Annotated in this window: 37 protein-coding genes and 1 pseudogene; 11 read left to right on the forward strand and 27 right to left on the reverse strand. The window is 60.1% G+C overall.

Features of this window, described 5'->3' with window-relative positions; translation table 11 throughout:
- Nucleotides 1-109: 109 nt before the first annotated feature.
- Nucleotides 110-3,169 (reverse strand): annotated as a pseudogene (locus tag HV711_RS28810) (nitrate reductase subunit alpha); the annotation flags it as partial.
- 248 nt (nt 3,170-3,417) lie between these two features.
- Nucleotides 3,418-4,620, reverse strand: a complete 1,203-nt coding sequence (locus HV711_RS28815) for an NnrS family protein (RefSeq protein WP_035483081.1) — start codon at nt 4,618-4,620, stop codon at nt 3,418-3,420.
- A gap of 415 nt (nt 4,621-5,035) precedes the next feature.
- On the opposite strand from HV711_RS28815, the gene HV711_RS28820 reads away from it, so the two are divergent.
- The 3 genes from HV711_RS28820 (at nt 5,036) to HV711_RS28830 (ending at nt 7,958) form a co-directional block, all read left to right on the forward strand.
- A complete protein-coding gene (locus HV711_RS28820) occupies nt 5,036-5,236 on the forward strand; it encodes a heavy-metal-associated domain-containing protein (protein ID WP_028229409.1) in 201 nt (66 codons plus the stop codon).
- 369 nt (nt 5,237-5,605) lie between these two features.
- A complete protein-coding gene (locus HV711_RS28825; RefSeq protein WP_035483077.1) occupies nt 5,606-6,313 on the forward strand; it encodes a succinate dehydrogenase iron-sulfur subunit in 708 nt (235 codons plus the stop codon).
- A 1,060-nt stretch (nt 6,314-7,373) separates the two neighbouring features.
- Nucleotides 7,374-7,958 (forward strand): hemerythrin domain-containing protein, encoded by a 585-nt coding sequence (locus HV711_RS28830; RefSeq protein ID WP_035483076.1) that lies wholly within the window; start codon nt 7,374-7,376, stop codon nt 7,956-7,958.
- 210 nt (nt 7,959-8,168) lie between these two features.
- Here HV711_RS28830 and tnpC read toward each other — a convergent pair whose 3' ends face one another.
- From tnpC to HV711_RS28880, 10 genes are all read right to left on the reverse strand, one after another.
- A complete protein-coding gene (gene tnpC, locus HV711_RS28835; RefSeq protein WP_035483074.1) occupies nt 8,169-8,540 on the reverse strand; it encodes a Tn3 family transposase post-transcriptional regulator TnpC in 372 nt (123 codons plus the stop codon).
- Between the two features lie 7 nt (nt 8,541-8,547).
- The gene (locus tag HV711_RS28840) at nt 8,548-11,544 is read right to left on the reverse strand and encodes a Tn3 family transposase (protein ID WP_035483073.1); all 2,997 of its coding nucleotides are present in this window, start codon (nt 11,542-11,544) and stop codon (nt 8,548-8,550) included.
- 55 nt (nt 11,545-11,599) lie between these two features.
- On the reverse strand, nt 11,600-11,794 hold the full coding sequence (locus tag HV711_RS28845) for a porin (RefSeq protein ID WP_035483072.1): 195 nt from the start codon (nt 11,792-11,794) through the stop codon (nt 11,600-11,602).
- A 214-nt stretch (nt 11,795-12,008) separates the two neighbouring features.
- Nucleotides 12,009-12,953 (reverse strand): 2-hydroxyacid dehydrogenase, encoded by a 945-nt coding sequence (locus HV711_RS28850; protein ID WP_035483090.1) that lies wholly within the window; start codon nt 12,951-12,953, stop codon nt 12,009-12,011.
- A gap of 47 nt (nt 12,954-13,000) precedes the next feature.
- Nucleotides 13,001-13,276 carry a class II aldolase/adducin head domain-containing protein gene (locus HV711_RS28855; RefSeq protein ID WP_035483071.1) on the reverse strand — a complete coding sequence of 92 codons (276 nt, stop codon included), beginning with the start codon at nt 13,274-13,276 and terminating at the stop codon, nt 13,001-13,003.
- 4 nt (nt 13,277-13,280) lie between these two features.
- Nucleotides 13,281-14,015 carry an IS6 family transposase gene (locus HV711_RS28860; RefSeq protein WP_425195034.1) on the reverse strand — a complete coding sequence of 245 codons (735 nt, stop codon included), beginning with the start codon at nt 14,013-14,015 and terminating at the stop codon, nt 13,281-13,283.
- Nucleotides 14,016-14,024: 9 nt separating this feature from the next.
- Complete coding sequence (locus HV711_RS28865) at nt 14,025-14,201, reverse strand: FAD binding domain-containing protein (protein ID WP_208459259.1); 177 nt, start codon at nt 14,199-14,201, stop codon at nt 14,025-14,027.
- On the reverse strand, nt 14,194-14,877 hold the full coding sequence (locus HV711_RS28870) for a (2Fe-2S)-binding protein (RefSeq protein ID WP_035483069.1): 684 nt from the start codon (nt 14,875-14,877) through the stop codon (nt 14,194-14,196). Before HV711_RS28870 ends, HV711_RS28865 begins: the two co-directional genes overlap by 8 nt.
- Nucleotides 14,878-15,059: 182 nt before the next feature.
- Complete coding sequence (locus HV711_RS28875; protein ID WP_035483068.1) at nt 15,060-15,806, reverse strand: SDR family oxidoreductase; 747 nt, start codon at nt 15,804-15,806, stop codon at nt 15,060-15,062.
- 236 nt (nt 15,807-16,042) lie between these two features.
- Nucleotides 16,043-16,951 carry a LysR family transcriptional regulator gene (locus HV711_RS28880; RefSeq protein ID WP_035483067.1) on the reverse strand — a complete coding sequence of 303 codons (909 nt, stop codon included), beginning with the start codon at nt 16,949-16,951 and terminating at the stop codon, nt 16,043-16,045.
- A 148-nt stretch (nt 16,952-17,099) separates the two neighbouring features.
- On the opposite strand from HV711_RS28880, the gene HV711_RS28885 reads away from it, so the two are divergent.
- From HV711_RS28885 to HV711_RS28910, 6 genes are all read left to right on the forward strand, one after another.
- Nucleotides 17,100-18,083: an aldo/keto reductase gene (locus tag HV711_RS28885; protein WP_035483088.1), complete on the forward strand. Its 984-nt coding sequence runs from the start codon at nt 17,100-17,102 to the stop codon at nt 18,081-18,083.
- A gap of 90 nt (nt 18,084-18,173) precedes the next feature.
- Nucleotides 18,174-19,457 (forward strand): multidrug effflux MFS transporter, encoded by a 1,284-nt coding sequence (locus HV711_RS28890; RefSeq protein WP_082201534.1) that lies wholly within the window; start codon nt 18,174-18,176, stop codon nt 19,455-19,457.
- 4 nt (nt 19,458-19,461) lie between these two features.
- Entirely contained in the window at nt 19,462-20,403 is a 942-nt protein-coding gene (locus HV711_RS28895; protein WP_175145458.1) for an aldo/keto reductase, read from the forward strand.
- 146 nt (nt 20,404-20,549) lie between these two features.
- The gene (locus tag HV711_RS28900) at nt 20,550-20,978 is read left to right on the forward strand and encodes a (R)-mandelonitrile lyase (RefSeq protein ID WP_035483064.1); all 429 of its coding nucleotides are present in this window, start codon (nt 20,550-20,552) and stop codon (nt 20,976-20,978) included.
- A 118-nt stretch (nt 20,979-21,096) separates the two neighbouring features.
- Nucleotides 21,097-21,405 (forward strand): carboxymuconolactone decarboxylase family protein, encoded by a 309-nt coding sequence (locus tag HV711_RS34015; RefSeq protein WP_082201533.1) that lies wholly within the window; start codon nt 21,097-21,099, stop codon nt 21,403-21,405.
- A gap of 31 nt (nt 21,406-21,436) precedes the next feature.
- Complete coding sequence (locus tag HV711_RS28910) at nt 21,437-21,613, forward strand: hypothetical protein (protein ID WP_175145460.1); 177 nt, start codon at nt 21,437-21,439, stop codon at nt 21,611-21,613.
- A gap of 167 nt (nt 21,614-21,780) precedes the next feature.
- On the opposite strand, the gene HV711_RS28915 is transcribed toward HV711_RS28910, so the two are convergent.
- Both HV711_RS28915 and HV711_RS28920 read right to left on the reverse strand, forming a co-directional pair.
- Nucleotides 21,781-22,608, reverse strand: coding sequence for an SDR family oxidoreductase (locus HV711_RS28915; RefSeq protein ID WP_035483063.1), 828 nt, complete (start codon nt 22,606-22,608; stop codon nt 21,781-21,783).
- Nucleotides 22,609-22,732: 124 nt separating this feature from the next.
- Nucleotides 22,733-23,566, reverse strand: coding sequence for an SDR family oxidoreductase (locus tag HV711_RS28920; protein ID WP_035483062.1), 834 nt, complete (start codon nt 23,564-23,566; stop codon nt 22,733-22,735).
- Between the two features lie 257 nt (nt 23,567-23,823).
- On the opposite strand from HV711_RS28920, the gene HV711_RS28925 reads away from it, so the two are divergent.
- Nucleotides 23,824-24,744 carry a LysR family transcriptional regulator gene (locus HV711_RS28925; protein ID WP_035483061.1) on the forward strand — a complete coding sequence of 307 codons (921 nt, stop codon included), beginning with the start codon at nt 23,824-23,826 and terminating at the stop codon, nt 24,742-24,744.
- Between the two features lie 85 nt (nt 24,745-24,829).
- On the opposite strand, the gene HV711_RS28930 is transcribed toward HV711_RS28925, so the two are convergent.
- The 10 genes from HV711_RS28930 to HV711_RS28975 form a co-directional block, all read right to left on the reverse strand.
- Nucleotides 24,830-25,357 carry a TniQ family protein gene (locus HV711_RS28930; protein ID WP_082201532.1) on the reverse strand — a complete coding sequence of 176 codons (528 nt, stop codon included), beginning with the start codon at nt 25,355-25,357 and terminating at the stop codon, nt 24,830-24,832.
- Nucleotides 25,335-26,204 carry a TniB family NTP-binding protein gene (locus HV711_RS28935; protein WP_035483060.1) on the reverse strand — a complete coding sequence of 290 codons (870 nt, stop codon included), beginning with the start codon at nt 26,202-26,204 and terminating at the stop codon, nt 25,335-25,337. The genes HV711_RS28930 and HV711_RS28935 overlap by 23 nt, the downstream gene beginning before the upstream one ends.
- 8 nt (nt 26,205-26,212) lie before the next feature.
- A complete protein-coding gene (locus HV711_RS28940; RefSeq protein ID WP_035483059.1) occupies nt 26,213-27,841 on the reverse strand; it encodes a TnsB C-terminal domain-containing protein in 1,629 nt (542 codons plus the stop codon).
- Between the two features lie 244 nt (nt 27,842-28,085).
- Nucleotides 28,086-29,312 carry a M20/M25/M40 family metallo-hydrolase gene (locus HV711_RS28945; protein WP_035483058.1) on the reverse strand — a complete coding sequence of 409 codons (1,227 nt, stop codon included), beginning with the start codon at nt 29,310-29,312 and terminating at the stop codon, nt 28,086-28,088.
- Nucleotides 29,313-29,320: 8 nt separating this feature from the next.
- Nucleotides 29,321-30,862, reverse strand: coding sequence for an amidohydrolase family protein (locus HV711_RS28950; protein ID WP_035483057.1), 1,542 nt, complete (start codon nt 30,860-30,862; stop codon nt 29,321-29,323).
- 29 nt (nt 30,863-30,891) lie between these two features.
- A complete protein-coding gene (locus tag HV711_RS28955) occupies nt 30,892-31,773 on the reverse strand; it encodes a carbon-nitrogen hydrolase family protein (protein WP_051224555.1) in 882 nt (293 codons plus the stop codon).
- Entirely contained in the window at nt 31,770-32,582 is an 813-nt protein-coding gene (locus tag HV711_RS28960; protein ID WP_035483056.1) for an ABC transporter ATP-binding protein, read from the reverse strand. Before HV711_RS28960 ends, HV711_RS28955 begins: the two co-directional genes overlap by 4 nt.
- Before the next feature lies 1 nt (nt 32,583).
- Nucleotides 32,584-33,483: an ABC transporter permease gene (locus HV711_RS28965; RefSeq protein WP_051224552.1), complete on the reverse strand. Its 900-nt coding sequence runs from the start codon at nt 33,481-33,483 to the stop codon at nt 32,584-32,586.
- Nucleotides 33,480-34,541 (reverse strand): ABC transporter substrate-binding protein, encoded by a 1,062-nt coding sequence (locus HV711_RS28970; RefSeq protein WP_051224549.1) that lies wholly within the window; start codon nt 34,539-34,541, stop codon nt 33,480-33,482. Before HV711_RS28970 ends, HV711_RS28965 begins: the two co-directional genes overlap by 4 nt.
- Nucleotides 34,542-34,551: 10 nt before the next feature.
- Nucleotides 34,552-35,460, reverse strand: a complete 909-nt coding sequence (locus tag HV711_RS28975; protein ID WP_175145462.1) for an ABC transporter substrate-binding protein — start codon at nt 35,458-35,460, stop codon at nt 34,552-34,554.
- 483 nt (nt 35,461-35,943) lie between these two features.
- Here HV711_RS28975 and HV711_RS28980 point away from each other — a divergent pair, with 483 nt between their 5' ends.
- Nucleotides 35,944-36,675: a GntR family transcriptional regulator gene (locus HV711_RS28980; protein WP_035483054.1), complete on the forward strand. Its 732-nt coding sequence runs from the start codon at nt 35,944-35,946 to the stop codon at nt 36,673-36,675.
- Nucleotides 36,676-36,687: 12 nt separating this feature from the next.
- Here HV711_RS28980 and argE read toward each other — a convergent pair whose 3' ends face one another.
- From argE to HV711_RS28995, 3 genes are all read right to left on the reverse strand, one after another.
- Nucleotides 36,688-37,884 (reverse strand): acetylornithine deacetylase, encoded by a 1,197-nt coding sequence (argE, locus tag HV711_RS28985; RefSeq protein WP_175145464.1) that lies wholly within the window; start codon nt 37,882-37,884, stop codon nt 36,688-36,690.
- Between the two features lie 721 nt (nt 37,885-38,605).
- Complete coding sequence (locus HV711_RS28990) at nt 38,606-38,989, reverse strand: hypothetical protein (RefSeq protein ID WP_035484429.1); 384 nt, start codon at nt 38,987-38,989, stop codon at nt 38,606-38,608.
- Nucleotides 38,990-39,181: 192 nt separating this feature from the next.
- Nucleotides 39,182-40,408 carry a hypothetical protein gene (locus HV711_RS28995; RefSeq protein WP_035484427.1) on the reverse strand — a complete coding sequence of 409 codons (1,227 nt, stop codon included), beginning with the start codon at nt 40,406-40,408 and terminating at the stop codon, nt 39,182-39,184.
- Nucleotides 40,409-40,746 lie beyond the last annotated feature (338 nt).

Genomic DNA, 40,746 nt, shown 5'->3' on the forward strand with positions numbered 1-40,746 from the left:
GGTTCTCCTTGGTTCCCTGTTCGGGAGGTTGGTCCTGGAAACCCGATTCTCTCGGATTCCACTGGCGAACCGCCGCCTTCAACCTTCAACTACGCCTGGGACATTGCCCGGATTCGATCCCGCTCCATGTCGGCGACGAGATGATCTTGCGCGGCTGCGCTTGTATATCCCGGAACCGGATTTTTTCATCCTCGCGAGCGCGGGCGAGATGCGTGTGATCCGTGCCCGTGAGCGCCGACAGCGCCTGCCATGCTTTGGTCGCGACGGCACCGTTGGTTTCCGGCGCGAGCGACAGGATCACTTCGGCCGCATTGACCGCCGAAAGAATCTGCGGTCGCCCATGCGAAACGCCCGCGTCGGTGACCGGATAATTCAGTGCCCGAAGCTGTTCGATCTCCTCGCCGGTTTGCCACGTAATGCCTTTGCCGCCGTTGCCGAGCGAGTCGAGCAGCGGTCCGAGCGAGGTGAACTTGCGATACGTATTCGGATAATCCCGTTCGACGACCGCAATGCTTCCCATCGTTTCTCCCGGAACCGGATCGCATTCATCGTGACCCCAGTCCGCAATGCCGTCGCCTTGCGCAACTTCGCCAGCGCTGTCATGCTGAAGCGGCGACATCACGACGTCGCGTTCCACGCCCAGATGGCCTTCGGCCAGTTCAGAGAACTTTTGCGCGATGCCTTTATAGATTTCCCAGTCGCTTCTGGATTGCCACGCTGGGTCGACGGCCGCCGACAGCGGGTGGATGAAGGGGTGCATGTCGGACGTGTTCATATCGTCCTTCTCGTACCAGGTGGCGGTCGGCAGCACGATGTCCGAATACAGGCAGGTGGTGGACATTCTGAAGTCGAGCGTGACGACGAGATCGAGCTTGCCCTCAGGCGCTTTCTCGTGCCACTTCACCTCTTTGGGCAGGATGCCGGCGCTTGCACCCAGATCTTTCCCCTGCACGCCATGCTCGGCGCCGAGCAGATGTTTGAGGAAGTACTCATGTCCCTTACCCGACGAACCGAGCAGGTTCGAGCGCCAGACAAACAGGTTTCTCGGAAAATTTTCCGCTGCGTCGGGATCGACGCACGACATTTCAAGCGAGCCATCCTTCAGACCCTTCGCGACATAAGCGGCGGCGTCGGAGCCGACTGATGCCCGGCCGAGTTCGAGCGGATTGGTCCTGAACTGCGGCGCGGACGGCAACCAGCCCATCCGTTCGGCACGGACGTTATAGTCGATCGGGCTATCGGCGAATCCGCTGCCATCGACGAGCGGCGATAGCAGTTCGGTGACTTTCATCGTTTCATAGCGCCATTGATCGGTATGCGCATAGAAAAACGACGTGCCATTCATGACGCGCGCCGGCCTGTACCAATCGGTCGCGAATGCCAGCGGCAGCCAGCCGGTTTGCGGCCGGAGCTTTTCCTGGCCGACATAGTGAGACCAGCCTCCGCCTGATTTACCGACGCAGCCGCACATGACGAGCAGATTGATGATCGAGCGATAGCTCATGTCCATATTGAACCAGTGGTTCAAGCCGGCACCGACGATCACCATCGACTTGCCCTCGGTCTTCTGGGCGTTATCGGCGAATTCGCGTGCAACAGCGATGACTTCATGCCGTTTGACGCCGGTAATCTTCTCCTGCCACGCGGGCGTGTATGGTACATCGTCGTCGAAATCGGCCGCGACGTTCGGGCCGCCGAGTCCCTGATCCACGCCATAGTTGGCAACGAACAGATCGTAGACCGTGGCAACCAGAATTTCACCGGCGCGGGTGGCGATCTTGCGTACGCCGATGCGCCGCGGCAATACGCTGGCATGACCGGTATGCGTGAAGTGAGTATGTTCGACGTTGCCGAAATAGGGGAAGGCGACGTCGATCGTCTCGTCGTGCTTCTCCACGAACGACATGACCGGTCTGATCGGATTGCCGTGGACATCCTCTTCTTTCAGATTCCATTTGCCGGCGTCGCCGCCTTCCTTCTGTCCCCAGCGAAAGCCGATCGACCCGACTGGCGTAACAAGCTTGCCGCTCAATTCATCGACCGCAACAGTTTTCCAGGCGGCGTTGTTCTCCTGGCTGGATGCATCATCGAGCTCGTCTGCTCTCAATAGTCGTTCGGGCACATAGTGCTCGCCCTGTTTGACGATGCGCACGAGCAGCGGCATGTCGGTATAGCGCCGGCAGTAGTCGGAGAAATACGCGCTCCTGCCGGCGACGTGAAACTCTTTCAGCACGACGTGACCCATCGCGAGACCGAGCGCTGCGTCCGTGCCCTGTTTGGGGTGCAGCCAGATGTCGCCAAACTTCGCGCCCTCGGCATAATCGGGGAAGATCGATACGACCTTGGCGCCGCGATAGCGTACCTCGGTCATGAAGTGAGCGTCGGGGGTGCGCGTTTGCGGCACGTTAGACCCCCACAACATAATGAAAGTGGAGTTGTACCAGTCGGCCGATTCGGGAACGTCGGTCTGTTCGCCCCACGTCTGCGGCGACGCGGGCGGCAGGTCGCAGTACCAGTCGTAGAAGCTCAGACTGACGCCGCCGATCAATGACAGGTAGCGACTGCCTGCCGCGTAGGACACCATCGACATTGCGGGTATTGGTGAAAACCCGATAATCCTGTCCGGGCCGTGTCGTTTGATGGTGTGGATGTTTGCCGCCGCAATCATCTCGTTCACTTCATCCCAGCTTGAGCGAACGAAGCCACCCAGTCCGCGGCGATGCATATACGAGGCGCGGGCTTCCTGATCATCCACGATCGCGCTCCACGCTTCCACCGGCGCGAGCGTCAGGCGCTTGGCGCGCCACTGCCTGAGCAGTGCACTGCGAATCAGCGGATATTTAAGGCGATTTGCGCTGTAGAGATACCACGAATAGGACGCACCGCGGGCACAGCCACGCGGCTCGTGATTCGGCATATCCGGACGGGTGCGGGGATAATCGGTCTGCTGGGTTTCCCAAGTGACGATGCCGCTTTTGACATAAATCTTCCACGAACACGAACCTGTGCAGTTGACGCCGTGGGTCGAGCGCGCGATCTTGTCATGCTGCCACCGTTGCCGGTAGGCGTCCTCCCATCCACGGTCTTCATGGGTTGTCATCCCATGGCCTTCGGAGAAGGTTGGCCTCGATGTGGAGAAGTACTTCAGGCGATCGATAAAGTGGCTCATCTGATCGACTCCATGGCGCTCGATGCTCGAAGTCTACGCGGGTTGTCCAGAATTGTGGGCACTCTGATTGTTTTCATGACACTCGCCGATAGATTGAAATCTGGAAAGCCTACGTCTGGATTCTTGTGGTCTCTGGAACGGGGACAATTTCTCTCGACCACGCCCGGCACTCTCTTCATGCACATTGCATAACAACAATCCTCGGAATTCGCCACGCACCTAATTTGACTCAGCACGGTGATAACCTGTCAGCCTGCTTTGCCATCGATACGGGACGCCGTCAGGAAGGGCACATATTTGACCAGGTAGGTGATCAACGTGACAGACCAGCATATGCCGGCTATGTCGATCCAGACGGCTGTGGCGCCGCTGGCGAACCAGGGGCCGAAAACCCGCACGATTGCCGCGGCGATCATCAGCCAGTAACTCGCTATCTCGGCTCGTCCCGCAACGAGCGGGCGCCCGGTGTGTCCAAGCGCGGTGCGGGTAATCATCGCGATAATGGCGCACCCTATCGCTCCGATCGTCAGGGCATGAATCGCAAGCGAATGCGGGACGGCGCCTGCGGCCGCCAGGGCAAGCAACGCAAAACCGATCGGAATCCACGCATAGGCGACATGCAGGATCCAGAGAATCGGCCGAGGCCCCACTCGCCACGAATGCCATCCGGCAATTCTGATTCCATGGACAGTCGCTGCGGCGCAGGCGCATGCCACGATGAACCACGGCGCGGCATTTGTTGCATCCGCAACAAATGCCAATATGACGGTCGGCACTGCGAGTTTCTCGATCACCTTCCAGCGCGTCATCCGGAATCCGGGAATGGCGTTCGTGGTAAACATCGGTACCACGCGGCCCGAAATGACAGTGACGAACATCACCACGAGTCCGATTGCTGCGTAAGACGCCCGTATTGCAAGGTCGGGACGTTCCTGCCACGCCCACCAATGAAAACAGACGTTCAGCAAACCAAAGAGTCCTAGTGCCACGGGCAGAAAAATGTTGTGACGGTTGCGTGCCGTGATCAGCACCCGTAACAGCACAATCGCGACAACCGGAAGGAAGGCGCAATCGACGATGGCTGCGATGGGTTCCGGGCCTGTCCAGACCAGCACGCGTCCCGCTACCCACAGAAGCCACAGTCCCGCGAGCGCTACGCCTCGTGGCGTTTCGAGGGTTGTCCAGGCACGCACGGCAGTAAGCAGAAATCCCACCACGATCGCGGCGATGAAGCCGAAGATCATTTCGTGAGCGTGCCAGAGCACACCATTCATGGCAGGCGAAGAGCCTGCGATCGGGTAGCCACGCAACGCGATCAGCCAGAGCGCTACTGCAATAAAGCCAAAAAGTGCACCGCTGAGATAGAACGGTCGGAAGCCCAGGCGCAGAACGGAAAGACCCAAATCGGCTGTTGGTCGCGGTTCCGTGACAGGTTCTGTAATCCTCAACATGGTCTCCCAAATATGCGCCCCTGAGGAATCGCAACATGCCTTCGCGAGTGGCAGACAGCGTCGAGGTTGAATCGTGCACGCTGCGCCATCCTCCCGTCCCATCGTAGTATGAAAAGCCATTAATGGCATGGTCGGATTGATGCAGATCAATGACTCAGCTAACGCGCCTGCTCAATCTGGATTGCAACGAAATTCACCTGAAATCCAGGTGTATTCCCCAATAGATCACGTTATGATGTACAGCATATCGCAACAGATCATTGGAAGTCCGCGAGTGCCAGAGACGCTTCCCTGGCATTCGCATTCGTCGGGTACGGGTGTTCTCTGCCGGAAGGCTGGGAACCATGGTGCTGACTGCTACGGGGCAGAACGGCAGTCACGCAGCGTCTGAATTCACCGATTGACGGAGCAGGACATGATGTTCAGAGTCGGGCAGATGAAGGGGGACAACGATGCGGCTGTCCTTACCCGGGCCATGCGCACAGTCGAACCAGATGCAAAGGTCGACGTTGATGTCGATGCGAGGACCGTAAAAGTTGACTCATGGCTGTTTGCCGAAGAGTTTCTGGTTGCGTTCGCTGACGCCGGATACGACGTCAAGTTAGTCGAACGCTAATGGTGCGTCGCGGCCAGTCACTCGTGGTCGGGTTCCGCGATCCGGTGACGGTTCGTTAACGTATCGGATAGCGCACGGCAGCTACCTTCATCTGGCTATCGGTCAAACGGGAGCCGGCAGCAAGGCGGACCATTTCGATCACAGCACGGAGCTCTTCGATATCGCGCCTTTTTCCGGCGGTAGCCGACACACAGTGTGGGCTGACGATGGCAGCAACTGGATTACGATGCATGCAATGACTTCTGCGAGGTGTTCGCTCGATGTCTGATAGCCGTCTAAGCATGCTATGGCGAGTAACAGATCGACGCAACAGCAACGTCGGCCAACCGTCCGGTGCTGCGCAGCCTGCCACCTGATTGGAGAGACGTTGTGAGTGATACAAGAACATTCGAGATCTACCGATACGATCCAGATACGGATGCCACGCCTCATGCGCAGGTCTTTAAGATAGAGGTGACGGTGAATGACCGGATGCTACTGGATGTACTAATTCGCCTGAAAGCGCAGGACGAGACGCTCAGCTTCCGGCGTTCCTGTCGTGAGGGAGTATGCGGCTCTGACGCTATGAACATCAATGGCAAGAACGGACTCGCCTGCACGACCAATCTCAACAATCTGCCCAGCCACACGGTGTTGCGACCGTTACCCGGCTTACCAGTCGTACGCGATCTGATCGTCGATATGACCGCATTTTTCAAGCAGTACCATTCGATCATGCCGTACCTGATCAACGATACCCCGCCCCCCGAGCGAGAGCGGCTCCAGTCGCCGGAGGAACGTGATCAACTCGACGGTCTCTATGAATGTATCCTGTGCGCATGTTGCTCGAGCGCGTGCCCTTCGTACTGGTGGAACCCGGATAAATACGTCGGTCCGGCAGGGTTGCTACAGGCTTATCGCTTTCTGGTCGATTCCCGCGACGAAGGAACTGCCGCACGGCTGGATAATCTCGATGACCCCTACCGTCTGTTCCGATGTCGCACGATCCTGAACTGCACGGATGTTTGCCCCAAAGGACTGAATCCGGCAAAAGCAATCGGGGAGATCCGCACCATGCTTGCGCGCAGAATTATCTGATTGATGCATTGTGATCGTACAGGAAGGCTGGGGTGGCAATTCAACGTGAATCACGAGGTGAGCCAATTGAAGATCGTTCACGTATCGAGTTTCTCATCGCGCGTGACGGATTGCCGGCAACCGTCGAATGGGTTCACACCACGATGAGAATCTATCGGAAAGCAGTGTTTTCAAATCGACATTTCGCGCATTCCGAACCCTATCGATCTCGTTTTATTGTCGCGTATCTTGAGTTCAAGCAGTGGTTGCGATCAGCCTCCATACTCTGACGAGCGCATTGACAGGAACCTTAATGGTGTCGAAGTGCGATCCACAGCGAACACGTTTCGGCGTACCGAGCCAGGCACTGTCGATGGGACTCATCTTACCAGGCACCTTCCTTGAGAAGTTTGCGCTGGCGCCTTGTGCAAGGTTGGCTATCCTCAGGCGGACGCAATCAATTGCGCCAACGACGGACAGATCTTTTGCTTTGGATCAGCGTGCACGAGCCAGAGAGTCAGGAACATCCTGCGGTGGGACAAGGAATCGTTGACGATCAACAAATCGTATAATGATTGAATCCGGTTCAGAGACCATCCGACGGTTGCGACCGCGTGGGTACCCGAATGTCCGAAACGGGCGGAGGTGCGATAGTTCGAAGCTACGCCGCCAACTGGTCCTTGTTGGCCGAACACTGCCCGATGCAAATCGCGGCGGAATGTAGCGCCGCAGGACAGACAGGTTGCGTCAGGCAGAAGACAACCCCTTCCGGCCATATGCGACTGCGGCGGAACGACGCGCTGCCATGGGACAGTTGCCTTCGGTACTGTCGTGTCGGCTGCCTTGTACGCGGCCGAAGTGCATGTAGCACGCGAGTCACGCTCCAGTCGTGTGGTCCTGCAGGAGCTCCGCGCACTGATGCCGCAGTGGATTGACCTGTGTCAGTCCTTCTCAGGTTGCAACCAGTAGTATTTCAATTGCACTGATCGCGCTGGGCGTTGTCGACCTCGCCACGAGGAATGCATTTGCGCTTTCGTCCAGACGGTCTATCGTGTACTTGATCGATTCAATGGAGCACGCCATGGCCGACCCACTTGCCGTATGGCACACCGAGCACATTAATTTCGCCCGGCTACTCGACATTCTGGAAGAACAGGTAGCTGAACTCTACCGGGGCGAAAGCCCGAATTACGCTCTCATGGGAGATATCCTTTACTACATGCGGAATTTTTCCGATCGTGTTCACCATCCGCGAGAGGATGTTGCGTACGCGCGGCTTGCTGAACGGGATCCCGGGACTCAAATCGTGGTGAACCGCCTTCTGCAGGAGCATCGCGTGATTGCCACGGCCGGCGATGAACTCCTGATTCGCATCGATGAAGCCGCGGGAGATGTTGTAATCCCGCGCGCCGCTCTGGAGGCGGCCACGGCCACGTATCTTATATACTATCGTCACCACCTTTCCACTGAGGAGCGAGACGTGATGCCTCGCGCTGCGCGGGTGCTGACAGAACAGGACTGGGCTGCAGTCGATGCGGCCGTATCGGCTAGCCCCGATCCGCTTTTCGGAGACAATGTACTGGAGCGCTTCGAAGCGCTTCGCAGGCAGATCGCTCTGGACGCGCAGGTGTCAAATGAATTGGGCCAACCACCGGACACTCATTGATTGACGCCGGCTACAGGGTGCTGTTCACGCGCATCAGCGATGCAAGAGCATCGGGTCCACATGTCCGTGGAATAATGTTCTGGCGCAGGCCGTCGACTTACTTGGAAGAGAGTACCAAGTCCGCTGTCAGCGGCGTAACCGACGCTTGAATGTCCGCAAGTGGGTTGGGTGGACGACCGGAGCGCCGCGATGTGCCCGTCGGCGAGCAACTCAGCGGCCGTCGAGACAATTCGTGTCATCAGGGCGAAGGGCCTCCAGAGGCTGCAGCACGTCGCGAATCGCCAGCAGATCGGCAACGTATTGGTCGATTTGGTCGATCACGTCCGAGACCTGATCAACGAACGGCTCGTCCTGTGCGCCGATGGTCAGCCCGGCGCCGTTGACGAGCGTGTGGGCGATGCTGTGCAGGTGCAACAGATCGTCCCGCAGGCCTTCCGGGTCGTAAAGGCTGATACGCACCTCATCGAGCGTGCTCACGGCGTCCAGTAGCCGCGTCGTGTCGTAGCCCGATTCCAGTGCTTCCAGCGCGGCGGCGTCCACCTCACCATAGGGCGTCGCGGTCACCGCGGCTCTTGCGCTCATGCAGTCGTTACCTCATCTCATCACCAGGGCGTGCCGCCTGACCAAACAGCACATCGTTGATCCAGCTCTCTGGCGCGCGATCCAAGTGCAGCCGGTAGCGCCCGAACCGGCGAATGTTATGCGTCGGATAAGGGCTCAGGAATTCGACGTCCTCAGGGCGGATTTTCTCGCCTTCGGCCACCATGTCACGCAGCGCGCGCATCATGTCCGCCGTGTTCTGCAGGATCACGGCCGATGCAATCAGATCATTGTAGCGCAGCCGTTTCTGCTGCTCTTCCGGCTCGTTCTCGGCAATCACGTCGCCGCCGAACGACAGCCACTTCGCGAAGCCGTTATACGACTCGATCTTGTTGGTGTTCGCGGTCACTTCCTGACGCAGTTCGCGACTGCCGATCCATTCGAGCAGGTAGACCGTGCGCACGACGTTACCGAGTTCGCGCGCCGCGAGATAGAGCCGGTTCTTCCTGCTTTCGGAACCGAGACGGCGCAACAGCAACGGTGACGAAATCGTGCCTGCCTGGATCGACAGCGCGACCTGCATCAGTTCCTGCCAGTGGCGCTGGATCAGTTCCCAGTCGATGGTCGCCGTGAAGAGCTTGTCGATGTGCTTATATTTCGCATCGTCGCCCGGCCGATACAGCACGAGATCCTTCCAGTTGCGGATCCGCGGCATCAGCTTGATCCCGAGCAGATGCGTGAAGGCAAACACGGCGGCCGACTGGCCCTGCGTATCGGCATGGACCGTGTCGGCCTTGACTGACAGGCCAGCCTTGAGCAGTCCCTCGATTACGTAGATAGCTTCCCACACGCCGGGCGGGATGAAATGCCTGAACACCGCGATGTAGTTGTCGGCGACGTGCCGGTACGCCACCGCGCCCATCTTTCGATAGCGGAAGTGATACCCAGCCAGCAGGTTGTTGTCGTAGAAATCGTACTGGGTACCATCCGCAGCGACCGTCTTGCCATCACCCCAGTGCTTTGGTAGATCGAGCCGCAGGTACAGTTCGATCAGTTCGCGCTGCGCGGTTTCGAGCTTATCGAGGCTCATGTGCCGTCGGTTGACGAACGACAGCATTTGCGCCGTCACATCGGTGTCGAGGTGGCGGGCAGCCTGGGTCGGGCCGAGATTGCAGCCCATCGCGAAAATCGTCAGCAGATACCGCTCGGCCGCCTTGCGGATCTGCGGATCGATACCGGAAAGTGGTCCGAAGTGCCGCGTGAAATGCGTCCAGTGTTCGATGTTGGCAAGTATGTCCAGCACGTTGCGGGTCGGCAGCCGCGCGTTGAGTCGCTCCTGTAGCGCGATCGCGCTGGCCGGAATTTCGCGGGCCACGGTTTTGCGCAGGATCGGCTCTTCGTTCTGACCGATCGTGACGTGTTCGCGTTTGCGCGGAAAGTCGTCATCCAGCTTGCGCGCTGTCTCGCTGAGCCACTGCCGCAGTTGGGCAACGAAGTCCTGTCCATTCTCGGGCAATCCGACCTTCGCGCAATAATCGGGCAATCGCTGCTCGCATTCCCGCCACGAGAGCAGGTGAGCCCTATAGTCGGCATACGCATCCGAACCGGACACGCACAGGTCACCGACGCGTAGTTCCTCGGCCATGTACGAGAAGACGCATAGTTCGAGATAGCGCCGGTTGGTCGGCGCGCCATCACCGTGCGAGCGCCGTATGAGCTTGCGCCAGCGCGGCGCCGCAAAGCTCACGTCAACGTTGACATCGATCCATTCCCGATGCCGTGTTTCGTTTTCCAGGACCACATCAAGTGCATCGAGCAGCGTTCGCACTGGGCTGGTCGAGTCCCACTCAAGCGTACGGGCAAGACGCAGGATGACCGAGCGATGCGCGCGGAAATGTTTCCATAGCAAAGGCAGGTAATTGCCGCCGCTGACTGCACGCACTGCCGCACAGCTCTCGCGCAATGGTTCGAGGTCGCCCTTGGGCGCGAGCCATTTGCGGATCGACTGCGCGATGATTGTCTCATCGGATTGATCGGCGAGGATGTCGACCACACCGTCGAGCAGAACCACGAGGTCTTCCACCTGCGTGCGCTGCCGGCGCTGGATCACCTCCAGTTCTTCGCTCGCCCGTTTGTGAATCGCCCCCATGCGGCGCACGAACATGTCGGCGAGATCGTCACGGGCGCGAACCCGCATGCGGTTGAGCAATGCCACGATCAGCGTGTAGCGCTTCTCGGGCAGGGTGTCCTTTTTCAGATTCGCCGCGTCCAGGCTCATGGCCTGAGTGGCCAGCGAGCGCAATTTCGACGCGGGAATACCGGCGATGGCGTTAGTAAAGTCGCCGAGTTCATCAAGCCAGGTGATCTGGTCGATTAGCAGATCGAGATGCTGGCGCGACGGGCGTTTCGCATGGCGCTTGATGCGGTTGTAGGCGCTCTGGCGGCTCACCAGATCCCGCGCGAGGAGCCAATCGAGAGCACGCTTCTGCTCGTCGGTGAGGCGCCGGGCAACACGCCGGAACAGCCGCGTCTGGGTCTTCGCATGGATCTGCTCCGTGATCCGGTCCAGCGTCGAGAACGCCGGTAGTTCAATGCCCTGCGCGATGAGTTCATCAATCGTGGCATTGATGATGTCGACGGGCTGGTCCATCGACAGGGCCGCGGTGTGCGCCGCACGTGTCGCGATTACATTGGCATCGGTCCCGTAATAGGGCTTCACGCCGAGGTATTCACGAATTGTCAGGTAATGTCGGAACAGCGTCGGCGACGACTGCGTGTCGTAGCCGAACTGAACCGCGGAACCAATATCTGCCGCAGCCCGCACGTGCTCGACGACCGCGGTCGGAACGCTGTCCAGCGCCGGGAAATGATGCATCTGCTGGAAGATCTTGAGCAGCACCAGCAGGCCCAGCCGAGGTCGTTCACCCCGCGTCGAACGGCGCGCCCATTCAAGTTCGTCGGGCTGCGGCGTGTAGCAGGTTTGCAGGTCCCTTGTGGCAAGGACCTTGGGAAAACGCGGATAGGCAGTGCGCTCGATGGTAGCCATGCGAGTCATCCTGATCGCAGAGGGCCGCTCAGATTAGCGCAAGAAAAATCCAATGTTACCAGGTCAAGTCGAAATGATCCAGCACGTTTTCATAACCAAAAGTCTTATGATAGGAATTTACGCTTACCTTGCTCATACCCCTATAGGTCACCCCGTTATCGATGATGCCGAACAGCGTCACGCTGCTCTGCGCGTTAGCCGAAGCTGATATCACGCCCAATACGGCGGCACACATCACAGCCCTCTTCATTTCGTTGTCTCCATGTTGTTGATCTAATTGTCATTTTTCACATACAAAAAACTAAATACTCTAAATGATTTCTGTGAATTTTTCGGCAGATGGCGGCATGTGGCAACTATGGTGAACACCTACTACGGTGATGCTTTCCAGTAGTTACCCGAGTGGGCTCAAGGAGCGTATCGACAGCACGAAAAACGCGCTCTGACGACACGGTTGATGTGGCTCAGTACCCTGCTGCCCGGTCGAAGGCATAAGGCAGTACATCGCCCCGGCGAAAAGCCTGGATCGTTCGTGCAGCCTGCCCGGCACGCGCACGAACCGGGAGAAAAGAAGCCACGTGCGGCGTGACCAGCACCCGTGGATGCCGCCAAAGCATATGATCCGACGCCAGCGGTTCGTTTTCTAATACATCGAGCACGGCACCGCTCAGATGACCGCTATCGATCTTCTCCACCAGTGCATCGAGGTCCAGATGCGTGCCGCGTCCGACATTGATGACGCAGGCACCAGGCGGCAATTGCGAGAGCGCCTGCACGCCGATGATCCCGGCCGTCTCACGAGTCTCGGGCAACAGGTTGATCAGGATATCCGTCTTCGCGAGAAAACTGGGAAGCTCCTCCTTACCGGCATACGTAGTGACTCCCGCAAGCGTCTTATGCGATCGCGCCCAGCCCGACGCCCGAAAACCGATCGCACCGAGCCGCAATGCAACATGTGCGCCCAGATGTCCCAGGCCCATCACGCCGGCCGACACCCGGCTGGACACTTTACCTGTCAGTTCCGACGCCCACTGACGCGAACCCTGGGCCTCGATCAGCTCCGGCAATTGCCGCACCAATCCAAGTGCGGCCATCGAAACGAAATCGGCCATTCTTTCGGCGGTTTCGTGCGTGACCATGCGCGCAATCGGGATGTTCACTGGAAGCTGCGGGTCGGCGAGAATATGCCCGACTCCCGCAGCGTCGCTCAGGATCAGCCGCAAGCGTGGGTAACGGCAGAGTTGCCCGGGCTCCGGTTGCCAGACGAGCGCGTACACAACTCGATCCCGATCGACGGATTTATCCGCCCAGTCATACACGTCGATATCCGGAAGCAGATCCTTGAAGGCCATCTGCCACACGCTCAAACCCGCGCTACCGTCCGTCTTGACCAGCAGGATTTCCCGCATGCCCGTTTGCTCCGTGGAATGGTCGTTCTGCCCAGCTTCGAGAAACTTCAATCGCGATACGACGACGTCGTCGCCTCCAGCCTTTGCAAATAAGCTGACCACTCGCGCCCGAACGGATCCCCACCCGCCTTTTTCTCCGCGTCCGCCCAGGTTTCGTATTGGCGGGCAGTCAGCTCGCACACTTCCCGAGGTACCGGATACGTCTTCTCTCCCGTCGATTGAATAGCGACCTGAACGCGGCACGCCCGCTCCATGTTCATCATCAGGATAAAGGGCTTTGTCAACTTGCCGAGATTGAGACGGGACGACGGCAGATACGACAAGTGGTCAAAAAGCAGTCGACGGAATTCCGGTGACGTCGGTGATTTCGCACCATGCAACGAAATGAGCTGCGAGTTGCTTGCGATAAAGTGAAGCGCGCAGCAGATGCCGCTTGAGCGCGAAATGTTGCCGAATCGGTCCGAAGCACGAGAGAAATTTCTGTGTCCGTTTCGGGTCGCGAAAGCCTCGCATGCGACGCTCGCGTTCGCGTGTCGGTTGGTGACTGTTCTCGGCCCGGTTGTTCAGTCGGGCTGCCGCTTTGACGAATACGTGCTTCACGTTCGCAAGCTCCGGGATTTCAGCTTTTGCCGCCGGATAGCTGCGCAACTGATCGGTGACGATCTTGCGCGGTACCGGGCTCGAGCGTAGCACGCGCTTGAAGAAGCGTTTGGCGGCGGCCTCGTCGCGCCGCTTTTGCACCAGGATGTCGAGTTCGGTGCCATGCTGGTCAACCGCACGCCACAGCAGGTACGGTTCGCCACGAAGCGTGACGAACATCTCGTCGAGGTGCCACGTACTGCCCGGCTTGCGTCGTACCGCTTTCACCCGATGAGCAAAGCCCTTACCAAACTTGTCACACCAGCATCGGATCGTCTCGTAGGTCACGGTCACGCCCCGCTCAAACAGCAACTCTTCAATGTCGCGCAAGCTCAACTGGAAGCGGAAATACCAACGCACGGCGCAACTGATGACTGCAGCCGGGAATCGATGACCGTGATAAAGCGATTTTGATTTCTTTATCATGCCATCTTACGTGAGCGATCCAACAACCTGACAATGCCTCTGGTCCGGCCGCATCACGTCGAGCTTGACCAAGTCCAGCAGCGTCGTGCCGCCGGCAAGGTAGGAAGATGGTTGACCCTTCGCCGCGTGATGGCTGACGGCCTGGCCCGCGGAGTCCGCACGCGCGTAATCGAAGTCACGCATCCGGCACCTCCTCCACCTTCGCGCGCGCGGACTGGATCGCCGCCAGAATGTTCTTATAGGCCGCACAGCGGCAGATGTTGCCGCTCATCGCTTCACGCACGCTGGCGTCGTCGGCTGCAATGTTGGGGTCGCGCAGAATCGCGACGGCGCTCATCATCTGTCCGGGCGTACAGTAGCCGCATTGATACCGGTCGTGCTCCCAGAACACTTGCTGAACCGGATGGAGCTCATCGTTTCTCTCCAGCCCTTCGATAGTGGTGATGTGATCGCCTTCATGCTGGATCGCCACGGAGAGGCAAGAATTGACCGCCTTGCCGTTGACGTGCACCGTACAAGCACCGCACTGCCCGTGATCGCAGCCCTTCTTGGTGCCCGTCAATTGCAGACGGTCGCGCGCGACGTCGAGCAGAATCGCATTGGCGGGCACGTTGAGCGTGCGCGTCTGTCCGTTGACGTTCAACCGGATGCGATGCTCGCCATGGCCTGGCTCGTCCGTATCGGTCACGGGCTTTGCCTCGCTGTCTCGCGTGGCGGCTCCCGCCGGATGCAACCACGGCGTGGCCGTCGCGCTGACGACGCCGATTTTCAGAAAGTTGCGGCGTGACGGCCGATGTGCCGTTTCCGTCGATTCATCTGTGTGATGGGCGCCCTCTGAACCAGGAACTCTGTCTGGCATGCTCGACTCCTCTCGCGACAGCGGAATGTGAGTGAATACGGCGAAGACAGCCGGCCCTCGCCCGAAAGCAGATCGAATGATTCAGGCGAGGTTACTTTGCGAGCCCCTATACGACTAGCTGCCTGACTCTGTATACGGTTGTGAAGCAGATTCACGAATGTCGCAGGGAACGAATGTGCTACCTACATTTCCTGACTTGTCGGTCTGAACAGGATTTCGTTCACGTCCACCTCGTCGGGCTGGCTCATGGCGAAGGCCACCACGCGCGCGAAAGATTCCGCGGGAATCGCGAATTGCTCGTAGAACTCATGAATGCCCTTCGCGACGTCGGGCTCGGTCACGCTGTCCGGCAGTTCCGTGGCGACAGCGCCCGGCGAGATGATCGTGGTGCGCAGGTTGTAGGGCTTCACTTCCTGGCGCAGTCCCTCGGTGAGCATGCGCAAGGCGGCCTTGGTCGCCGCATAGACCGCGCTGCCCGGACGCACCTTATGGCCGGCCACCGACGACACGTTGATAATGTGCCCGCTCTTCTGCGCTTTCATATGCGGCAGCGCCGCGGCGATGCCATAGAGCACGCCCTTCAGATTGACGTCGATCATGCGGTCCCAATCTTCGATCTTGCCGCGCTCGAGCAACGAGTGCGGCATCAGGCCCGCGTTGTTGAGCATGACATCGACCCGCCCGTATTTCTTGACCGCCGAGTCGACGAGATGTTTGACCTGTGCCGCATCGGTGACATCGGTCGCGACGGCCAGCGCCACGCCGCCATCCGCGACGATTGTCTCGGCCAGCGCATTGATCCGGTCGAGCCGCCGCGCGCCCAGCACGACAATCGCGCCCTGCGACGCAAGCAGGCGCGCCGTGGCTTCACCCAACCCGCTGCTTGCGCCCGTGATAACGACTACCTTGTCCTTGATATTCTGCGTCATGGTTCAGCCACCTCCGCTTGCCTTCAAATGAATCATTGATGGTAAAGGCGGCTCGCCGGACGAAAAAGGCCGCTAGCGCGCATGCCCTTGTGCGCGCAATTCACAAATCGTCTTTAAGCACGCGACACTAGCAGGGAGTCTCAACCCAACGCGCGGGAAAGACTCTCCAAATTGAAATCGACAAGCTCTACGAAACACCCGAGCATGCACGCGGCGTGGCCGCCTGAAGCCGGCAATCAACGCACACCGGCGGTGTTGGCCCAATCCCGCACCGCCTGTGCGAATAGCCGGAGCGCAGTGGGAGGATGGCGGTTCGCGGGGTAATAGAGGCTCAAGCCCGGAAACGAGGGACTCCATTCTGCCAGTACCTGAATTAGCCGCCCCGCCGCGAGGTGTTCGGCAACCAGATAGTCAGGCACCCAGGCAATGCCGATGCCCACCAGCGCCGCCTCGACCATCAGGTTCGTGTTGCCCAGCGTCATGGGGCCGTCGACATCAATACTCGCGCTTTTGCCGTGATATTCGAGATCCCACCGATAAAGCGTGCCGCTCTCGAAGCGGAACCGGATGCAGCGGTGTTTCGCCAGATCGTGCGGTGCCTTCGGCGCCTCATGGCGCGCAAAGTAATCAGGCGACGCCACCGCGGCAAAGCGCAGGTCGGGGCCGAACCTCACGGCGATCATGTCGCGCGGCACATCCTCGTGAACGCGGATGCCCGCATCGAAACCGTCGGCCACGATGTCGACGAGCCGCGTGTCCACGACGAATTCCACGTGGATATCCGGGTAAGTCGCCAGAAAATCGGGCAGCACGTGCTGGACGATCGACTTCGCGGCTGACTCGGAGGCGCTGATACGGATCGAACCCGACGGGCGGTCGCGTGCGAAAGCGACCTCGTTCACGGCGTCTTCGAGATCGGCAATGGCGGGCCCAACTCGTCGCAACAGTTGCTCGCCCGCCTCGGTCAGCGCGACCGAGCGGGTGGTCCGGTTGAAGAGGCGCACGTCGAGTCTCGCTTCGAGTCCCCGCATGGCGTGACTCAACGCGGACGGCGACACCCCCAAGGTCCGCGCCGCCGCACTGAAGCTGCGCTGATGAGCGATCGCGACGAATGCAGTCAGTTCAGATAAGCCGGCTCGCAACATAAGTGAATTTTCCTCATAACCTTTTGCAATTCTAGCCGTATTGTTGAACTACGCACAACAGCCTAAGCTTGAGGCTGTTGAACGTCGAGTGGCGCCCCTCCGCACAGGCCGCCTTCCACGCTCGTCACTTTTCGAAAGGAGAATGCAGATGCAAAAGCGAAAACTTGGAAACAGCGGTCTCGAAGTCTCGGCACTAGGCCTCGGCTGCATGGGTTTGAGCTACGGCTATGGACCGGCCACCGAGAAGACCGCAGGCATCAAGCTGATTCAGTCGGCTTTCGAAAAAGGCGTCACGTTTTTCGATACCGCCGAAGCCTATGGTCCGTTCTTCAACGAAGAACTGGTCGGAGAAGCCGTTGCGCCGTTTCGCGATCAGGTGGTGATCGCAACCAAGTTCGGCTTCACGGAAGGCGACGTGACCAAAGGCGTCGACAGCCGGCCCGAACGCATCCGTGCGGTCGCCGAGGCATCGCTCAAGCGGCTGAAAACCGATCGTATCGACCTCTTCTACCAGCATCGCGTCGATCCGAATGTCCCGCTCGAAGACGTAGCCGGCACCGTCAAGGATCTGATCGCACAAGGCAAGGTCAAGCACTTCGGCATGTCCGAAGCCGGCGCGCAGTCGATCCGCCGCGCCCACGCCGTACAGCCGGTGGCAGCATTGCAGAGCGAGTATTCGTTGTGGTGGCGCGAGCCGGAAGAGACGGTGCTACCCACGCTGAAAGAACTGGGCATCGGTTTCGTGCCGTTCAGCCCGCTCGGCAAGGGCTTCCTGACCGGCGCGATCGATGCGACCACGTCGTTCGACAAAACCGATTTTCGCAATGTCGTGCCGCGTTTCTCCGAAGAGAACCGTAAGGCCAACGCCGGCCTCGTCGAGGTACTCGGCAAGATTGCCGATGGCAAGGGTGCGACGCGCGCGCAGATCGCGCTTGCGTGGCTGCTGGCGCAACAGCCGTGGATCGTGCCGATTCCGGGCACGACCAAGATCCATCGGCTGGAAGAAAACATTGGCGCGGCTGCGGTCGAATTGTCGGCGGCCGATCTCGCTGCTATCGAAGCGGCGTTGAAGCAGATCAAGGTCGTGGGTGATCGTTATCCGGCCCATTTGCAGCAGCGCGTCGACCGCTAGTCCAACGTTTCGCCCCACCCGTTTGCTCCTGCGTCGTCGCAAGGTTGCGGCAACGCAGGTGCGCTATTGGCTTAAAAGAAATGCCAGATCATGTCGTTGAATAATCGCTCACCCGCTCCAGCGGCATCATTGCCCGGCACTGCAACGGAAAGTGTGACGCCCGCCGCGGACCAGCACGGTCTGCGGATCCTCGCCATATTGAGCCTCCTGATGGCGTTCGCGTCGATCTCGACGGACCTGTATCTGCCTGCCCTGCCCGCGATGGCGCTCTCGCTGCACGCCGACACCGGTGCGATCGAGCTGACGATCTCCAGCTATCTGATCGGATTCAGTGTGGGCCAGCTGCTGTGGGGTCTTATCGGCGACCGTTACGGCCGCCGTATGCCGATCGCCATCGGACTCGTGCTGTTCATTATCGGATCGGCCGGCTGTGCGCTGTCGGCCAGCAGCGGCGCGCTGGTCGGCTGGCGAATCGCGCAGGCCGCGGGCGCGTGCGCGAGTGTTGTGCTCGCTCGCGCGATGGTGCGCGATCTCTACACGGGCCATCGCGCGGCCCAGATGATGTCGACACTGATGACGATCATGGCGATCGCGCCGCTGATCGGACCGAGCGTGGGTGGCCTCATTCTTCACGTGGCATCATGGCGCGCGATTTTCTGGGCGCTGGTCGGTGTCGGGCTGGCGACGCTCGCCGCATTGGGCGCGTTGCCCGAAACGCTACCCGAGGCGCGCCGCAATCACGAACCGCTCGGCCGCGCGCTCGCCGCCTATGCCACGCTATTGCAGCATCGCCGGGTGCTCGGCTACGCGGGCGCAGGCGGATTCCTTTACGGCGGCGTGTACGCGTATGTTGCCGGCACGCCGTTCGCATACATCACCTATCACCACGTTTCGCCGCAGCGCTATGGCGTGCTGTTTGCAGCGGGCATCGCAGGCATCATGATCACGAACCAGATCAATGCGAGGCTGGTGAGGCGCTACGGGAGTGATCGCCTGATGCGCGCCGGCACGTGGGGCGCGGCAATCGCGGGCATGCTGCTGGCCATCGACGCATGGACGGACTGGGGCGGGCTGGCCGGCCTCGTGATTCCCCTGTTCCTTTTCGTTTCAGCGACCGGCTTTATCGTCGCCAATGCAATTGCGGGTGCGCTCGAAACATTCCCCGGGCGCGCCGGCACCATGTCGGCGCTCATCGGCGCAAGCCAGTACGGTACCGGCGTTCTGGGCTCGGCACTCGTGGGCTTCTTCGCCGATGGCTCGCCCTGGCCGATGGGCGCCGTGATCGCAGCGATGGGGATCGGCAGCCTGCTTTGCGCCAGGCTGCTCGTTCCGCGGCCGGTCACGATCTCCGGCGTCGCGGCCACAGCTAAGTGACACCTTGCCGGCGAGGCCAGGCTCACCCTGCTTTGCTGACCGAATCGCGCACCAATCAACATCAGGGAACGCCATGAAAAAACGGGTACTGGGCCGCACAGGGCTCGAAGTGTCGCCGATCGCGATAGGTGGCGCGGCGTTCGCTTACGTTCACCGCTCGAAAAGATGGGACCCAATGTCGAACGAGGGCAAACAGGTTGTCCATGCAACATTGCACAGGGCGCTCGACCTCGGCATCAACTACGTGGACACCGCGCCGGCGTACGGCAACGGCTATAGCGAAACGTTGGTCGGCGAAGTTATGAAAACACGGCGAAGCGAATGTGTGCTTGCGAGCAAGGTCTGGTACGAGCTCGACCATGCGGGCGTGATCGATAGCGTTCATCAAAGTCTCGAACGCCTGCAGACCAATCACGTCGATATCATGCAGATTCATGGCCGCATGTATACGCCGCAAGAAGTCCAGCACATCCTGCATGGCGGCCCGCTCGATGCGCTGCTCGGACTACGCGAATCCGGCAAGATTGGTCACATCGGCATTACCACGGAAGAACCGTGGACGGTGATTCCATTTCTCCAGCACGAAGCGATCGAGGTCTATCAGATCGCCTATAACTTCATATACCAGGCAGCAGCACGGCATTTTCTGATAGAGGCAGCGAAAGTTGATGCAGGCGTCGTCTCGATGCGAACCATGACGTCCGGCATCCTGCAGCGCGAGATGAGTCTGCTGGCACCCGCTTCAGCATCCATGTCGGATCTGTACGAAGTCGCGCTCAAGTTCGTCCTTTCGGATTCGCGGGTGCATGCGGGCATTGTCGGGATGCGATGGCCGCAGGAAGTTGACGACAATGTCAGGCTCCTGAATGACTGGCATCCGCCCGTCGACTTTGCGACGCTGCCGCGCCTGACTTTCGAGGTCTACAAGGCCGAAGATGCGGAATGACGCCCGGTCATTTATGCACCTCCGCATGAGGGTATGCACATTCGGCCAGCTGGTCGCAGGCCGCCTGAAGAGCCAGATTATGTGTTTTTGCGCTCAATGGCGCTGAACATTGTGCCTACGTCCGAACACGTCAAAGGAACGAAACCATGACACAAGAAGCTCAAACCATCGTCCGTAACGGCACCAAGCCGTCCATCAAAGGCCCCGAAAGCTGGTTTACCGGCGCCGTTCGTATCGACAGCTACTTTCAGGCGGAGGCCCCGGCGCGCCTTGGCGGCGCCATCGTCACGTTCGAACCAGGCGCGCGTACCTTCTGGCATACGCACCCGCTCGGGCAGACTCTGGTCGTACTTTCAGGGGTTGGCTGGACGCAATGCGAAGGCGGCTCGCGAACCGAAATTCGGGCTGGAGACGTCGTGTCGTGTTCGTGCGGCAAGCGCCACTGGCATGGCGCTGCTGCGACGACGGCAATGTCGCATCTTGCGGTCACCGAAATGCTCGATGGCAAAAACGTCGAGTGGATGGAGCCGGTGACTGATGAGCAATATCACGCCGGCCCGCTCGTCACCGAGTGACCACCCCTGCGCACTAGCAGAAATCAGGGGCGACTGATAAGCCGTCCCTATGCGGTAAAACTCTTCCATCGAACCGCGCCTAAGTGGCACGCGACTTTTCTGCGCCAAACCAGACACCATGGGAATACAAAACGTTTCGGCTGGTTCCCCAGCGCTTCTCCGTTATAAACAGGAAGCACTCTTTCAAGGTGCGTGGCAGCGCCCTGCGCTGCATCAGCGCGATCGCAGTACGGTGACAGTTGCCGCGCTGGTAACAAGCGGTCAGTTTGCGCAGATAAGCTATCACCTCGGCCGGGCCATAAATAACGGTCTAACCCGCACGGAAGCGTCTGAAATGGTATCTCACCTAGCGTACTACGCTGGATGGCCGAACACGTTCTCCGCGGTGCCGGTGGTTAAATCTGTATTTGAGAGTCGTGCGCAATAGCAGGCCGCTTTGCGCTCCGGAGACACCTGGCATGAACGAACTGCCGCCAAGTGGACAGCGCCTGTGGACCGAGGACCAATATATTCGTGCGGTCGAACTGTTTGATAAGCTGTGGAGTCAACGACCCAGTGAGGTCACTTCGCGAACCATGCCATGTCTGATCGCTTTGATTGAAGAGTTTGAGGCGCGGCGGCGAGTTACCCCTTAATCACAAGCCGCCGCGTGCGCGCTGTTCGCGGGTAATCGACTCATTGCTGACGTTGCCGTTATCTCCGCCCAATTCCCCATTGGGCCTCCACGACCGCTTTAAAGACGCGGCGGCGCTCTTACCGAGGTCGCCGCCGGGCACTGGGTCGTCGGCCGTTGCAGCGACCGCTATTGAGGCGCCAGTTCTCCGAACCAGTACGACGCGGTAACACCACCGTCCATCAAAACGTCGCTGCCAGTGATGAAAGCGCCATCGCGCCCCATCAACAGCGCCGCAACGTTTCCGACTTCGTCCGGCGTGCCAGCACGTTTCGCCGGACAGCCATCGATCATGCGTTGATAGCCCGCACCGCGTGGACCGGACAATTCATCTTTCGCCAGCGGCGTGATGGTGATGCCGGGACTAATGGTATTGACCCGCGCGCCGCGATTGCCCCACCGCACAGACTCAAACATCACGCGTAGAGAGTTTGCTCGCTTGGACAACTGGTAGGCATGAAGAGAATCCTTCACCTGAGCGGGCTGGAGCAGCGGGAGATCGAGAAGGTCCTCAACGGACGTCGTCGCGAGAGCCTTGTTCTGTTCCGTCGTCAGCGGAGGTAGACGATGGCCGGATTGCGATGCGATGACGACACCCGAACCGCCTTCCACGATCACCTTACCGAACTCTTCGAGGACAAGCGCCGTACCGTAGAGATCGATCTTCAGAATCGTCTCCGGCGATGCTCGCGAAGGCGAAACGCCTGCGGCATGAATGACGCCATGGACCGCGCCCAGCGCAGTCGCTTTCGCAACTAGGGCTTCGACAGCCGCGCGCGATGAAACATCGACGGCGGTCGTTGTGACGTCAAACCCCGCCTCGCTCAACGTTTTGGCTGCGGCGTCGGCATTGTCCTCGCGGATGTCAGCAAGCAACAGATGCCTGCCCGTGCCGACCCGGCGAGCGATGGCCTGACCGATTGATCCCGGACCAATGACGACAATGACTTCTTTGATGATTCCTTCTCCTCAATGTCGGTTAGCAAACCATCGTTGAGCGAACAGGGCCGTGAGCGCTGGTGTTTGGTATGGTGACGGCCTTGCGATCAGGCCACACCGGCTGTTCAGTGCTTCGGGATTTTTAGCCGGGAGTAGGAAGCTTGCCCGCGCGCATCGCGGCGATCACCCCACCGTCGATCAAAAGGTCGCTGCCGGTAATGAAGCCAGCATCAGGGCCGAGCAGGAACGACGCTGCAATCGCAACTTCGTCCGGTGACGCCATCCGGTCTGCCGGGGACGCCGCAACCATCGTGCGGTAGATGTCGCCAATTTTTGAATTCAGTTCGTGCAGCGCGAGCGGCGTCACGATGATGCCCGGACTCAGTGAGTTGACGCGTGCGCCGCGCGTACCCCAGGTCATCGCCGACGCCTGGACGCGCAGATGATTGGCTCGCTTGGCGATCATGTAGGCAACGAGCGTGTTGGGCACCGCATCCGCCTGAAGGAACGGAAGATCCAGCAATTCATCGGTGGGTGTATAGGCCAGCGCGTGGTCCTGTGCCGGAGGGAGTGCGGGCATCATATGCCCCGCCATGCTGGAGATGATCAGACCGGCACCCCCAGACGCGATCACCTTTTCAAACTCATCGAACACGACTGCAGCGCCATAGAGGTCGACTTCCAGGACCCGCTCAACGGGCGCCATGTTGGGCGACAAGCCAGCGGTGTTGATCACCTGAACGACCTTGCCAAGCGCGGCGGCAGCTGTCGCAAGCGCATGAACCGACTCACGCGATGACACGTCGACCGTGTGGGTTTCCACCGCGTAACTTGAGTTGCGCATACTCTCGGCAGCGGTCTTCAAGGTGTCTTCATTGAAGTCCGCAAGCAGCACCGTTTTACCAAAGCCTTGACGGCGAGCGATTGCGAGCCCGATACCTCCGGCACCAATCACGACGATCACTTCTCGATTCATTATGTTCTCCTGCGTCCTGTCACGATCGACTACGTCTCGTCGGGTGAAAACCGCGAGCTCCCCGCCGGTCAAAGATAGTGTTCGTGGCCTGTGCCACGGGCACCATGCACTTCCATGCAGCTGCCGCCATATCGGTCTCGCCTCGCTCGTTAGCCTTGAAGTCGATTGGGGCGGCGCCCAATGAGGCCAGTCTACGGGACACGCAGGGTGTCGATAAGGCGCTAAAATCCCAATGAACCTATACTTTGAATTCATATATGAAACGGGACGAAATCGCCGATCTGCTCGCGTTTCTCGCGGTAGCCGACGAACGCAGCTTCACGCGCGCCGCAGCCAAGCTCGGCACGTCGCAATCGTCGCTGAGCCACACAATTCGCCGCCTGGAAACGCGGCGGGGATTTCGTCTGCTCAATCGGTCCACAAGGAGCGTCGCGCCCACCGAAGCAGGAGAGCGCTTACTGGAAACGCTTCGGCCCGCTCTCGACGGCATCGATGCCACACTGACGGAACTGGGCGAACTCTCGAACAAGCCGTCTGGAACAATCAGGATCACAAGCAGTCGACACGCTGCACAAACAGTGCTTTGGCCTGCGGTGGCACGACTTCTTCCAGAGCATCCTGACTTGAAGGTGGAGGTTTCCATCAACTCCGCCTTGTCGGACATCATCGCCGAGCGATATGACGCCGGAGTCAGGCTTGGCGAGTCTATTGCCCGCGACATGATCGCTATGCGAATCGGTCCCGATCTCAGGATGGCCGTGGTTGCAGCACCCGCCTATATCGCAACTCACGGCATTCCCGACACCCCACACGACTTGCCCCGATTCGCCTGCATCAACGTGAGGTTGCCTACAGCCGGGGGGCTATACGTGTGGGAATTTGCGAAAGACGGTCGCGACCTCAACGTGCGCGTTGACGGACAACTCGTGTTTAACGACATGACGATGGTCATGCAAGCGGCGATCGAGGGGTTTGGCCTTGCTTGCGTGATCGAGGATCAGGCCGAGCAGTCAATCCTGGACGGCGAGCTGGTGCGCATTCTTGAAGAATGGTGCCCGGCATTTCCAGGGTACCACCTTTACTACCCCAGTCGGCGTCAAGCCTCCTCGGCCTTCACCCTGCTGCTGAACGAATTGCGTTACGTTGCGGAGCACCGCGGGTTCGCGAACCTTGCTTGAGCGGGAGCCGACGGGACTATGTGTTGGAGATCGTTAATTTTGCTAGCGGTGTTCATAGGAGCGCTAATGCTGTCCATTAATTCTGCTAGCGCCGCCGACCGGTATCCGCAAACAAGCGTCTCTCGCGGTAGCGGCTGATCGCCCGATGCGCAGCATCGAAATGCTTTGATACCCTGAACACGGACGCCGGAACCGTTTCCAAGAGCTTGTGGTGTACGCTGCAGAATTCAGCTGTTGGATCAAGCCACTCGCGTTTCCAACGGGGAGCCGACACATCTGCATCATTTAGCACGAAGCATCTAAAGCAGTAAGGCATGCAGCGACGTTCGGCAAGCCATGCTGGCGGCGTCTGTATGTGGCTCAACCTGGCAACATCAAGACGCGCGAGCGTCGCGAATTGCTGCAGTGTAAAAGGCGATATTGTCGGGAAGAGTATCCATCCTGCGCTTCCCAGCACAGGCATCTCTTCTGAAACGCTGATTTCCCAAAGCGCCCCAACGCTGACCTGATAGCGTGCCGCCACCCTGCCAAGCCAGCCTCCGAAAGCCTCTTCATAGAAGGGCCTTGGAGCGACCGGCCAGAGACCCGAGTTACTGCGTGATTCGGCAGGCATGCTCAAGGTGCGTCATATTGATCAATTCGTCGCCATTGCGAATCGCCAGCTCCGCGGCGTTGTTCAGAAGTGAAGATATTTCACCAGTTAGTCCTCCAGTCGCGCTCAAGACGAACTGAACAATCTCGCGTCGAGCGAGATCCGACGGTTTGCGCAGCGGAAGCACCCGCTCAAACGCGGCGAGCAGCCGTCGTAGACCTTCGCTTTCGCGCCAGCGCGGGATCTCAAATGGCGTATAACGGCTGATCATCTGAGTATCGGTTTGAAGCGCCAATACAGCATCGCGTGTTCCGACCAGAACCATACTGATCTGTAGGTCATTCGCGAGGAATTTAAGAAGATTCAGGGCCGCACGCTGCTCGCGATAGCTGCCCGCCAGCAGATGATGGACCTCGTCGACAACCAGCATCCGTGGAGATACGCGTCTGAGGATGTCACGCGCCAACCGCTCCAAAGAGGCCAGACCAGCTGCAGCATTGTGCGGAGCGCCTAGCTCGAACAGAAGGCCCGAATAAAATCGATGCTGGTCTGGAGTCGGTGGCATCTGCATGGAAACGACCGAACAACGCTCTACCCCGCTCCGTTCGTCAAATTCGTTGGGATGCGCACGCCGAAATTTGGCGGTGATTTTAGTCTTGCCGATATTTGAATCGCCATGCAAAAGCAGGCATGGCATCCGATCGCGGCGTGGCGTCTCGTATAGACGCTCAAGTTGTTGCAAGGCTTCCGTGGCGCGCGGGTAGTCGATCCAGCGGTCGCGGAGAAGCCCTGAAATACGTTCGTCGTTCCCCAACTCTGCCTGCTTTCTGGCGGCCGGCAGTAAATGCGTGAGCGTGCCATTTTTCATATTCCACCTCACCACTGTTCGACATCGAACGGCTGAACAGGTGCATCGTAATCGACCGTCTCAACCTCGTGCTCCGACGCCTCACTCCGCGAGTGCACGACTCTTTCGAGCACCTCCTCCAACGGCACATACTTTTTCCGTGACCGCCTGCGTGCACGGGCGGTGATCCGCCTTGCGTTAGCGATCACGCTTCGTTGTTCCTCTATGGTTCGGAAGACCTGCGCCTCTGAAACCGTGTTCTGTCCTTCCGACCGAATTGCTTTTAGGGCGGTTCGCTGTTCGAACAGGGAAATCGCCGGGCGCCGCATATCTGCGTATCGGACCTCGAGGTAGTCGCCGGTTCCTGCAGTCACGAAGATGCGCGAGAGGTCCTCCGGGTGATACCGAACAGTGACAGTGCGTCGGGTCTCGCGCCACGCAGCAAATATCGGATGCCAGTATCGAATATGGAAGAGCGTCAATCCATACGCCTGTATTGTCCTTGACGCAGCAGGCAAGAAGCGAATCAGGAACCTGAGCTCAGCGCCCCCAGTTGCCGGCAATTGTCGCGCATCCGCACTACGCACCTGCATTTTCCATAGGTCGGCTGGTGTCGCCCCAAGCAGCCCGCGATGTGCGGCGTGGTGGTATCGTCTGGCGACCTCGATTGCAAGCCACTGCTCAAACTCACGCAGGGTCAAAGCAGCCGTCTTTTCCGACTGTCGTGCCTTACGTCCTTTCGGAGATGACCCGGTCGCCCCCGGTAGACCTCGTACCCTTTCCATCAGAGTTCGATTCAGGCGCTCGATATGGCCACCGAAATGGGGACGCCCTACGGGACGATACATAAGGTCGATGTCGTATTCCCGGCAGCCGCTGCGAAGAGCCCTGCTTTTGAACTCGGCAGCATTGTCGAGGTGCAGGACTTTTGGAATTCCGCTCATCGGCCATTCCGCGTCCACTTCGATCTTCTCGAGCCATGGCTCCTTGCGTAGTGCAGCCCGTGTCAGGAGCAAACCCACCGTTGCTGCCCCTGGACGATCCATGCTTACGTAGAAACTCAACACGCACCTGGTCGCAACGTCCAGAGCAATGGTTAGCCACGGACGGCCGATGATCCGTCGGTCGTACTCGCTCACCAAGAGCACATCCGCTTGTGTGTGATCGACCTGGACAATCTCCAAGGGATATTTGGCGACTAGCGACCCTGGCGCTTGCAGGGCGTCGGGGAGCGCCGCACGCTTTAAAGCGTCCAACTCACGATGCTTCGCCCATCGCCGTCCGATCGTCGTTCGACTCGGCAGTTGGAGTCCAGCAAGCGAACATCTGCGTTGGACCTCCAGCACGAGATCCGTTGCAGGATGGGCCAGTTGTCGTTGTTTCGGAAGCCAAACATGCACTACTTCGTCGATCACTTTTTCAACGTTGTCCCCCAACCGACCGCCGCCCAGTGAAGGGCCTCGACGATACGGAGCGACGGAGCTTGCAACAGGGTCTGCAAGGAACCTCCGCCGCAGCCGATACACCGTCGTCCAATGCACGTCGAGCAGATGCCCGGCGAGAATTGCCTGTTCTCGCGATAGCGGTCCTCGCCCCAATGGTCGAAGCACCGATGCCACCTTCTCAACGCGGCTGCTTCTCTCGTTCGCGTCCGTCACCGCCGCTCCTCGTCGACCTTCGTCCAAAGGCATTAGCAGAATTAAAGGACACGTCGAACGCGCTAGCAAAATTAACGGACATTTAGGCGCCCAGCCGTTGCCGAAACGCAACAGATAGCAAAGCCTACAAATCGGTTCTCCACCCTTATTCGTCGTGGGTCGTGGGACTTATTGCGCTAGCAAATGCTGCGAACACGGCTAGCATAATTAATGAACTGCAACAGCTAGCGCTATTTGTGATCGCCTACAGCGGCTTCAATAAATCGCTGAGTGCCAGAGCGACGGTCTTCGTAGCCCGCCTCAGATCTTCTATCGCCACCCGCTCGTCCGCCCTGTGTCCGTTTGCCTCAAGGAGGGTGCGAGGTCCGGCTCCGTAGATCACTGTCGGCACACCGGCTTCGCAGTACAGGCGGGCATCGGTATAGAGCGGCGCACCTTCCGCCGTAATCTCCGTTTGGATTGTGACGCGAGCCGCCGCCTGCAATGCGGCGACGAGCTGCTCCGCGCCGGGCAACTGCCGCATCGGCGAGGCGATCAGCACCTCGCGGAATTCGACACTGATGCCGGGCAGCCCGGCGACAGCGCGCCGCACGACTTCCTCCACTCGCGTTCGCGCGGCAGCCGCGTCTTCCTCCGGCGTCACGCGCCGATCGAGCCGCAGGGTCACCCGATCGGGCACGACGTTGGTATTGATGCCGCCTTCTATCAGCCCCACTACGAGTGTCGGATGCTCGATTCCGGTGGTCGCCGAGCGAATCGTGGCCAGTTCGGCGCGATGCGCATAGAGCGCCTGCAACACCGCTGTGGCCGCCTCAAGCGCGTCGTGTCCGGTGTCGGGGCGAGCAGCGTGCGCGGACTTGCCGCGCACGGTGACTTCGAGATGCACGCAACCGTTGTGAGCGGTCGTGATCGCATACGAGAAACCGGCGCAGATCGCGAAGTCGGGCTTTACGATGGCGTTCGCAAGCAGCCAGCCAGGACCCAGCAAGCCGCCGCTTTCCTCGTCGTAGGTCAAATGCAGTTCGACGGTGCCTTGCAGCGGGGCAGCCGTCTCGATCAACGCGCGCAATGCGAAAGCGTACGTGGCGAAGTCGGACTTCGAGACTGCCGCACCGCGTCCGATCATATAACCGTCCCGAATCTCGGCCCCGTAAGGATCGCTCGACCAGCCCTCGCCGGGCGGCACGACATCGCCGTGTGCGTTCAGTGCAATCGTCGGACCGTCACCGAAGCGATGCCGAACCACCAGGTTCGTCACGCTGATCATGCCAGCCTGAGCGACAGCGTCTGCCGGCACGATGTGTCGCTCAACTTCAAAGCCGAGCCCTTCCAGCGCGCGGGCGGTCAGATCGGCGTGACCCGCACAATCGCCCGGCGGGTTGTCGGAGGGCTCGCGAACGAGCGCGGCCAGAAATTCGACTTCGGCGTCGAAGCGATCGTCGATCGCTTCCAAAAGGGCTTGCGTTGTCATTCGGTCCATCAGTTCCGGGATGAAGGGGCGTAAAACGGCCGACGCGGCGGCGTTTCAGCAAAATAGTCGGTGTAAAAGGCCTTTACATGAGGGAACACTGCCGTGCCCAGTTCCCGCTCCGCCTGCTTCAGCTCGTTGCGCGGCTTCGCGAGAGTCTGTTCGATCTCGTTGAGGATCGCATCGCGATCCACGCGCGTGAACCGGCCATCCCGGTACACCACTTCGCCGGCAATCATCACGGCATCGACCGCATTGGTCTTGGCGCGCTGCATGAGCGCATCGAGCTTCGGTATGTTATCGTCCTGATATGGATACGTGGCCGTCTTCCAGTTCATCAGCACCAGATCGGCCAGGCGTCCGGTTTCCAGGCGACCAATTTGTGCGCCGAACGGGGTGGTTCGAGCGCCATCCTCGGTGGCCATCTTCAGTATCTGCGGGCAGGTCGGCACGTCGTCGTCCATGCCGGGCGTTCGATGCAGGCGCAACGCAAGGCGCATCTCCTGCAGCATGTCGCGATCATCGTTGATGCCGGCTTCATCAAGCCCCATCCCGACCGTCACGCCATACTTCGCGAACGCGTTCAACGGCGCGACGCCGCTTCGCAACCGTAGATTCGAACTGCAGTTATGGCAGATGCAGGTGCCGGTATGCGCGACCATCTCGATGTCTGCTTCGGTCAGCCACACGCCATGGCCGAGGGTTAGCGACGGACCGAGCAGACCGAGATCGTTCAGATGCGCGACCGCCGTCTTGCCCGTCCGGCGGCGCGCGTATTCCTTCTGGTAGGCGGTTTCGAGCAAATGCATATGCATCGGTACGCCGGCTTTGTCGGCGCGTTCCTTGATGGCGAGCAGCGTCTCATCGCTGCACCAGTGCAGGTTGGCAGGTGCAAGCTGAATCCGGGTCAGCGATTGGCCTTCGTTGTCCCGCGTGAGCATGTCGAACAACTGCAGATGGTCGGCCAAAGGGACCCGCTGCGATTTCAGATGCGCGGCGAGCTTCGCTCCGATGTCCGCCGGCAAACGTTTAACGAAGTCTTCGTCGGATTCGTAGACGAGCAGGTTCTGCTCGCGCACGGCGAAGCTGTACGAGGCGCGCATACCGATTTCCTGATACGCCTTCAGAACGCCTGAAGCGGCTTCATGTATCGACGACAATGGACCCGGCCGCCAACCGTGGATGTGCTGCACCGTGGTAATGCCGGACGCGATCATTTCGAACGCGGAGTAGAGCGTGTCGAGATAGAGATCAATCTCGCGCGTACCCATCCGGCTTGCAAACCACAGTTCCAGTGCGTGATCCGGAGAGCCGTGTTGCAGCGGCGTCAGGCCGACGTGATGGTGACTGTTGACGAAGCCAGGCAGCAACACCGTATCGGGCGAGCCGAGACGCGGCGCGTTCGGATACTTTGCGATCAGCTGCTGCGCATCGCCGATCTCGACGATGACGCCATCGCGTTGATACAGCGCGCCGTCGCGGATGACCTCTGCGGTGTGCCGGTCGGAGACGCCCTTGACGATCCAGCCAGCGACAATCAATGTTTCGGACATGGTTGCTTTTACCTGAATGGAGGAGTGTTTCAGAACGATGGTGTGTCGTATAGATCGACACGCCGATGATCGAAGTAAGACAGCTTTTCGCGGGTCGCCGCGATCTCTGCATGCGCGAGCGTCGCGCTGACGATGCCAGGTCCTTCGTTGCCGGGCCGGCGGGCGAGTACAGCGCCGTCGGCGGCAATCACACACGACTCGCCATAGTTGTCGATGCGCACTCCATCGAGGAATTCGTCACCGATCTTGTTCGCGCAAACGACTGCCAGCCCATTTTCCCGCGCGTGCGTGCGCAGCTCCCCGACGAAGAAATCCATATCGTCGCCACCGCTGCCGGCGACGGGCACGATGACGAGATCGGCGCCGGCCGCACGCAACGCGCGCCAGCATTCTGGAAAGCGGCGGTCGTAGCAGACCAGAACGCCGATGCGCCACGCGCCTACCTGCACGACGTGCAGTGTGTCGCCAGGCGTGAAGTGCGCGGCTTCGTCGTAGCCGGGCGGCGGGTCGTCGCCGACAGGCAGGTGAAGCTTGCGCGCAACCGGACCGGCGCGCAGCGGATTGCCGTCGGCGTCGAAGCCGAGCACGGCGTTGTGATACCGGCCACTAGCCCGATCGATTTCGTAGAACGGTACGAACAGCGCAATGCCACGCTTCCTGGCCAGCGCGGCGCAGCGTGCGGCGAGGGGACCGTCGGCGGGCTCCGCCCAGTCACGATATTGCCCGCCCGGCGCGCTCGCGAAGTACGGCACCATCGAGAGCTCGGGCAAGACGATCAACTGGGCGCCATCATCGGCGGCGGCGTGCACGGCGGCAAATGCCACGGCCTCATTGCTGGCAAGATCAGTCGTGCAGGGAGGCAATTGCAGTGCCGCGACCCGAAGTGTGCTCAGGGTTACCAGCCGATTCATCGGACCCGCTCCTGCTCGGCGAAGGCGCGATCGACTTCGTCGCGCATCAGGTCGGTCAGGTGGACGCTGAGATCGTGGAACGCCCGGCTGCGCGTGTCTCGCGGACGAGGAAGATCGACCGGAATGATAGTCTTGATGCGCCCCGGGCGTGCCGTAAACACGACAATGCGGTCGGCGAGCGCGATCGCTTCGTCGATGTGGTGAGTGACGAAGACCATCGATACATTGCTTCGTTGCCAGACCTGGATCAGGAAGTCCTGCATCTTCGCGCGCGTTTGCACGTCCAGCGCGGCGAACGGCTCGTCGAGCAGCAGTATCTCGGGTTTCAGCGCGAGTGCGCGTCCCACTGCTACACGCTGGCGCATGCCGCCCGAGAGCTGGTCGGGCCGTTTGTCGATGGCTTCGGACAAGCCGACACGCTCGAGAATTTCCTCTGCGATGCGCCGCCGGTTTTCCTTGGGCATGTGCTGCATTTTCAGGCCGAAGGTGATGTTTTCGCCCACGCTCAGCCACGGGAAGAGCGAGGCGTCCTGGAAGACGAGTCCACGGTCCGTGCCCGGTCCGCTTACCTCGGCGCCGCCGCACATGATGCGGCCGCTGGATACCTGTTCCAGTCCTGAGATCAGATAGAGCAGGGTGCTTTTGCCACACCCGCTTGGACCGAGGAACACGACGAATTCGCGGCGCGCGATATCCAGGTCGATATCACGCAAGGCAACGAACGGAGCGCCCTCTGTCTGCCATGTTTTGCCGACGCCCTTGCAGGTGACGAGCGGCGGTTGCACGGAAGCTGATTTGTTCTGGCTCATATCATTTCCCCAAACCGTTATTTGGCACCCAGAACAGCACCTTGCGCTGAACGATTCGCAGCGCAACGTCGAAGGCGAAGCCGGTGACGCCGATCAGCGTCATCGTGAAGAACGACAGGCTCGAGTTGAAGGTATTGCGCGCGAGCATGACGACCTGACCGAGCCCGCTGCCGACGCCGGTCGCTTCCGCCACCAGCACCACCATCCACGCGCCGAACAGGTTCATGCGCAGCACCATGAAGAGCGACGGCAAAATCGCCGGCAGAATCACATGGCGGAACGTCTGCGCGCGCGTCGCGCCCATCACCGCGGCAACGTTAAGGTGGGTACGGCTGACGTTGTCGATCTGGCTGATCGTCGAGACCGTCATGACAAAAAAGAGCGAAATGAAGACCATGAAGACGGCTGGCGCATTGCCGATTCCGAACAGGAAGATCGCGACCGGCAGCCACGCAATCGGCGAGATGGGCGCCAGCAGCGTAATCGTCGGCAAGGTGAGATTGCCGAACAGGCGGAAGTAGCGGATCGCGACGCCCATCGCGACGCTGCAGACGAAGCCCAGCACCAGCCCGCTTAATACCCGTAACGTGGTTGCGACGATGGTCATGGCGAGCGACTTCAGCGCGGTCGCGTTGGAAGTCTCGCCAATCACGTCGGTCGGAATGAAGTACTGCGCCTGCGACGCGAAGTTGCGCAGGAAGATATGCGGGGGCGGCAACAGAAGCGGATCTGCCCAGCCTGCCGCCCATGCCAGTTCCCATGCGGCAATGAAGCACGCCAGCGAGGCGACTCCCCAGCCAAGCGGCACGAGTCGCCGGACGAGGTTGGAGCGTGGCCGGCCACTTGCTGCCGGACGCACCACGCGCCGGTGCGCGAAGAGGGTCGTCGGATCGGCTTTCATGCGGATTTCAGCTTGAGCTGGCCATATAGATCGCCATTTTCCTTGATCACCTCATTGAGCGGCCCCCAGTCGAACATGTCAGGGCCAGGCAGTCGCTTGATATAGCGCAGGTCCTTCAGATTCTGCGCGCGCTGCAGGATGAAATTCTGGTTGCTGCGCTGATCGATCATCGCCGGCTGTTTCGCGGCCGCGTCGAGCGTGGCGTCGTAGCTCGTTTTGAAGTACTTGCCGACGGTGTCCTTGACGGCCGAGGCGCGGTCCAGTTCTTCCTGATGCTGCCCGACCATCATCGCCTTGATCAGCGCCTTCACCGCACCGCGGTTTTCTTGTAGTAGCTTGCTGCGCACGGCGAGAACACAGTCGCTGTAGTTCGCGCCGTAGACGTCAACGCCGTTCGAGAGTTGCACAGAGCCCGGCCGTGCTTTTAATGCCTGCGTTGCGTAAGGCTCGATGTGGCACATCGCATCGACGTTCCCGGCGATAAAAGCCTGCGCCAGCTCCGGCGACGTGCCGAAGTAGCGCACCTTCACGTCGGCGAAGCTCATGCCGGCTTTCTTCAGGTAGTCGTAGGGCAACATTTCGAGCGTATCGGCCTGGAATGTGCCGATGGTCTTGCCGCGCAGCTGGGCCGCTGACGTGATGCCCGGCTGCGCGACGATCACGCAGCCCTGTACACCCGAACCTGCGACGATCTTGATCGGTGCGCCGGCATCGTAGAGCGTCATGAAGTTGGTGTACGGAACGACAGACACATCCACCACGCCCGCGCCGAACAGCGCGGCGATGTCGGCGTTCGACGGCGTCGTCACGAAGTCGAGGGTGACGCCCTGCGCGAGATTGCGTTCCTTGACGAGAAAGAACGGACAATTGCAGAGGCCCGTGCCGTGCGTCGCCTTGAGGGTCAGCGGACCGGCCGCCATGGCCTGTGGAAGATAGGCACCCCCCAACGCCGCGGCGCCGGCCAGACACGCACCGCGCATCAGGAATTCGCGTCGCGTACTGCCAAGTTCGGTCAATGGGTAACCATTCTGGTCTTGCTGAACAAATTTCCTGAACATCGCGTGGTCCTTAGAGAGATTCAACGGCAGATGGGGAGATGAAAGTTTCCGCAGGCGACTGCGCGAGCGTTTGTGCCAGCAGGTCGAAGCTGAAAATCTCTCCGATCGAGCCTGAAACCTGCATTCGTCCGAGCGCTTCCAGCGACCGGGCACGTGCGAGAATGCACTCGCGAAGCGGGCGAATATCGATGATCGGCGGCTGCGCTACGATGCCGGTCAGCAGTTCGTCGAGCGTGAATTCGGGGTAGCGGTACGCGCTGGCGCGCAGGGCTTCGCGGGGATTGTTCGTGATCGCTTCCTGCGCGTCGAGCATCGCGCGTAAGGCCGCGCAGATGATCTCGGGATGCGCGTCGAGAAAACTCTTGCGGGCGACGAGCAGCGTGTCGGGATAGTCGCTGCCCCAGGCATGCAAACCGTCGCACAACATCTCGAAGCCGCGCAGCCGAAGGCGGGAAATCCAGGGTTCGATCAACGTCAGCGCCGCGAGGCGGCCGGCGGTCAGCTCGTCGAGCGCCTCGGCGAGCGATGGGTACAGTACGCGGTCGATCTGCATGGAGTCCATGCCGTGTACCCGCAGTGCATCGTGCAGCAGGACTTCCATTGGATCGTCGGCGAAAGTTCCTACACGCTGGCCGCGCAGATCGCTCATCGACAGGCCCGGCTGCCCCACGAGCGCCATGCCGAGCTTGCCGCTGCCGCCGACAATGCGCAGCGGATCGGGCCGGGCATGATCGACCAGCGGCTGTGTAAAGCCGGTGGTGCCGAGATCAGCCTCTCCGCTTCTCAGCAATGCGGCGGTGGAGCTGAACTGTGCCAGCGGCGGTGCTTCGACCTGCAGGCCATGACGCTCGAACAGGCCGGTATCGACCGCAACGAACAACGCGAGATTGGAAAGCGCACTGCCGTGCGCCAGGAGCAATTTTTGCATGACAGGATCTGGGAGTCAGGGAATCGCTTGGGCAGACGGCTTGCCGCACGCGAGGGCTTGACGATGTCTAGCGAAGACCGTGCCAGCGAGCGAGGCTTCGCATGCGCTCAAGCGCATCGCTTTGTTTACAGGATGTCGAAGATATTGTTTTAGATAAAACTAAAACGTGTACACAATTGTGTCTTATCCTGTCTTCGAAAAACGCACCACAATGTGGCCAGAGGGCCGATTCTGCACCGTCATGTTGCGCTCGGCACAGTGACTGGGCATCACGCATTTAAGCAATCTATAGCCTGAACTTGCAAGGAAGGACGGACACGGTCGTACAATTTGCTTTCGCAACAAAAATACAATGTGGCATATAACTTGTGTGCATATCGGCGATAATCTGCACTGCGGCGAGGCAGTGCAATTGGTGTAGTCAACCGCGTACGTTGCCCTTGTCGTGATTCTGTTCATTACCAGGACCCTTTCATGCCGACAGATAAGAAGAGGGTGAAGACGGCCGAAAACGAAGTGGCTGGCTCCTTCGACGGCGCGCATCGCCACGTGATTTACGAGCGCTTGATGAATGCGATTTCGGAGCATCGGCTGGAGCCCGGCACGAAGCTCTCCGAAGACCGGCTCGCCAGTATTTTCAACGTGAGCCGGACCACGGTGCGCTCGGTGTTGCAGCAACTGGCACACGAACTTGTCGTGACGATCGTGCCGCATCGCGGCGCTTTTGTTGCGAGCCCGACGGTGGAGGAGGCGCGCGAGTTATTCGAGGCGCGGCGTCAGATCGAATTGCCGATCATCGAAAAGGTGTGCCGTTGCGCGACGAAGAAAGACCTGGCGCGTTTGCGCGCGCATGTGGCACAGGAAGACGAGGCCCGTAAGCGTGATGACCGGCGCGCCACGGTACGGCTTTCAGGCGAATTCCACGTGATGCTCGCGCAGGTGTCGGGCAATCGCTTCGTCGAGCGTACGATGCGCGGCCTGCAGATGCTCACGTGCCTGACCATCCTGCTCTACAACGCGCCGACGGCGAAGGCGTGTCCGCATGACGAACATACGCGCCTGATCGATGCGCTGGAAGCGGGCAACCTGAAGCTGGCGCAAAAAGTGATGATCGAGCATCTCGAACATATCGAAGCCACGCTCCGGTTGCATGAGCCCGCGGAAGAGCACGACGATCTGGAGGCGATCCTGTTCGATGGCCAATGACGTTGGCGTGCTTCAGTGCGCGGTGAGCGTGTCGAGAACCTGCCGCAGAAAGTGGTCGCATGCCGCGAGTTGCGACAACTCGACGGATTCGTCCGCCTTGTGGGCATCGTCGATGCTGCCAGGGCCGCAGATGACGGTCGGAATGCCAGCCTGCGAGAACAGGCCGGCCTCGGTGCCGTAGGTCACCTTGCGTGTCTCGAAGTCGTTGCACAGGCTCCGCACGAGTCGCGTGATGGCGGCTTGTTCCGCGCTGTCGAGTGCCAGGGTCGCGCCGACTTTTTCAAACGAGATCGACGCCTCGTCGGCCACCGCGCGCATCTCCGGTTCCAGTTGCTCGCGAGCGTAGCGGGCGATCTGTTCGAAAAAGCGTTCTGGATCTTCTGACGGCAGGTTGCGATATTCGAAGAAGAACTCGCACTGCTCGGGAATCGTGTTGATCGCGATGCCGCCCGAGATCATACCGGTCTGCGCCGTCGCAAATGGCACGTCGAAGGCGCGGTCGAACGGGCCGTTGCGGCGAAGTAGATCGGCGGCCTCGCGGATGTGGCAGATCAGCCGCGCCGCATATTCGATCGCATTGACGCCGCTCGGCGTGCGGGACGAATGGCCGGCCAGACCCTTCACGCAGCATCGGTAAGCATTGTTGCCCTTGTGCGCGACGACGGGCCGCATGCTCGTCGGTTCTCCGATGATGCACCCAGCCGGGCGGATGCCGCGGTCCGCAAGTTCCGCCAGCAGCAACGGCGCGCCGAGACAGCCGACTTCCTCGTCGAATGAAAATGCGAAATGAATCGGCTCGCGCAGCGCACGCCGCTGAATTTCGGGCAGCAAGCCGAGCGTCACCCCGATGAACCCCTTCATGTCGCACGAGCCGCGGCCGTAGAGTCGCTCGCCGCGGACAACAGGGTCGAAGGGGGCGCTCGACCAGTGCTGGCCGGTCACCGGAACGACATCGGTATGACCCGACAGCACGACGCCGCCATTCGTCTCGCCGTGCATCGCTGGCAGCGTCGCGAACAGATTCGCCTTTTGCCGGCACCGGTCATAGACAAGAAGCGTTTCGACGTCGTGGGCTCGAAGGCGATCCCGGATTGCTTCGATCAGGCCGAGATTCGAATGACTGCTGGTCGTGTCGTATCGAATGAGCTCCTCGACTAGCGCAAGGTAAGGCGCGCGTTCGCTTGCGCCGGCTGTCGGCTGATCAGGCATGGCCGGTGACCTCTTTGTCTCTGTGGTAGATCGGTCAATTCTATGCGGACGAAATTCTTTGAGGTGTGAATGCATATCCCGAGCCGCGGGGTGCGTTGATAGAGCGTTTTCGGCGGATCCGAACGTCCGAACGGACTAAGCTGCTCGCGCGGTGCCCGAGAGGAAACCCGCTCACGCCGGAACACCTCTTTGAGCTTGCGCAATAACGCCGTGCGTTTCTTCAACTTCGGCGTATAGTCGTGCAATGAAGCGAAAGTAGAAGCGTTTTGGAAGTAAAAGTAGAAGCAGCCTAGGCGCAAGTGGTCCACGTCGCCCACCCAGACGGTCGTCATGTCCGTTCCGTTCGAACCCTATTCACCGCCGCGTGCGCAGAGCTCCGGCAACTTATCGCTCGATCCGTCATCGCTACGTTGCGGCCCTGTCGGAGGAACCGCTCTGTTCGTTTTTCTTTCCCGCCGCTCATTGCGCCGGGCGTCCGCACGCTTCACGACTTCTTCCAGAGATTGCACGTGTTCAGGCGTAGCACGACCAAAGCGCTTGTGATAACAGTGCGCGATAAATTCTGCGAGGGGGCGCTTCCATGGCTCCTGCTGCCCGTTAGCCAGGGATCCGAATTTTCGGGGATTCAATCCCAGTTCGCGCGCCATCTGGATATGAGCATGGCTCAATCTGAAACGCTGCCTCGCTTCAAACCACGGTTGAAGTTTCGATGGTATCGGCATCAGTGTTCACCTCTGCGCCAGCTTGCGGCGGTCAACCGCTCCACCGCCGCGTAATAACGCGCCTGCGAAGTCGCAGCATCGTCGTTCTGATCCGTCTTCAAAATATCAAACAGATGCTCTGCGACGACTGAGCCGATCGCGTGAACCGCGTCGTGTCGCGTAAGTCCTTCTTTCCCGAGGCGATCCATCGCCCGGACCACGGGCTCAAGGTTCAGGGCGATCTGGTTTTCGACGATCGCGTGTAGTGCAGCGTGTGCCGTGACGTTGGGAAGCTTGATCCGGGCTACCCGGTGATACGTGTCGACGAGAGCAATTCGCTCCTGTTCGTCGAGTTCGAGCCATGATTCAGGTTCGGGCGCACACCCGGGGTTGTACTCTTCCATGATGCAAGTCCTGTGCTGACTTCTGCCTGTCGTAAAACTGCCATTTCCAGCCACTTTGCGCTTGAGTCCAGTCATCGGCGACAAAACGGGTGCCTGTCCCACACGACCGGGAGGGACCCGTTGTGATGACAAGACGCCGGCGCTCGGGCCATGCAAAAACCGTCCATCCCGTAACCGGGATGCATCGCGACGTTATGCGACCCAATGATGCGCCAGCACCGTGGCGACGAACGAATGCCCCGGAATGGCCGCAAACTGCTCCCGCAGACGCCTGTTGAACTGGTCAAGTTCCATGCCGGAAGCAAGGGACGCATCCGCCAGCGCGCCGTAGGCATCCAGCACATCGCTCCCCGTGATTTCGTACCCGAAGCCTGCGGCCATCCAGTGCAGCGCTGCCGTGCCACAGGCCACTGCGAATTCAGGCTTGCGCTGCGCGAAATCGCGTGCGGCTCGCGTCAGGGTTCGCGGGTCGGTGGGGCCGCGCATCGCGAGCGACGCCGCCAGATCGAGCAGGCCGGCGTCCTTCGCGGCGGCGAACCATTTCCCCTCTGCGCCGGGACTGCTCGCGACAAGGTCGTGGAGAATGCTGTCGAAACTCCTGTCCGGATATTTCTTTGCGATGGCACGGAATGTCGCGAGATGCGTGGTGGCCTGATTGGCCTCGATTGCGTAACGCCGATAGGCCTCGTCCATCATGCCCGACGACAGAAGGATCGCTTCGCATTTGCGGGCGATGGCGGCAGTGGGCGCATTCAGCCCCCTCGACGCTTCCGCGTAACGCAGTGCTTCAGCCGAACGATTTAATGCGATCAGTGCATCCACCCCGTACTGGCGATACCCCCACCAGTTCAGGCGCGCGCCATCCACGAGAGCGAGTAGTTCCGCATGGCGCCGGGCGGCATTGAGCGCACTCAGGCAGGCGGTGGTACCCGCGAAATGCTCTCCCAGTCCTTCAGCGCCCATCACGCGCGCTGTAATCGGCAACAACCTGTCTGCCCATAAGGACGCGATGTCGGGCGACGTACACAGGTCACCCCAGCGATCGCCCAACTGTTCGATATACGGCATCGGGTCGTCCTGGAGCGCGTCAAACAGGCGTTCCAGCCAACGCATCCGGACCGGAGCGGGCACGTCCACCCCGCCGATGACCGGCACAAGCGCGTCGATTGCGCGATTCACGGCGGTGCCAATTGCCCCCGACGAGCTGTCTACGTGTTCAAGCGCGGGCGAAAGCTTTTCGAGCAAGGCGACCGCGCCGTCCGCGGCGAGAACAGGATCTGCGCGAGCAATCTGCCGGATCTCCGCCAGCGCTTCTTTCAGACGCTGGATCGGCAACGCGGATTTCCAGCCGAAGGCGCCACGCCGGAACCGCTTGGCGAAAGCCCACTTGTGAGCGGTGTGAGAGGTTGTGCGTGTCATGCTCCGGGGTGCCAGCTCAGCGCGTCTTCATATAGGCGGCGTACAGCGCCGTGTTGAGCGCCTGCAGTTCGCGTCGGGTTTCCAGCAGTTCGTAATGCCGGCCTTGACGCTCCAGACCGAGTAACTCGAGCATCAGCTTCGCCGCCCGCTCGGGCGCATTGCGTCGCGAAGGCTCTGCCTGTTTGAACAGCGGCGTGAGGCCGGCCTTTTCCGTGAGTACCCACGCCGTATGCGCAAGCCAAGAACGATTTCGTGATACTCGCAAGCTGTGTTAAAGCGGACATTAACACGAACACAGCAGAGGATCCGGGCAATGACGGCAAGACGAACCACCATCC

Origin of the sequence: Paraburkholderia phenoliruptrix (genome assembly GCF_902859825.1) — a bacterium.
Taxonomy (GTDB): domain Bacteria; phylum Pseudomonadota; class Gammaproteobacteria; order Burkholderiales; family Burkholderiaceae; genus Paraburkholderia; species Paraburkholderia phenoliruptrix.

What these genes read in the sequence shown, in the direction of transcription:
- HV711_RS28815 (WP_035483081.1), bottom strand. Translation starts at nt 4,620, where the DNA reads ATGTTGAGGATTACAGAACCTGTCACGGAACCGCGACCAACAGCCGAT.
- HV711_RS28820 (WP_028229409.1), top strand. Translation starts at nt 5,036, where the DNA reads ATGATGTTCAGAGTCGGGCAGATGAAGGGGGACAACGATGCGGCTGTC.
- HV711_RS28830 (WP_035483076.1), top strand. Translation starts at nt 7,374, where the DNA reads ATGGCCGACCCACTTGCCGTATGGCACACCGAGCACATTAATTTCGCC.
- tnpC (WP_035483074.1), bottom strand. Translation starts at nt 8,540, where the DNA reads ATGAGCGCAAGAGCCGCGGTGACCGCGACGCCCTATGGTGAGGTGGAC.
- HV711_RS28840 (WP_035483073.1), bottom strand. Translation starts at nt 11,544, where the DNA reads ATGGCTACCATCGAGCGCACTGCCTATCCGCGTTTTCCCAAGGTCCTT.
- HV711_RS28845 (WP_035483072.1), bottom strand. Translation starts at nt 11,794, where the DNA reads ATGAAGAGGGCTGTGATGTGTGCCGCCGTATTGGGCGTGATATCAGCT.
- HV711_RS28850 (WP_035483090.1), bottom strand. Translation starts at nt 12,953, where the DNA reads ATGCGGGAAATCCTGCTGGTCAAGACGGACGGTAGCGCGGGTTTGAGC.
- HV711_RS28865 (WP_208459259.1), bottom strand. Translation starts at nt 14,201, where the DNA reads ATGCGTGACTTCGATTACGCGCGTGCGGACTCCGCGGGCCAGGCCGTC.
- HV711_RS28870 (WP_035483069.1), bottom strand. Translation starts at nt 14,877, where the DNA reads ATGCCAGACAGAGTTCCTGGTTCAGAGGGCGCCCATCACACAGATGAA.
- HV711_RS28875 (WP_035483068.1), bottom strand. Translation starts at nt 15,806, where the DNA reads ATGACGCAGAATATCAAGGACAAGGTAGTCGTTATCACGGGCGCAAGC.
- HV711_RS28880 (WP_035483067.1), bottom strand. Translation starts at nt 16,951, where the DNA reads ATGTTGCGAGCCGGCTTATCTGAACTGACTGCATTCGTCGCGATCGCT.
- HV711_RS28885 (WP_035483088.1), top strand. Translation starts at nt 17,100, where the DNA reads ATGCAAAAGCGAAAACTTGGAAACAGCGGTCTCGAAGTCTCGGCACTA.
- HV711_RS28890 (WP_082201534.1), top strand. Translation starts at nt 18,174, where the DNA reads ATGTCGTTGAATAATCGCTCACCCGCTCCAGCGGCATCATTGCCCGGC.
- HV711_RS28900 (WP_035483064.1), top strand. Translation starts at nt 20,550, where the DNA reads ATGACACAAGAAGCTCAAACCATCGTCCGTAACGGCACCAAGCCGTCC.
- HV711_RS34015 (WP_082201533.1), top strand. Translation starts at nt 21,097, where the DNA reads ATGGGAATACAAAACGTTTCGGCTGGTTCCCCAGCGCTTCTCCGTTAT.
- HV711_RS28910 (WP_175145460.1), top strand. Translation starts at nt 21,437, where the DNA reads ATGAACGAACTGCCGCCAAGTGGACAGCGCCTGTGGACCGAGGACCAA.
- HV711_RS28920 (WP_035483062.1), bottom strand. Translation starts at nt 23,566, where the DNA reads ATGAATCGAGAAGTGATCGTCGTGATTGGTGCCGGAGGTATCGGGCTC.
- HV711_RS28925 (WP_035483061.1), top strand. Translation starts at nt 23,824, where the DNA reads ATGAAACGGGACGAAATCGCCGATCTGCTCGCGTTTCTCGCGGTAGCC.
- HV711_RS28930 (WP_082201532.1), bottom strand. Translation starts at nt 25,357, where the DNA reads ATGCCTGCCGAATCACGCAGTAACTCGGGTCTCTGGCCGGTCGCTCCA.
- HV711_RS28935 (WP_035483060.1), bottom strand. Translation starts at nt 26,204, where the DNA reads ATGAAAAATGGCACGCTCACGCATTTACTGCCGGCCGCCAGAAAGCAG.
- HV711_RS28945 (WP_035483058.1), bottom strand. Translation starts at nt 29,312, where the DNA reads ATGACAACGCAAGCCCTTTTGGAAGCGATCGACGATCGCTTCGACGCC.
- HV711_RS28950 (WP_035483057.1), bottom strand. Translation starts at nt 30,862, where the DNA reads ATGTCCGAAACATTGATTGTCGCTGGCTGGATCGTCAAGGGCGTCTCC.
- HV711_RS28955 (WP_051224555.1), bottom strand. Translation starts at nt 31,773, where the DNA reads ATGAATCGGCTGGTAACCCTGAGCACACTTCGGGTCGCGGCACTGCAA.
- HV711_RS28960 (WP_035483056.1), bottom strand. Translation starts at nt 32,582, where the DNA reads ATGAGCCAGAACAAATCAGCTTCCGTGCAACCGCCGCTCGTCACCTGC.
- HV711_RS28965 (WP_051224552.1), bottom strand. Translation starts at nt 33,483, where the DNA reads ATGAAAGCCGATCCGACGACCCTCTTCGCGCACCGGCGCGTGGTGCGT.
- HV711_RS28970 (WP_051224549.1), bottom strand. Translation starts at nt 34,541, where the DNA reads ATGTTCAGGAAATTTGTTCAGCAAGACCAGAATGGTTACCCATTGACC.
- HV711_RS28980 (WP_035483054.1), top strand. Translation starts at nt 35,944, where the DNA reads ATGCCGACAGATAAGAAGAGGGTGAAGACGGCCGAAAACGAAGTGGCT.
- argE (WP_175145464.1), bottom strand. Translation starts at nt 37,884, where the DNA reads ATGCCTGATCAGCCGACAGCCGGCGCAAGCGAACGCGCGCCTTACCTT.
- HV711_RS28990 (WP_035484429.1), bottom strand. Translation starts at nt 38,989, where the DNA reads ATGGAAGAGTACAACCCCGGGTGTGCGCCCGAACCTGAATCATGGCTC.
- HV711_RS28995 (WP_035484427.1), bottom strand. Translation starts at nt 40,408, where the DNA reads ATGACACGCACAACCTCTCACACCGCTCACAAGTGGGCTTTCGCCAAG.